Raw genomic sequence first — 57,671 nt, 5'->3', positions numbered from 1 at the left:
GCGTGCGGTTTACCGACAGCCGCTATTACAGTCTCGACCTGAACATCGCGAAGCCGGTCGGCGATGCACCGGTTGAAAGCGCATCGCGCAGCCCGCGCGTGAATGCCGCGTTCTCGTATCAGCTCAACTGATCGGTCACCAAACAGCCTGCGTCTCGCGGGCCGTTTGGATTAGAACCCCCTCTATCAAACGCAGCGTGCGGTTTCACGTATTCTGGCAAAGCTCGCAACATGCCACCGCCCCATGCAGACGGTCGTGCGGGCACATCGAACACGACATGAAACAAGGAGGAAGACGATGATTCAACTGACCCGCCCGTTGCGCGCGCTGGCCGTCGCAAGCGCCCTGCTCGCTTGCGCCGCCCCAACCTTCGCCCAGGCCGACAGCCCCGTCGGCATGTGGCAGACGATCGACGACAACACGCATCAGCCGAAGGCGCTCGTACAGATCGCCGACGACGGCGAAGGCTCGCTGTCGGGCAAAGTCGTCAAGGGCCTCGGCGCCAATGACACGCCCGATCGCCGCTGCACCGCATGCACGGACGAGCGCAAAGATCAGCTCATCAAGGGCATGACGATCATCAAGGCGATGAAGAAGGACGGCGATCACTGGGACGGCGGCAACATTCTCGACCCGGAGAACGGCAAGGTCTACAAGTGCAAGATGTCGCTCGAAGACGGCGGCCAGAAGCTCGTCGTGCGCGGCTATATCGGCGTATCGCTGCTCGGCCGGTCGCAGACCTGGGTTCGCGCACAATGACGCAACGCGCGTCGACACGCTCGACGCGATAAAAAAATCGGCCTGCGACGACGTCGTCAGGCCGATTTTGTTTTGACGCCGACGTGCATGAAACCGATCGACATCACGCTGCGCGCTTCAGCGCATCCGCCGTGTAGCTGCGCGGTGCGCGATAGACCGGCGCCACGGCACTGCGCACAGCTGCCGCCTTCGATTGCGTGTGCTTGCGCATCCGCGTGGCCAGCTGGTCGCACAGATTCGCGCCTGCGTCGCCATACAACGCGTGCATCACCTGCCGCAGCGTGCCGGTCTCGTGCCAGACCTTGAAACGGCGGTGGCAGGTTTGGTACGAAGGGTAACGACGCGGCATCGCGGACCAGGTCGCGCCGCTATAAATGACCCACAGCACGCCGTTCAGGACGGCGCGTGTGTTGGCCAATGGTCGGCCGCGCAACTCGGTGCGCGGCTGCATTTCGGGAAAAAACGGCGCGACGCAGCGCCACTCATGGTCGGTCAGATCGCGGTACGGTGTCATGGATATCTCCAGCCTTGGGAACCATGACACAACGATATCGGCTGACCTCGACCGTGAACATAAGACAAGTCCGAAAATACCCGGAGATTGCGGGAATTTGACCGGAATTGACCTTTGAAGCCCGCCGCTCGTCGGCAACCGCGATCAGGTCAGCGAAGTATCGACGATACGACGCGGCGTTTCGAGGTATTCCTTCGACTGCATCTCGACGATCCGCGACACCGTGCGCGTGAACTCGTTCGCCATCGGCCCTTCGACGTACAACTGCTCCGCCGGCACCGCCGCGGACATCAGCAGCTTGACCTTGTGGTCGTACAGCACGTCGATGAGCCAGGTGAAGCGTCGCGCCTCGGACGCCATCCGCGGCGACATCTGCGGCACTTCCGACAGCACGATCGCATGGAAGCGGCTGGCAAGCTCGAGATAGTCGTTCTGTGAACGCGGGCCGCCGCACAGCGTCGCGAAGTCGAACCAGACGACCCCGTCGGCCTTGCGCAGCGCCTTCAACTCGCGCTTCTCGATATGCAGGAGCGGGCTTTCGTCCGGCACCGCGGCGAGCTTCGCGAACGCATGACGCAATTCGCGATCGGCGTCCGCGCCGAGCGGCGTGTGGTACATCTGCACCTGCGCCAGCGTGCGCTGACGATAGTCGACGCCCGCGTCGACGTTCAGCACGTCGAGCTTTTGCTTGATCAGCGCGATCGCCGGCAGCATGCGGTCGCGATGCAGGCCATCGGGATACAGATCGTCGGGATCGTAGTTGGACGTCATCACGAACTGCACGCCGTTGTTGAAGAGGCGATCGAGCAGCCGGTACAGGATCATCGCGTCCGCGATGTCCGACACGTGGAATTCGTCGAAACAGATCAGCCGGTAGCGCTTCGCGATGCGCCGCGCGAGCTCGTCGAGCGGATCGGCCTGCCCTTTCAGCTCCTCGAGTTCGCGGTGGACTTCACGCATGAATTCGTGGAAATGCAGGCGCGTCTTGCGCTGCACGGGCACCACCGCATAGAAGCTGTCCATCAGGAAGCTCTTGCCGCGGCCGACGCCGCCCCACATGTAGACGCCGCGCGGGAGGTCCGGATGATTGATGAGCTTCTTGAACGCGTTCGAGCGACGCGCCTTGTACTCGACCCACTCGTCGAAACAGCGCTGCAGGCGATCGACGGCCGCGCGCTGGGCGGGATCGGACTGATAGCCGCGCGTGGTCAGTTCGCGCGTGTAGTATTCGGTGACGTTCATCGGGCAAACCGGAAAGAACGAAGGCGAGCGGGAAACCCCGCCCGCCTTCGTCATGAGACGGCTGCACCGGCCAATGGCCGGCCGGCGCTATACCGCGCTCAGCTGTTCAGCGAGCGCTTGTCGACGGCGAGCGCCGCTTCGCGCATCACTTCCGACATCGACGGGTGCGGATGGCAGATGCGGGCGATGTCTTCCGACGCCGCCTTGAACTCCATCGCCACCACGGCTTCCGCGATCAGGTCCGACGCGTTCGCGGCGATCACGTGCACGCCGAGCAGTTCGTCGGTCTTCGCGTCCGCGATCATCTTCACGAAACCGTCCGGCGCGTTCATGCCGAGCGCGCGGCCGTTGATCGAGAACGGGAACTTGCCCGACTTGATCTCGCGGCCTTCGGCCTTCAGCTGCTGTTCCGTCTTGCCGACCCATGCGATTTCCGGGTACGTGTAGATCACCCACGGAATGCAGTTGTAGTCGATGTGCGGCTTCTGGCCGTCGATCACTTCCGCGACCAGCACGCCTTCGTCTTCCGCCTTGTGCGCGAGCATCGGGCCGCGCACCACGTCGCCGATCGCGTAGACGTTCGGCACCGCGGTACGGCAGTGGTCGTCCACGTCGATGAAGCCACGCTCGTTCGCCTTCAGGCCGATTGCCTCGAGGCCGAGGTTGTCGGTGTTCGGCACGCGGCCGACCGACACGATCAGGCGGTCGGCGTCGAGCGTCTGCGCGTTGCCGTCCTTGTCCGTGTAAGCGATCGACACGCCGTCGGCGGTCGTCTTCACTTCGCCGATCTTCACGCCGAGATGGATGTCGAGGCCCTGCTTCTTGAACAGCTTGGCCGCTTCCTTCGCGAGCGCTTCGTCGGCTGCACCGAGGAATGCCGGCAGCGCTTCGAGCACCGTCACTTCGGCACCCAGGCGACGCCACACCGAGCCGAGCTCGAGGCCGATCACGCCTGCGCCGATCACGGCGAGCTTCTTCGGCACCGAGTCGAACGTCAGCGCACCTTCGTTGTCCGACACGATCTTGTTGTCGACCGGGATACCCGGCAGGTGACGCGCCTTCGAGCCCGTCGCGATGATCACGTTCTTCGCGGTGACGACTTCGGTTTCACCCTCGCCGCTCACTTCGATCTGCACGCCGGCATCGGTCTTGCCGGTGAACTTGCCATGGCCCTTCAGCCAGGTGATCTTGTTCTTCTTGAACAGGAACTCGATCCCGCTCGTCATTTTCTCGACGATCGCATCCTTGCGGCCGAGCATCTTCGCGACGTCGATCTTCACGCCGTCGACCGTGATGCCGTGGTCGGCCAGGTGATGCGACGTGTTCTCGAATTCTTCCGACGAGGCGAGCAGCGCCTTCGACGGGATGCAGCCGACGTTCAGGCAGGTACCGCCGAGCTTCAGCGCGCCGGCCGGGTTCTTCCACTTCTCGATACAGGCAACGGTCTTGCCGAGCTGCGCGGCGCGAATCGCGGCGATGTAGCCGCCGGGGCCGGCGCCGATCACGACGACGTCAAATTCCTTGGACATGACAATCCTTTCTACTTGTACGCCCGCACGCTCGCGCAAGTGCGCGAGCGTGCGGGGCGGGTCAATGCAGTGAGACTCGGCTTACAGGTCGAGCAGCAGGCGTGCCGGATCTTCCAGCGCATCCTTCATCGCGACGAGCGACAGGACTGCTTCGCGGCCGTCGATGATGCGGTGGTCGTACGACAGTGCCAGGTAGTTGATCGGACGGATCACGATCTGGCCGTTTTCGACAACCGGGCGTTCCTTCGTCGCGTGCACGCCGAGGATGGCCGATTGCGGCGGGTTGATGATCGGGGTCGACAGCATCGACCCGAACACGCCGCCGTTCGAGATCGAGAACGTACCGCCCGTCATTTCCTCGATCGACAGCTTGCCGTCCTTCGCCTTCTGGCCGAATTCGGCGATCTTCTTCTCGATCTCGGCGAGGCTCAGCTGATCGGCGTTGCGCAGGATCGGCACGACCAGGCCGCGCGGCGAACCGACCGCGATACCGATGTCGAAGTAGCCGTGGTAGACGATGTCGTTACCGTCGATCGACGCGTTCACCAGCGGGAACTTCTTCAGCGCGTGCACGGCCGCCTTCACGAAGAACGACATGAAGCCGAGCTTCACGCCATGTTCCTTCTCGAACTTGTCCTTGTACTTGTTGCGCAGTTCCATGACCGGAGCCATGTTCACTTCGTTGAACGTCGTCAGGATCGCGTTGGTCTGCTGCGACTCGAGCAGACGCTCGGCGATACGCGCACGCAGGCGCGACATCGGCACGCGCTGTTCCGGACGATCGTTCAGCCACGTCGCTGCCGATGCCGGCACCTTCACTTCCGGCAGCGCCGGCTTCGCAGCAGCGGCCTTCGCCGGTGCGGCGGCCGGAGCAGCTTTCGGTGCGCTGCCTGCGGCCAGCGCGTCGCCCTTCGTGACACGGCCGTCACGGCCCGAACCTGCGACGTCGCCTGCCGACAGGCCCTTCTCGGCCAGCAGCTTCGCTGCGGCCGGCGATGCGGCGGCCGAGCTCGACGCGGTCGCGACGGCCGGCTGTGCTGCCGGTGCGGCTGCAGCAGGGGCTGCCGCCGGCTTCACTTCGGCGGCGCCTGCCGCTGCTTCGGCAGCACCTGCCTTCGCTTCGGTGTCGATCGTCGCGATGATCTGGTCGGCGACCACGGTGTCACCGTCGTTCTGCAGCACTTGCGCGAGCACGCCCGCGGCCGGTGCCGGCACTTCGAGCACGACCTTGTCGGTCTCGAGTTCGATCAGGATTTCGTCCTGCGCGACTGCTTCGCCCGGCTTCTTCTTCCACTGCAGCATGGTGGCTTCCGAAACCGACTCCGAAAGCTGGGGGACTTTGACTTCTACGATAGCCATGTGATTTTCCTGGATGCTTAATCTGGGGTATGACGAGGTTCGTGCGATTCCTTCGGCCGGTGCGGCGCGCGACGCGCCCGGCAGGCCAAAAGAGACGGGAAAGCGCAGTGCGCCTTCCCGTTTCGCTTGACGTCGGTTATTTCGCGATCGATGCGCTCTTCAGGCGGCCGAATGCACCTTCGATGAGGGCCTTCTGCTGCTCGTAGTGCTTCGCGTAGTAGCCAACCGCCGGCGAGGCCGAAGCCGGACGGCCGCTGTATGCCAGCTTCTGCCCTTCCTTCATGCCTTCCTTCAGGTGGTGCTCGACGTAGAACCAGGGACCCTGGTTCTGCGGCTCGTCCTGCACCCAGACCACTTCAGTCGCGTTCTCGTACTTCTTCATTTCGGCTTCGAACTGCTTGTGCGCGAACGGATACAGCTGCTCGATACGGATGATCGCGACGTCGTTCGCCTTCGCTTCGCGGCGATGCGCGACGAGGTCGTAGTACACGCGGCCCGAGCAAGCCAGCACGCGCTTGACCTTCTTCGCGTCGATGCCGCCGTCGGTTTCGCCCAGCACCGGCTGGAACGAACCCTTCGCGAGTTCCGACAGGTCCGACACCGCTTCCTTGTGGCGCAGCAGCGACTTCGGCGTGGCGACGATCAGCGGCTTGCGGAACAGGCGGATCATCTGGCGACGCAGCAGGTGGAAAATCTGCGCCGGCGTCGTCGGCTGGACGACCTGCATGTTGTGATCGGCACACAGTTGCAGGAAACGCTCGATACGCGTCGACGAGTGTTCCGGACCCTGGCCTTCGTAGCCGTGCGGCAGCAGCATCGTGAGACCCGACACGCGGCCCCACTTCACTTCGCCCGACGAGATGAACTGGTCGATCACGACCTGCGCGCCGTTGACGAAGTCGCCGAACTGCGCTTCCCACAGCACGAGCGTGTTCGGCTCGGCGGTCGAGTAACCGTATTCGAAGCCCAGCACAGCTTCTTCGGACAGCACCGAGTCGATCACCGTGAACTTCGCCTGACCGTCGGCGATGTTCTGCAGCGGCACGTACGTGCCGTCGTTCCAGCGCTCGCGGTTCTGGTCGTGCAGCACCGCGTGACGGTGCGTGAACGTGCCGCGGCCCGAGTCCTGGCCCGTCAGGCGCACCGAGTAGCCCGATGCGACGAGCGACGCGAACGCGAGGTGTTCGCCCATGCCCCAGTCGAGCGGCTGGTCGCCGCGCGCCATGTTGCGGCGGTCGTTGATCACGCGCTCGACGAGCGGGTGAACCTTGAAGTTTTCCGGGACCGTCGTGATGCGTTCGCCCAGGCGCTTCAGTTCGGCGAGCGGCACGGCCGTATCGGCTGCGTCCGTCCACTTGCGGTTCAGGAACGGAACCCAGTCGACCGCGTACTTGCTCTTGTAGTTCGACAGGACCGGATCGACGGTGTGGTGGCCGTCGTCCATCGCCTTGCGGTACGCCTTCACGTAGTTGTCGGCGTCTTCCGCGGTGATCACGCCCTGCTGCACGAGCTTCTCGGCATACAGCGCACGGGTGCCCGGGTGCTGCGCGATCTTCTTGTACATCAGCGGCTGCGTGACCGCCGGCGTGTCCTGCTCGTTGTGACCCAGCTTGCGGAAGCAGACGATGTCGATCACGACATCCTTGTGGAACTGCATCCGGTAGTCGATCGCGATCTGGATCGCGAGCACGACGGCTTCCGGATCGTCACCGTTCACGTGCAGCACCGGCGCTTCGATCATCTTGACCACGTCGGTACAGTACAGCGTCGAGCGCGCATCGCGCGGGTCCGACGTCGTGAAGCCGATCTGGTTGTTGATGACGATGTGCAGCGTGCCGTGCGTGCCGTAACCGCGCGTCTGCGCGAGGTTCAGCGTTTCCATCACGACGCCCTGGCCGGCGAAGGCCGCGTCGCCGTGGATCTGCACCGGCAGCACTTGCAGGCCGTCTTCGTCGCCGCGACGGTCCATCCGCGCCTTCGCGGAACCTTCGACCACCGGGTTCACGATTTCGAGGTGCGACGGGTTGAACGCGAGCGACAGGTGGACCGGACCGCCTTCGGTCGACACGTCCGACGAGAAGCCCTTGTGGTACTTCACGTCACCGGCCGGCAGGTCGTCGACGTGCTTGCCTTCGAATTCGGCGAACAGGTCGGCCGGCATCTTGCCCAGCGTGTTGACCAGCACGTTCAGACGGCCGCGGTGGGCCATGCCGATGATGATTTCCTGCACGCCGCGCTTGCCCGCGTGCTGGACGACTTCGTCCATCGCCGCGATGAAGCTTTCGCCGCCTTCGAGCGAGAAGCGCTTCTGGCCGACGTACTTGGTGTGCAGATAGCGCTCGAGGCCTTCCGCTGCCGTCAGGCGATTCAGGATGTGCTTCTTCTTGTCGATCGAGAAGGACGGCGTCGCGCGGGTCGATTCCAGGCGCTCCTGCCACCAGCGCTTCTGCTCCGGATCGCTGATGTACATGTATTCGGCGCCGATCGTGCCGCAATACGTGTCACGCAGGCCCTTGACGATGTCGCGCAGCGAAGCCTGGTCGAAGCCGAAATACAGGTTGCTTGCGCTGTACGTCTGGTCGAGGTCGCCTTCGGAGAAGTCGTAGAACGCGGGTTCGAGTTCGGGAATGGCGGGACGTTCGCGACGCTTCAGCGGATCCAGATTGGCCCATTGCGAGCCGAGGAAGCGATATGCGCTGATGAGGGACTGGACGTGGACCTGCTTGCGCGCGGTCGCCAGATTGCTGGTGCTTTCGCGCGGGATGAAGGCATTGGCCTTCGCGCGCTCGGCGAACGATTCGACGATCGGAAAATGAGCGACGTCATTGGCATTCGAGCCGTCGGTTGCAGGCACGTTCTGCAGCGCGTCGAAATACTCTCGCCAGTTCTCCGGCACCGATGCCGGATTGTTGAGGTATGCATCGTACAGTTCTTCAACGTACGAAGCATTGCCGCCGAACAGATAGGAGTTCAGCTGAAACTGCTTCATTACATCTGACATTTTACGCTCACCTTTCTTCGAGCTTCTCGAGAAATAGCGGGTTACTCAACCTTCCGCGACACGGCCTGACCGTTTAGCGGATTGCGAATCAAGTCTTGCTTGGAAGGACCTAAAACTTGCGTGCGCGCAGCATATCACAGAACCGTTACCGAAGTTCACGACGAAATGTGCCCGAAAGCACCGCGTGACGGGGTTTTGCCGGATTGCCACGACCCGCGGGAACAGTGTTTTGCAGCCCGCCCGATTGCGCATCGCGCAGATGCAAAAAAGGCCGCCCGAAGGCAGCCTTTTTCATCATGCAAGGGAACGATCGAACTTAGTCGACCGCGCCTTCGCGGCTCGCGCGGCGACGCTCGTGCTCCTTCAGGAAGCGCTTGCGCAGGCGGATCGACTGCGGCGTCACTTCCACGAGTTCGTCGTCGTCGATGAATTCGACCGCGTATTCGAGCGACATCTGGACCGGCGGCACGAGGCGCACGGCTTCGTCGGTGCCCGACGCGCGCACGTTGGTCAGTTGCTTGCCCTTGATCGGGTTCACGACGAGGTCGTTGTCGCGGCTGTGGATGCCGATGATCATGCCCTCATACAGCGCATCGCCCGGCTTCACGAACATGCGGCCGCGATCCTGCAGCTTCCACAGTGCGTAGGCGACCGCGGCGCCGTCATCCTGCGAGATCAGCACGCCGTTGCGGCGCTCGAAGACCGAGCCGTCCTTGACCGGTGCGTACGAGTCGAAGATGTGGCTCATCAGGCCCGTGCCGCGCGTGAGCGTCAGGAATTCGCTCTGGAAGCCGATCAGGCCACGTGCCGAGATCTTGTATTCCAGGCGCGTGCGGCCGCGGCCGTCCGATGCCATGTCGAGCATTTCGCCCTTGCGGCGACCGAGCTCTTCCATCACGCCGCCCTGGTGCTCGTCTTCGACGTCGACCGTCAGCAGCTCGTACGGCTCGTGGCGCACACCGTCGATTTCCTGCATCACGACGCGCGGACGCGACACGGCCAGCTCATACCCTTCACGGCGCATGTTCTCGACGAGAATCGTCAGGTGCAGTTCGCCGCGGCCCGACACTTCGAACACCGTTTCGTCGCCCGTGTCCTTCACGCGCAGCGCGACGTTGTGGTTCAGTTCCTTCATCAGGCGGTCGCGGATCTGGCGGCTCGTCACGAACTTGCCTTCGCGGCCTGCCAGCGGCGACGAGTTGACGAGGAAGTTCATCGTCAGCGTCGGTTCGTCGACCGTGATCATCGGCAGCGCTTCCGGCGTGTCGACCGCGCAGATCGTCGCGCCGATGCCGACGTCTTCAATACCGTTGATCAGCACGATGTCGCCGGCTTCAGCCGACTCGACCTGCACGCGCTCGAGGCCCTTGAACGACAGCACCTGGTTGATCTTGCGGTTCAGCACGTCGCCTTCCGGACCGAAGCGCATCACGACCGGCTGGCCCGGCTTGATGCGGCCGCGCGTGATGCGGCCGACGCCGATCCGGCCGACGTACGTCGAGTAGTCGAGCGACGTGATCTGGAGCTGCAGCGGCGCTTCCGGATCGGCCGGGCGAACCGGCACGTGCGCGAGGATCGCCTCGAACAGCGGGCGCATGTCGCCTTCGCGGGTCGCCGGATCGAGCGACGCATAGCCGTTCAGGCCCGATGCGTAGACGATCGGGAAGTCGAGCTGCTCTTCGGTCGCGCCGAGCTTGTCGAACAGGTCGAAGGTCTGGTTGATGACCCAGTCGATCCGCGCGCCCGGACGGTCGATCTTGTTGACGACCACGATCGGCTTCAGGCCGAGCGCCAGCGCCTTCTTCGTGACGAAGCGCGTTTGCGGCATCGGGCCCTCGACCGCGTCGACGAGCAGCAGCACCGAGTCGACCATCGACAGCACACGCTCCACCTCGCCACCGAAGTCCGCGTGCCCCGGCGTGTCGACGATGTTGATGTGCGTGCCTTCGTATTCGACCGCGCAGTTCTTCGCGAGAATCGTGATCCCGCGCTCTTTTTCGATGTCGTTCGAGTCCATCACTCGCTCGGCAATCTGCTGGTTCTCGCGGAAGGTGCCGGACTGGCGGAGCAGTTGGTCGACGAGCGTGGTCTTGCCGTGGTCGACGTGAGCGATGATGGCGATATTGCGAAGGGCGCGGGTCATAGAAACCTGGAAATCGTTGAACGCGCAAACGCGCACGCTCGTCAGTCACCGGGACACGTGCGCGCGCGTTGCAGCTTGGAAAGCCTCAAATTATAGCACGTGAGAATGTCGAGAGCCGGACCGTGTGTTGCAACGCGAAAGATGATGCGCCCCGCCCTCGCCTCGCAGAGGGCGATTTCGCCTGCCGACACACCGCCCACGAACGAAGACCCTGACGTCCGCAAGGGAATTTCGGGCCGCGCAGCGCCCGCCCGCCCGTTCGATTAATATTTGCCGCGGCAAGCAAATAGCGCCTATACTGCTGCCTAGTCAACTATTGCAGCTTCAGGGTTTTATGTCGGATTCTCCTTCCCAACCGCCCGTTTCACCGCTGTCCTCGTATCAGATGAACGACAGCGTCGGTTATCTGATGTCGCGTGTGAAGTCGGTGATGACCAACCTCGTCACGCAGCGCACGCAGGAAGAGCTCGGCATTACGGGCACGCAGGCGAGCATGCTGTTCATGATCGCCGTCGGAAAGTGCTCGACGGCCGCCGAACTCGCTCGGGAATACGGGATCGACGCGAGCGCGGTCACGCGCCTGCTCGATCGCGTCGAGAAACGCGGCCTGCTGTCCCGCGTGCGCAGCATCGAGGATCGGCGGGTCGTACGCCTCGAGCTGACCGATGAAGGCCGCGCGCTTGCCGAGCGTTTGCCGCCGGTGTTCCGCAGCGTGCTCGACGAGCTGCTGGACGGATTTACGCCGGAAGAAGTCGGGTTCCTGAAGAGCATGCTGCGCCGCATTCTCAGCAACTACTGCGAAACCGCGGGCGGCAGCATCACGTAATAGTTGCCATAACAATTACTTTTGACAGATCAATGTAAGGAAATCCTTGCAGTGTCCATCATTCATTCCGAGTCAGGGAACAGCGCGATGAAATCCTCCCCGTTGTCCGTGCGCGCCGGGTCGTGCCGCGCCGCCGTCGCCGCCGCGGTTGCCGCGCTGGCGCTGGCGGGCTGCGCAAACTACATCGGCATCAAGAGCGACAAGCAGATCGCACCCGCATCGCAATTCGAAACCGCCCAGAGCCTGCCGGCCCAGGGCGGCCAGTGGCCGGCGCTCGACTGGGCCAACCAGTTCGGCGATCCGCAGTTGCCGAAGCTGATCGACGAGGCGCTCCAGGGCAACCCGTCGATCGCGCAGGCACAGGCGCGCATCGCGAAGGCGTCGTCGTACATCGAGTCGTCGCGCTCGAACCTGATGCCGAAAGCCGAAGCCAGCTACTCGTGGACACGCGAGCTGTATTCGTCGAACGCGCTGTTCCCGCCCCCGTACGGCGGCCAGTGGTACAGCGAGAACAACGCGCTCGCGAGCGCGTCGTGGGATCTCGACCTGTGGGGCAAGAACCGCGAGCGCCTGCACACCGCCGTGTCGCAGGAAAAGGCCGCCGAGGCCGACATGCAACAGGCGCGCATCACGCTCGCGTCGTCGGTGGCCCGCACCTACAACTCGCTCGCCCAGCTGTATGCGCTGCGCGACATCGCGCAGCGCGAGATCGCCAACCGCCAGACGGTCGGCAGGATCACCGACGGCCGCGTGTCGGCCGGTCTCGACACCAACGTGGAACGCCAGACTGCGCGCGGCAACATCGCGACGACCCAGGCATCGCTGTCCGACCTCGACGGCCAGATCACGACCGTGCGCTACCAGCTCGCCGCACTGCTCGGCAAGGGGCCGGATCGCGGGCTGCAGATCGCCGCGCCGGTGATGAACCCGACCGGCGAAGTCGCACTGCCCGGCAACCTGCCGGCCGACCTCGTGTCGCGCCGTCCCGACATCGTCGCCGCGCGCTGGCAGGTCGAGGCCGCGATGCACGACGTGAAGGAAGCAAAGGCCGAATTCTTCCCCGACGTGAACCTCGCGGCCGGCTTCGGCTTCGATGCGTTCGGCTGGGGCAAATTCCTGAATTTCGCGAGCCGCCAGGCGCAGTTCGGGCCGGCCATCCACCTGCCGATCTTCGATGCCGGTGCGTTGCGCGCGCAGCTCAAGGGCCGCTACGCGGACTTCGACCTGTCGGTCGCGAACTACAACCAGACGCTGATCAGCGCGCTGAACGACGTCGCGACGCAGGTCGCGTCGATCCGTGCGGTCGATCGCCAGATGGATGACGCGCAGCGTGCGCTCGATGCGTCGACGCGGGCGTACGACCTCGCCGTGATCCGCTACAAGGCGGGCCTGTCGCCGCAGCTCCAGGTGCTGACCGCGGACACCAACCGCCTCGCATCGGAACAGACGGTGACCAACCTGAAGATGCGCCGGCGCGACATGCAGCTCGCGTTGATCAAGGCGCTCGGCGGCGGGTTCGACGCGACCGGCACGCGGCTCGCCGCGCCCGACGCCGACAAGCAGACAAGACAGGCCGCCAACTGATCCGGCGCCACCACTACGCAGACACTCGAAATAACGGACGGAGAAAATCGCCATGAGCGACCCTCAACAAAACGCCGCCAGCGCACAGCCGCAGAACAACGGGAAGCGCAAACGGATGATGACGCTGCTGATCGCGGTCATCGTGATCGCGGCCATCGCGTACGGTCTGTACTACTTCCTCGTCGCGCGCTTCCATGAAGAGACGGACGACGCATACGTGAACGGCAACGTCGTGCAGATCACGCCGCAGGTCACGGGTACCGTGATCGCCGTGAAGGCCGACGATACGCAGACGGTCAAGGCCGGCGATCCGCTGGTCGTGCTCGACCCGGCCGACTCGCAGGTCGCGCTGCAGCAGGCCGAGGCCAACCTAGCGCAGACGGTGCGCCAGGTGCGCGGCCTGTTCGTCAACGACGACCAGTACCGCGCGCAAGTCGCGCTGCGCCAGTCCGACCTGTCGAAGGCGCAGGACGACCTGCGCCGCCGGATGGCCGTCGCACAGACGGGCGCCGTGTCGCAGGAAGAAATCTCCCATGCACGCGACGCGGTGCGCGCCGCGCAGGCGTCGGTCGACGCCGCGCAACAGCAGCTCGCATCGAACCGCGCACTGACCGCGAACACGACGATCGCGTCGCACCCGAACGTGATGGCCGCGGCAGCGAAGGTTCGCGACGCGTACCTCGCGAACGCGCGCAACGTGTTGCCCGCACCGGTCACCGGCTATGTCGCGAAGCGCTCGGTTCAGGTCGGCCAGCGCGTGTCGCCGGGCAACCCGCTGATGTCGGTCGTGCCGCTGAACGCGGTGTGGGTCGACGCGAACTTCAAGGAAGTCCAGCTCAAGCACATGCGCATCGGCCAGCCGGTCGAATTGACCGCCGACATCTACGGCTCGTCGGCCGTCTACCACGGCAAGGTCGTCGGCTTCTCGGCCGGCACGGGTTCGGCGTTCTCGCTGCTGCCGGCGCAGAACGCGACGGGCAACTGGATCAAGGTCGTGCAGCGCCTGCCGGTGCGTATCGAGATCGATCCGAAGGAACTCGAGAAGCATCCGCTGCGCATCGGCCTGTCGATGCAGGTCGACGTCGACATCAAGGACGAGCACGGCGACCAGCTCGCCAACGCGCAGAACACGGTCTACGAAACGAACGTGTTCGCGAAGTACGGCGACGAAGCCGACGCCGAGATCGCGCGCATCATCGCCGAGAACGCCGGCGGCAACGCGCCCGCACCGGCCGCGGCGAAGTCGAACGCCGCCGCCAAGATGATGTGACGGTTCCGACTCCGGAAAACTATCGACATGGCACAGGCTCCTGTCTCCCACCCGCCGCTGCAGGGCGGGCAACTCGTGCTCGGGACGATCGCGGTATCGCTCGCGGTGTTCATGAACGTGCTCGACACGTCCATCGCGAACGTCGCGATCCCGACCATCTCGGGCGACCTCGGCGTGTCGTCCGACCAGGGTACGTGGGTCATCACGTCGTTCGCCGTCGCGAACGCGATCTCCGTGCCGCTGACGGGCTGGCTGACCGACCGCTTCGGTCAGGTCCGCCTGTTCCTCGCGTCGATCATCCTGTTCGTCATCTCGTCGTGGATGTGCGGGCTGTCGCCGAACCTGCCGTTCCTGCTCGGCTCGCGCGTGCTGCAGGGCGCGGTCGCGGGCCCGATGATTCCGCTGTCGCAAGCGCTCCTGCTGTCGAGCTATCCGCGCGCGAAGGCACCGATGGCGCTCGCACTATGGGCGATGACGACGCTGATCGCGCCCGTCGCGGGCCCGATTCTCGGCGGCTGGATCTCGGACAACTATTCGTGGCCGTGGATCTTCTACGTCAACATCCCGGTCGGCATCGCCGCCGCCGCCGCGACGTGGGCGATCTATCGCAATCGGGAGTCGGCCGTGCGCCGCGCGCCGATCGACGGCGTGGGCCTCGCGCTGCTGGTCATCTGGGTCGGCTCGCTGCAGATCATGCTCGACAAGGGCAAGGATCTCGACTGGTTCGCGTCGACGACCATCATCGTGCTCGCGCTGACCGCTGTCATTGCGTTCGCGTTCTTCGTGATCTGGGAGCTGACCGCCGAGCACCCGGTCGTCGACCTGTCGCTGTTCCGCATGCGGAACTTCACCGGCGGCACAGTCGCACTGTCGATCGGGTACGGCCTGTACTTCGGCAATCTCGTGCTGTTGCCGCTGTGGCTGCAGACGCAAATCGGCTACACCGCGACCGACGCCGGCCTCGTGATGGCGCCGGTCGGGTTGTTCGCGATCCTGTTGTCGCCACTCACCGGGAAGTATCTGCCGCGTACCGATCCGCGCTTCATCTCGACGGCGTCGTTCCTGACGTTTGCGCTGTGCTTCTGGATGCGTTCGCGATACACGACGGGCGTCGACGAATGGTCGCTGACGCTGCCGACGCTCGTGCAGGGTATCGCGATGGCGGGCTTCTTCATCCCGCTCGTGTCGATCACGCTGTCCGGCCTGCCCGGCAACCGCATTCCCGCGGCGTCCGGCCTGTCGAACTTCGTGCGGATCATGTGCGGCGGCATCGGCACATCGATCTTCCAGACCGCGTGGGACCACCGCAACAACTTCCATCACGCGCAACTGGTCGAGCAGGCGAACCCGTACAACCCGACGTTCAACCAGGCCGTCACACAGATGCGCAGCCTCGGGCTGACGCAGGACCAGGCGCACGGCCTCATCAACAACATGGCCACGCAGCAGGCTGCGCAACTCGGCGTGAACGACCTGTTCTACATCTCGGCGGCGATCTTCGTGCTGCTGATCGGACTGATCTGGATCACGAAGCCGGAGCGCGCGGGCGGCGGCGATGCGGGTGCGGCGGCGTCGGCTGCACACTGAGCACCGCGCTCGAACCAGCGCGCCCAACAAAAAACCCGGTCGATTTCGACCGGGTTTTTTTCGTTCCGACGACGGCGCTTGCGCGCCGCGCATCATGCAGCCGTCACGACGAGGCGTTCGGGCGCGAGCACGCCGTTGGCCTTGCGCGCCACGCCGAGCAGTCGCTGCGCGTCGTACACGCGCACACGCTCGCCCTCGGCCGCATCGATCGAATCGAGCGCCGACAGCGGCAAGCGCTGGCCGTGCAGGAATCGCTTCGCACTCGTTTCGTCGAGGCGCACCAGCGGAAACGTCGACAGCAACGCGTCGACCGGCTGCAGCCACGCGTCGCGCGCGCCTTCGGCGGCATCGGACAGCGCGTCGAGCGTCACCGCGTGTTCGAGCGTCAGCGCGCCGACACCCGTGCGACGCAGCATCGTCAGATGCGCACCGCAGCCGAGCGCTTCGCCGATGTCTTCGGCCAGCGTGCGCACATACGTGCCCTTGCTGCAGGTCACGCGGAACGTCACGTCCGGCAATTCACAGGCCAGCAGATCGAGCGCGTGGATCGTCACGTTGCGGCCTTCCCGCTCGACGGTCTGGCCCGCACGCGCGTATTCGTACAGCGGCTTGCCATCGCGCTTGAGCGCCGAATACATCGGCGGCACCTGCACGATCTCGCCGGTAAAGCGCGCGAGCGCCGCTTCGACCGCCGCACGGTCGCATTCGACGGCGCGCGTGTCGAGCACGTCGCCTTCCGCGTCGCCGGTGGTCGTGCGCACGCCAAGACGCATCGTCGCTTCGTAGGTCTTGTCCGCTTCCAGCAAGTCCTGCGAGAACTTCGTCGCTTCGCCGAAGCACAGCGGCAACAGGCCCGAGGCCAGCGGATCGAGCGTGCCGGTATGGCCGGCTTTCTTCGCGAGAAGCAGGCGCTTCGCGCGAATCAGGGCGTCGTTGCTCGACAGGCCGACCGGCTTGTCGAGCAGAAGGACGCCGTCCAGCGCGCGCCGCGGCACGCGTGGACGCTGGGGAGCTGCAGTCGTCATGGGGCGTGCGCGCTCAATCGTCCTTCGCGGGCGCGTCGGCTTCGTCGTCGTCCTTCGCGCGCGTCGAGTTGGCTTCCTTGATCAGGCGCGACATTTCCACCGCCTTCTCGATCGTCTGGTCGTAATGGAAGTGCAGCGTCGGCACCGTATGAATGTGCAGGCGCTTGAACAGCAGGTTGTGCAGGTGGCCCGACGCGTGGTTCAGCGCTTCCTGCGTCTTGTCCGGATCGCCGGTCAGCGCCGTGAAATAGACCTTCGCGTGCGCGTAGTCCGGCGTGAGCTCGACGCTCTGGATGGTCACGATACCGATGCGCGGGTCTTTGACCTCGCGCATGATGAGTTCGGACAGATCGCGCTGAATCTGGTCGGCGATCTGAACGTTGCGATTGGGGGAAGTACGTTTCCTGGACATGATCGATCCGTGATCCGTTTATCAGGATAAAGCGACGCGCCGTTGGCACGCCACCATGAAAATGGGCGGGACAGGCCCAAGCCTGCCCCGCCCCATGAGCCGATACGCGACGATTACAGCGTCCGTGCGACTTCGGTCACTTCGAAGACTTCGAACTGGTCGCCTTCGATGATGTCGTTGAAGTTCTTCACCGACATACCGCACTCGAAGCCTTGCTTGACTTCCTTCACGTCGTCCTTGAAGCGCTTCAGCGATTCGAGTTCGCCCGTGAAGATCACGACGTTGTTGCGCAGCACGCGAACCGACGACGAGCGCTTGACGATACCGTCGGTGACCATACAGCCGGCAACCGTACCGACCTTCGGCACCTTGAACACCTGGCGCACCTCGACCATGCCGGTCACGACTTCGCGCTTCTCCGGCGCCAGCATGCCCGACATCGCGGCCTTCACCTCATCCACTGCGTCGTAGATGATGTTGTAGTAGCGGATGTCGATACCGTTCGCTTCGGCCAGCTTGCGCGCCTGTGCATCCGCACGCGTGTTGAAGCCGATGATGACCGCCTTCGATGCCGTTGCCAGGTTGACGTCGTTCTCGCTGATGCCGCCCACCGCGCTGTGCACGATCTGCACGCGCACTTCGTCGGTCGACAGCTTGAGCAGCGACTGCACGAGCGCTTCCTGCGAGCCCTGCACGTCTGCCTTGATGATGAGCGGCAGGTTCTGCACTTCGCCTTCGCCCATCTGCTCGAGCATGCTTTCCAGCTTCGCGGCCTGCTGCTTCGCCAGCTTGACGTCGCGGAACTTGCCCTGACGGAACAGCGCGATTTCGCGCGCCTTGCGCTCGTCCGGCAGCACGATCACTTCCTCGCCTGCACCCGGCACTTCCGACAGACCCTGGATTTCGACCGGGATCGACGGGCCGGCTTCCTTCGTCGGCTTGCCGTTCTCGTCGAGCATCGCACGCACGCGGCCGTAAGCCGTGCCTGCGAGCACGATGTCGCCGCGATTCAGCGTACCCGACTGCACCAGGATCGTCGCGACCGGGCCCTTGCCCTTGTCCAGCTTCGCTTCGATCACGATGCCCTTCGCCGGCGCCTCGACCGGTGCCTTCAGTTCCAGCACTTCCGCCTGCAGCAGCACGTTCTCGAGCAGGTCGTCGATACCGGCGCCCGTCTTGGCCGACACCGGCACGAACGGCGAATCGCCACCGTATTCTTCCGGCACGACGCCTTCCGCGACCAGTTCCTGCTTGACGCGGTCCGGGTTCGCTTCCGGCTTGTCGATCTTGTTGATCGCCACGACGATCGGCACGCCACCCGCCTTCGCGTGCGCGATGGCTTCCTTCGTCTGCGGCATCACGCCGTCGTCGGCAGCCACCACCAGCACCACGATGTCGGTCGCCTTCGCGCCGCGTGCACGCATTGCCGTGAACGCTTCGTGACCCGGCGTATCGAGGAACGTGATGACGCCGCGCGGCGTTTCGACGTGGTATGCGCCGATGTGCTGCGTAATGCCGCCCGCTTCGCCCGCTGCAACCTTCGCGCGGCGGATGTGGTCGAGCAGCGAGGTCTTGCCGTGGTCGACGTGACCCATCACGGTGACGACCGGCGGGCGCGGCAGCTGTTCCGCATCGGTACCGGTCTCGCCTTCGACCAGCAGTGCTTCCGGATCGTCCAGCTTCGCGGCAACCGCGCGGTGGCCCAGTTCCTCGACGACGATCATCGCCGTTTCCTGGTCCAGCACCTGGTTGATCGTGACCATCTGGCCCATCTTCATCATCACCTTGATGACTTCGGAGGCCTTGATCGACATCTTGTGCGCGAGATCGGCAACCGAGATGGTTTCCGGCACGTGCACTTCACGCACGATCGGCTCGGTCGGTGCCTGGAACGTCGATGCGCTGTCCTGGTGACGGCCGCGACCCTTCGGGCCGCCGCGCCAGCCGCGGTCGACGCCGCCGCTCGAATCGCCGCGCGTCTTGATGCCGCGGCGCTTCGCTGCGTCGTCCTGCCAGCCGCCCTTGCCGCCGCCCGGCTTCTTGTTGCGGTCGCCCGCGCCTGCCGGTGCCGTCGTGGCCGCCGGCGCTGCACCGGCCGGCTTCTTCACGGCCGGACGTGCCTGCGCGCCTGCGCCCGCCGGCTTTGCCGGCTTGTGCAGCGTGCCCTTCGCTTCGGCCGGCTTCGGCGGTTCCACCGGCTTCGGCGGCTCGACTGCCTTGACCACGGCCTTGCGCGGCGTGTTCATCATTTCGCGGATCGCGCGTGCTTCGGCTTCTGCCGCCGCGCGACGCTTGCTGATCTCTTCCTGCTCGGCGCGCGCCTTGTCCGCAGCCTCGCGGGCAGCATCCTCGGCCTTCTTCGCCGCTTCGCGCTGGGCCGCACGTTCGGCGGCCGCGCGTGCTTCATCCTGCGCGGACTGCGCACCGGCTGCTTCCTGCTGAGCCTCGGCGGCCTGCTGGGCAGCCGCCTGCTGTGCCGCTGCGGCTTCGGCCGCGGCACGCTTCGCCGCCGCTTCTTCCTCGGCACGGCGGCGCTCGGCTTCGGCCGCTTCCTCACGGGCACGGCGCTCGGCTTCCTCGCGCTCGAGGCGCTCCTGGCGCTCGCGCAGTTCCTGCGCCTGCTTCTCGAGCAGCTCGGCCTCGCGGCGCGCTTCTTCCTCGCGACGCTTCAGTTCCGCATCGTCGTCCGCTTCGGCGACCTGCGCCTGACCCTGTTCCGCACCCTCGGCCACGTCGTCGCGCTTGACGAACGTACGCTTCTTGCGGACCTCGACCTGAATGGTGCGAGCCTTGCCCGTCGCGTCAGATTGCTTGATCTCCGACGTATGCTTGCGGGTCAGCGTGATCTTGCGCTTGTCGCCGTCGGTTGCGCCGTGTGACTTGCGCAAATGATCGAGCAGACGCGCCTTGTCCGCTTCGGACAGCGCATCGTCTTCACTCGCTTTCTGGACGCCCGCTGCCTGCAGCTGTTCGAGCAGCACACCAGCAGGCATTTTCAGTTCCGCGGCAAATTGGGCTACGTTGTTACTCGCCATTCATTCCTCTTAGTGCAAGGACCGATTCCTTGCGGTTAGCATCGGGTCAGGCCATACGGCCGCCATCAAATCAGTGCGCCATGGTCATTTCTCACTGGAACCAGTGTTCACGTGCTTTCATGATCAACGCCTTAGCGGCATCCTCTTCCATCCCGGTCATATCGACCAGTTCATCCACGGCCAGCTCGGCGACATCGTCGCGCGTCTGCATGCCGTGTTCGGCCAGCTTCGCGAGCAACTCCGGCGTGATGCCGTCGAGGCCCTTCAAATCCAGCGCTGCATTTTCAACCTTTTCTTCGTTCGCGATCGCCATCGTCAACAGTGCGTCGCGTGCGCGGTTGCGCAGTTCGTGCACGGTGTCCTCGTCGAACGCCTCGATTTCGAGCATTTCGTTGAGCGGCACGTACGCGATCTCTTCGAGGCTCGTGAAGCCTTCGTCGATCAGGATGTCGGCAACTTCTTCGTCGACGTCGAGACGCGCCATGAACAGCGAACGCAGTCGGTCGCGCTCTTCACCCTGCTTCAGGGCGGATTCGTCCGGCGTCATGATGTTGATCTGCCAGCCGGTCAGTTCGCTGGCAAGGCGAACGTTCTGACCGCTGCGGCCGATCGCGACAGCCAGCTCGTTTTCGTCGACGACGACGTCCATCGAGTGCTTTTCTTCATCGACGACGATCGACTGGACGGCTGCCGGCGCGAGCGCGCCGATCACGAACTGGGCGGGATCCTCGGACCATAGCACGATGTCGATGTTTTCGCCACCGAGCTCGTTGCGCACGGCCTGCACGCGGGAACCGCGGATGCCGACGCAGGTGCCGATCGGATCGATCCGCTTGTCGTAGGCGATCACGCCGATCTTCGCGCGCACGCCCGGATCGCGAGCGGCTGCCTTGATCTCGAGCAGGCCCTGCTCGATTTCCGGCACTTCCATCTCGAACAGCTTCATCAGGAACTCGGGCGCCGTGCGCGAGAGTTCGATCTGCGGGCCGCGCGCGGTGCGGTCGACCTTCGCGATGTAGGCACGCACGCGGTCGCCCACGCGCAGGTTTTCCTTCGGGATCAGCTGGTCGCGGCGCAGCAGCGCTTCGACACGGCCCGATTCGACGATGAAGTTGCCCTTGTCGAGGCGCTTCACCGTGCCGGTCATGATCTTTTCGCCGCGCTCGAGGTAGTCGTTCAGAATCTGCTCGCGTTCGGCATCGCGCACCTTCTGCAGGATCACCTGCTTCGCGGCCTGCGCGCCGATACGGCCGAACTCGATCGACGGCACCGGCTCCTCGATGAATTCGCCGACTTCGACGTCGGGCTTCTGCTCACGTGCTTCGAATAGCAGGATCTCGCGATCCGGCTCCTGCAAGCCTGCCTCGTCGGGCACGACGAGCCAGCGACGGAAGGTTTCGTGCTCGCCGCTTTCGCGATCGATATGGACGCGGATTTCGGCGCCTTCGTCGAACAGCTTCTTGGAAGCGGAAGCGAGCGCGGCCTCGAGGGCGCCCAGCACCACATCCTTGTCGACGTTTTTCTCGCGCGCCAGCGCATCCACCAGCATCAACACTTCGCGACTCATTATTTGCGGCTCCTAAAGTCAACTTGCGGAATCAGGCGGGCTTTGTCGATATCGGCCAGCGTGAAATCCAGCATGGCTGCCTCGCCCTTCTTCCTCTCAAATTCCAAACCGATCGTTTCGCCATTCGGCGCGTGCAGAATGCCCCGGTACGTCTTGCGCCCGTCCAGCGGCTTTTTCAAGGTCACGGAAACTTCGCTGCCGGCGAAGCGCTCGAAGTCGGCCAGCTTCTTCAACGGGCGGTCGAGCCCCGGGGACGAGACTTCGAGCCGTTCGTAATCGATGTTTTCGACCGTCAAGACGTGCTGGAGCTGACGCGTGACCTTTTCGCAATCTTCGAGCGAGATGCCGGCAGGCTGATCGATGTAGATGCAAAGCATGCCGCGCCCGGTGCGCTCGAGATCCACCAGCTCGTAGCCGAGCCCGGTGACCGTGGTTTCTATCAGTTCCGTCAGTTGCACAGTGTCCTCTCAGGTGTTCGCGCCCGCCGCTCGCGATTCACCCGCGGGCGCGCGCCTTAGCCGGCGCAGGAAGCGCTACCCGAGATGCCTAACCGTTTCAGCAAAAAAAAATGGGCGGAACGCCCATCTTCTTACTGGTGGTCGCACCTGAGCCGCACATTGAATCCGTACGCCCAGCGACTCCGCGATTATAGCGATTTTTGGCGCAAACGCCAAGCCAGCCGGTAAAAGCAGCGTCCAGCCCGCCTTTACCGACCAAAAATGCGAAACCGGACTGTCCGACCAGGCGGCATAATCCGGCAGCGCGATATATACAGTCAAAAGCAAACCACGCGGGGCGAGGTGCCGACCCAATCGGACTCATGCCGATATCGCCGGCACACCGGCGGCTTCATGCCGCCGGACGCCACAAACGCTCAGCGGCCCCGCGAGCGATTGCGCTGCGGACGCTGACCGCCGCGCGCACCGCCACCGCCGTTGCCGGCGCCTTCGGCGCGATTGCCGTTGGGATTGCGGTTGCCGCCCTTGCCGCCGCCGCGCTTGCCGCCAGCGCCTTCACGCTTGGGGCCCGCGCCATACGACGCACGATTGCCGTCGACATCGCGACCGCCACCCGAGCGGTTGCCATAACCCGACGGCGAAACCGGCAAGCTGCCGTAACCGCTCAGGCCGGGCAGGCCCGGGGCGCCGCGCCGGCCGCCACCGCGACGCGGCTGGTCGAGCTGACCATGCGTCGTCAGCACCGGCTCGCGGCCGATGAAGCCCATCGACGTCTGCATCGGATCCGGCTGGCGGCGCTCGGCCTGCCCGCCACCACCGCGCTTGCCCTTTTCCTCGGACGGCGCCTTCAGGCCGACGGTCGCCATCAGCTTGCGCACCTGCGCCTCGTCGAGCTCTTCCCAGCGACCGCGCTTCAGGCCGCGCGGCAGCGGGATCGGACCGTGGCGTGTACGGATCAGGCGGCTCACCATCAGGCCGGCCGCCTCGAACATCCGGCGCACTTCGCGGTTGCGGCCTTCGGCCAGCGCAACGTGATACCAGTGGTTCGTGCCTTCGCCGCCGCCGTCGCGGATGCGCAGGAAGTTCGCCGGGCCGTCATCGAGCTCGACGCCATGCAGCAGTTTCTGCCGCATCCCTTCGGACAGTTCGCCGACGACGCGCACCGCGTACTCGCGTTCGACGCTGTAGCGCGGATGCATGAAGCGGTTCGCGAGATCGCCCGACGTCGTCAGCATCAGCAGGCCTTCGGTGTTGAAGTCGAGACGGCCCACCGCGAGCCATTTCGCCGTCTTCATCGGCGGCAGGCGGTCGAACACCGACGGACGACCTTCCGGGTCCGCGTGGCTGACGATCTCGCCCGTCGGCTTGTGGTACAGCAGCACGCGCGGCGGCTTGTTCGGCAGCTTGCGCTTGACCGGCTTGCCGTTGATGCGAACCTGATCGGTCGGCATGATGCGCTGGCCGATATGCGCGGGCTCACCGTTCACCGACACGCGGCCGGCGACGATCAGCTCTTCCATTTCGCGGCGCGAACCCATGCCGGCTTCCGCGAGCACCTTGTGGAGCTTCGGCGCGTCGTCGTCCGGCGACAGCACGCGCTTGTTCGCCGGCTGGCTGCGGCCGCGACGCAGCATCGGCGCACGTACGCCGCTGCCGCCCGCCGAATTGTCCGCGTCGAATGCCGGCGACGTCACATAGGCGAACAGATCGTCCTGCGACGCTGCATCGCCTTCGGCCTTCGCCGCGCCGCCCTCGGCCTTCGCCGAACCGCCGCGTCGCCCCTGGCCGCCTTGCCCGCCCTGGGCACCCTTGGCTGCGCCTTCGCGCTTGCCGGCCGGCTTGCGGCCACCCTTGGCCGCACCTTCCTTGCGCGGCGCGCGTGCGGGCTGCGCTTCCGCCGCGTCGGCCGGCTGCGCTTCCGCGCCCTCGCCGCCCTGCGACTCGCCATCGCCCTTCGACTTGGCTGCCGCGCGGCGACGCGCGATCAGGCTGCGCGGGCCGCGCCGCAGGCCGCGGCGGGGACGCTCGTCACCACCCGCGGCCGGAGCGTCCTGCTCCGGCGCATCGTCGGCACGCGCGGCCTGCACGGCAGGCGCGGACGATTCAATATCGTGGATATCAGTCAAAACAACCTCAAAATGTCAGGTCTCGCGCCCGACTCGGGCGCGGCAAGAAGTCGGCCGCGATCAGGCGCGGCGCTGTTCGGGTTCTGCTTCGTCGTCCGGCAGCGCGTCGGCGCCGATGGGCGCGCTGGCACTGCGTACGGCATCGGCGAGGCTGTCGGACGTATCGTCCAGCAACTCGCCGTCCGCGGGACGGGAGCGTGAGGCGTCGGCCTGGCCAGCCTCGCCCGGCATGTCGCCGGCCGCTTCCGCTCCGTCTCCGGCAACCGCGTCGGCAGCCGGCTTGCGATCTTCCTCGTTCCACACCGCGTGCAGCGGCTCGGGCTGCTCGCCGGCCGGCGCTGCTTCGGCGCCGCCCTGTTCGCTCTGAACGCGATCCGCTTCCAGCGTATCGCGGTTCGGCATTTCCTGCGTCGGCGCGCCTTCCGTTGCGGCGTCGCCCGGCAATTCGTCCGGCCGAACGTGCGACTCGTCCGCCGCCGCCTCGCCGGCTTCCGGCACCGCGTCCGCCGCCGGCGCATCGCCGTCGAAGTCCATCGCCTGCTGCGCGAGCAGCGCGGCTTCGATGTTCGCCGCCGGCTCCTCGAGCGCCGGCAGGTCGTCGAGCGCCTTCAGGCCGAGATCGTCGAGGAACTGCTTGGTCGTCGCGTACAGCGCCGGGCGGCCCGGCACGTCGCGATGCCCGATCACCTCAATCCAGCCGCGATCCTCGAGCTGCTTGACCACCTGCGTATTGACCGTGACGCCGCGAATCTCTTCGATGTCGCCACGCGTGACGGGTTGCCGATACGCAATGATCGCGAGCGTCTCGAGCACCGCACGCGAATATTTCGGCGGCTTCTCGGGATGCAGTCGGTCCAGGTAATGGCGCATCGCCGGCTTGCTCTGGAAGCGCCATCCGGTTGCCAGCGCCACCAGTTCGACACCGCGGCCGGACCAATCCTGTTTCAGATCTTCGAGCAACGTGCGGACCGTGTCAGCCGACACGCCGTCGGCAAAGAGCTTGCGCAAATCGCCGAGCTTCAGCGGTTCCTGCGCGCAGATCAAAGCAGTCTCGAGGACGATCTTCGCCTCTTGGGTATTCATGCAGCTAGGCCAGACCCTGTGGTCAAACGAACCGGATCAACAAACAGACGAAAGGAACGGAAGACGCGCTCGCCCGATTCTGATCGGTCATATTGATGGGAGCACGAACCGGGGGCGGCGAACCAACTTCAAGCCAGGCCCAAACCGGACGGAACAGCACGGTTCAACGACGGAACCGCGTGACTGAGCGCCATCTTACGCAAAATTGCCCGGTGCGTAAAGATGAGCCGAAAGGCCCGCCGCCCGCACGCCGCACCCGCTCCGCCCCCGCTTCAACGCAGGCCTGCGCCGCGCACGAGGAACGCCCGCAAGCGCTCGACGCCTGCCTCGAGCCGCACCGGATCGCACGCGTAGCACCAGCGCACGAACCCTTCCCCCTCCGGGCCGAACGCGCGGCCGGGCGCCAGCCCGAGCCCCGCCTCGCGCACCAGCGACTTGCAGAACGCAAGACTGTCGTCCGCGCCCGGCAACCGCAGGAACAGGTACATCGCACCCGGCGGAGGCGGCACGTCGACGCCCGGCAACGTGCGCAGCGCGGCGACCAGGTGGTCACGCGCACCGCGCAGCGCCGCGACGAACGACTGCACGAACGGCTCGCCGTCACGCAGCGCGACTTCTCCCGCGGCCTGGATGAAACCCGGCGCGCACGATGTGTTGTACTCGACCAGCTTCGACAGATCGCCCATCACCGACGCCGGCGCGACCAGCCATCCGAGCCGCCAGCCCGTCATCGCCCAGGCCTTCGAGAACGAATTCACGACGATTACCCGCTCGTCGCGCGATGCGATGTCCAGGAACGACGGCGCGCCGTCCGTGCCGAACACGAGCCGCTCGTATACCTCGTCGGCGACCACCCAGATGCCGTGGCGCCGGCAATGCGCGAGCACGACCTGCTGGTCGTCGCGGGACATCACCCAGCCGGTCGGATTGTTCGGCGAGTTGACGAACAGCATCCGCGTGCCGGGCGTCAGCGCCGCGATCAGCCGGTCGACGTCGAGCCGCCAGCCCGCATCGCCATGGCGGAGCGACACACACTCGACCTGTGCACCGAGGATCTTCGGGATCTCGACGAGGTTCGGCCAGAGCGGCGTGACGGCGACGACGCGGTCGCCCGGGCCGACCAGCAATTGCGCGGCCAGCATCAGCGCGCTCACGCCCGAACTCGTCACGGCGATCGTATCGGCCGCCGTCGCACCGTGACGCGCACCGACATAGGTCGCAATCGCGTTGCGCAGCGGCACGGTGCCGAGGTTGTGCGTGTAGAAGGTCGCACCGTCGCGCAGTGCCGCGGCAGCCGCGTCGCGAATGAATTCGGGCGTCACGCGATCGGATTCGCCGAACCAGAACGGCAGCACGTCGGGTACGCCGAAGCCGGCGTTCGCCACTTCCCGGATCAGCGACGGACGCAGCGCCTGAACTGCGCTGCGCGCCGCCGGCTCGCCCGTCGCCGGGCCGACATCTGCGGAATGCGTCATCGAGAACCGCCACCGAGGAACACGATCCGCGTAGTGTACCGGCGTGCGCGCCCGATCCGCACCCTTTCAGTCGAGATCCTCCGCCCGCGCCGGCATCTGGCGCACGAGTTCCCAGATCGCCTGCGCGGCCGGCGACAGCGAGCGGTCGCGGCGGCGCACCAGCTCGACGGTGCGCTCGGTACGCGGCGTCAGCGGCCGCGCGACCAGTGTCGATCCGGCCGGCAGCGGCAGCGACAGCCACGGCTGCACGCTCACCCCGACGCCGGCCTCAACGAGCCCGAACACCGTCGCCGAATGCCCGAGCTCCTGCATGACCGTCGCATTGACCCGATGGGCGGCCAGCGCGGCGTCGATCAGCGGCCGGCTTCCGGACGCATGGTCGAGCAGCACGAGACGCTCGCCGTCGAGCGCCGTCCACGGCACCTCGGCCCGCGCCGCGAGCGGATGATCGGCGCGCGCGACCAGGCAGAACGAGTCGGTCATCAACGGTTCGCATACGAGATCGGCAACGGCGAGCGGCCCGATGACGACGCCGAAATCGACTTCGCTCGACTTCACCTTGCGCAGGACGTCGCTCTGCACGTCGTCACGCAGGCCGAGCGTGACGAACGGGAACTGGCGTTCGCACGACGCGACGACGCGCGGCATCAGCCGGCACGCAATCGTCGGGCTCGCAGCGACGATCACGCGCCCCCGCCGCTGCTCGCCGATCTCGCGAATCTCGCGCAGCGTGTCGTCGAGATCGGCGATCAGGCGGGACACGCTCGCGATCAGGTTCGTCCCGACGTCGGTCAACTGCACGTCGCGCGTCGTCCGGTCGATCAGCTTCAGTCCGAGCTCGGTCTCGAGTTCGCGCACGCAACGGCTGACCGCGGACTGCGTGAGCCCGATCTCGTCGCCCGCGCGACTGAAGCTCCGGAGCCGCGCAACCTCGATGAATACGCGAAGCTGGCGCAGCGTAACGTTCATCCCCTCTCCTCATCAATCGTCGATACCGATGCGCGATTTTAATGCGCGCCATCGTCTTCGATGTGCGAATCCGGCACCGGCAGCACATGTTTCGCTGCGGTGCAATATCGACGCAAACGCACGTAGCACGGGCGACTTGCACAAGATTGGTGATTGTCCTGATTTGCTGGCGGGTTATTTTGGCGTCTTATACGCCCCTAGCTGACTTAGCCGTCAGCCCGCTGCCAAGCGGCTCTCGCGGGAATCGCCTCAGACATGGCACACATCGTGCTTTATCTGACGTACAGGGCGCAGGTCGAGTCGGACAGAGGGCAGAAACGCCGCTGCCGGCCAACCGGAAGCCCCCACCCGGCACTCGACGCTCGAGTGCTTGAAGAGTGCGCGGCGCAGGGCAGCGCACCGGAGTTAGCTTCGCTGAGGTGAGGACATGATGCTGTTCGACGATTTGAGAGATAACGAGTGGGCGCTGGTCGAAGGTCTGTTTTGCTCGGAACCCGCACGCAGTGAACGGCGCGGCCGTCCCCGCGTGGAGGCCCGTTCGGTGGTAAACGCCGTGCTGTGGGTACTGTCGACGGGTGAAGGCTGGTCGAAGCTGCCGGGCCGCTATCCGTCGCCGCCGACCTGCCGCCGTCGCTTCGACGAATGGCAGGCAGACGGCACGCTCGCCGAAATCGTCAAGCGACTCGGCACGAGCGGCCGCCAGATCTCGCTGCGCGGGCGCATTGGGGCGAGCGCGACGAAGCCGCCAGCACCGCCGAGCCGCGACCGGCTGCGCGGCGCCTTCTGGACCAACCCGGAATCCTGGCGCGCCCCCGTGAAGATGGCGTAACGCATGCTCGATCGGGCGGCTTCGGCCGCCCGGTTTCTTTCAGTGCCACGCGCTTTTGCGCGGCGCTCGCGTCGTCGTCGATTGCGCCTGTCGTGCGGCGATACATCTATTTACGATTATTTACAGCAAGCCTGCACTCCCACGCTTACCTTAGCGAAATATCAACAGGCCGCGCCGGTGGCTTGAAGGGAGCCCCGCCATGAAACCAATGTCACTGCTCGTCGCATGCGGCATTGTCATTTCGCTGGCGCTGACCGCCCCCGCTCGCGCGGACGATCGCGCGAAGCCGCCTCACCACCAGCAGGATCATCGGAACACCCTTCGCCAGCAACCGCCCGCCGCACCGCCCAATCGGCAGACCGTGCCGCGCGGCGATTTGCGCGGCGACATCGCCAGCAACGCGCGCGCGCGCACTGGCTCGCAGCCGGCCGACCTGCCGCGTCATCCGTAGTCCGCAGGATTTCGTCAAAGAAAATTACCGGATTCGGGAACTGCCCGACATGCGACGAGTCACATTCGTTGCCATGAGCACAGCGTGGCAACAGCAAAAGTATCCGGTACGCCCGTATCCTCGCGATACGGGCTTTTTTTTGCGTCGCCGGTGGCCAGCGCGCGAGAACGGGAGTGCGCCGCTACAGGCGGCTTTCGAGAATCGCCACGGCGCTCGCTTCGCTCAATGCGTAGTCGTCCATACGGCGATCGGTCCAGGAAAGCAGTTTCTCGTCACGCTCGAGGCGCGCGCATTCGGCACGACCGTTGTCGGTCAGCACCGCGATGTCGACCGGCGCATGGAAACCCGGTGCGGGAGCAACGGTCTTCTGCCTGACCGTGTCCATCAGCCCCAGCGACCGGAGATACTCGAACACGCCCGGGCGGCGCGCCCACGGTACCTGGCGGTACTGCACTCGTCTCAATGCGTCGAGCACCGCTTCGTTGGAATACGTGGTCATCTCGATTCTTTCTTAAAGTGCAGCGACAATGCGAAGCGGCGCGCCGGGCGGGAGCTCCGCCCGCCGATACCGCCACCGATTCTGGGGCCGACGTTCGGCGTCGCGTCAGGGCCGGATCGTCAACCGTCCATAAAAAGACACCATACCCCAATCAAATTGATTCTGTTCGATTCATTTGTACTTCTCTTCATCGGTTTCATGCTCTGCCGCAAGCGGCGGCGACTCATCGCGATCGCGAGCGTCGCGCTGCTCTGGCTGCTCGCGACAGGCTGGCTCGCCGCGCCGCTCATCGCGTGGACCGAGGCGGGCGTGACGCCGGTCGAGCGCGCCGACATGCATGGCCGGACCACGCTGATCATCATCGGCGCCGGCACGCGGCGCAGCGACACCGGCCTGCGACCGCCTCCCGACGGGGAAGCACGCATCCGCGCGACCGCGGCGCTCTACCGCACGTGCCGGCAGCAGGCGACCGGCTGCACCGTGGTGATGTCGGGCGGCGACCCGCAACGTCACGGCGAAACCGAGGCGGCCGTCTACGGGCGCCTGCTGGTCGCGGCGGGTGTCGCTTCCAGCGACCTCGTCCTCGAGCCGAACAGCCGTACCACCTACGAAAATGCGAAATTCACTGCATCTATACTACGCTCACAACATGACGACACGCGCATTCTCGTCACGTCGTCCTATCAGATGCGCCGCGCATTGCTCGATTTCCGCCGCTTCGGCATCGATCCGCAACCCGTTTATGCGAACCGCCGGCGCGCGCAAACGGGCTGGCTGCCCCGCTGGCACAACCTGGAAGACGCGAATCAGGCATTGCACGAACTGATCGGCATCGCACAGTTCCACGTCTACCGATGGCTCGGCTGGTTTTGATGGCGACGCTTGCACCGGCGGCGAACGCGACGGTGCCGCCCCGGAATGGCATGCGCATGACGGAATGCACGAAGTGTTGCGCGACTTCAACGGGGCCTTGCGCTGTGCCTCGATCCGGTGCACATTGATCCGTCACTTTTGTTACACTCGACACGCACTCGATTGCAGTCGCCAGACAAAACGGCAACATTCGGGTTCATCACCACTTAGCGGAGGTAAAGCAATGAAGAAGACGTCCCTGGCTATTCTGGTCGCGATGTCGGCGCTGACTGGCGCAGCGTATGCGCAAGAGAGCACGCAAATCCAGACCATCACCGACCCGGCGAAGATCGCCGAGATCGAGCAGCGCGCACAGGCACTGCAACAGCAGCAAGCAGCCGAGGCTGCACAGCCGGCGGCGCAGGAAGAGCACCACGGCAAGAAGGCTGCTCACCACAAGGCAGCGAAGAAGGCTGGCAAGAAGGCCGCCAAGGCCGCTCCGGCAGACGCTGCCAGCCAGTAAGTTCGGCGGCACCGCACAAGCGAAAAGCCGAATCCGGGCAACCGGGTTCGGCTTTTTTGGTTGCGGCGCCTGCGCGCTGTGCTAAAGTCGCGCACCGAAATTTTCCACCCGTGCGCACCCCGGTGCGGAGGACAGCATGAGCAACATTCAACTCGACATCGAGTGGACCGAAGCAGCCACTCGCAAGATCAAGCAACTGATGCCGCGCGGCTCGGACGACGCCTTTCTCGCGCTGCCGCCGATCGAGTGCCTGCCGATGGAGGGCGACGTGCTTTTCCTCGGCCCGCAAGGCAAGCAGCAACCGTTCATCGTCGCCGAACGCCAGTATCACCACGACGGCGATGCCGACTGGACGATCATCCTGATCCTTGACGTACCCAGCGCGTCGCACTGACGCGTCGCGGCGGCCGGCAACGCGTCCGGCCGCACCGCCCTGCTCGCACGCGCTGCGACTGCACGCGAACCCCGGGCCGATCGAGCCGGTCCGCGTCCGTTTCGCGATTGAGCGGCGTGTGAGCGGAACGCTCACACACCGCCAACGCGACCTCGCCCTACCGGCGCTCGCCGGATGCGAACCGCGCCGCCCCCACTCCAATTGATTGCGAATCACCGAATCCCGCACAGGCCGGATCGGCGCCCTCGCATTGCGGCCCCACCAAAAAAAATTGCCCGCGCTTCATACGAAGCGCGGGCGAAACCGTCGCCCTACGAGGATAGGCGACGGGGCCATCGAGACCCGCGCGCGGCGCGGATCATCATCGGTTGTGCCCGCGCTCGCAGCGCCGGCATCTGGGGACGTCGAAACCGTTGGTCGGGCGTTCGCGACGCCTGCCCGGTCTCTGGCAGCACCCTCCCTGTCCTAACGATTCGAACTAATAAAGCAGTTTGCGTGCCAGGTGCATTTTCGAAAGCACATCATTGATCCATAAGGATATTTTTCGGGACCATGACGATGTAACACCCGTTCCGCCGCCGTAACGCGCGGATGTTACGTAACGTCACAAGGCGGAGCAGCCGAACGTCCCGCACACGCCGACGTCACGGCGCGCGACCATAAAAAAGCCCGCCGGGCGGCGGGCTTGTTCGACGAGCGGGATCGTCGCGATCAGCGCAGCTGATTCACGAGCAGCCCCATGATCTGCCGGGCCGGCGACGACGAATCGATCGCACCCGAATCGTCGACGACTGCCACACGCGTCTGGTCGGCCGTCAGCGCCTTCACGTTGACGCGATACTGCTTCGCCTGCTTTTCCTTCTTGCCGTGGAACAGTTGGCTCCAGAAGCCCTGCTCGGCCGCGCTCAGATCCTTCGGATCGACATAACGCACGAAATACAGACCCTTCGTGCGATCGCGATCGTCGACCGTGAAGTTCGCGCGATCGAGTGCGAGGCCGACGTGCAGCCACGACCGGTCGTACGGCTCGCCGAGCGTGACTTCGGACGGCACCGCACTCGTGTCGACGTCGTTCGCTTGCGACGACGTACGCGCGACGTTCTGCGCAGCGATCGCCGCGGCAGCCGCCTTCGATGCGTCGGTATCGGCCTTCTTGTCCTTCGGCACCGTGTTGTCGTTGATGTTCGCGACCGGCGGCTCGCCGTTCTTCGCACGCTGCTCGTTCTGCGCGAGCACCGCCATCAGCCGCTTCAGGTATTCCGTCTCGAGCGCCGGATCGTTCGGCTTCGCTTCCCACTTGCTCGAATCGTTGTTCGCGCCGGTGATCGCCTCGCGCATGCCCTTCTGGCTGACGAACACATAGGTGCCGCCGTTCGGCGCCGAATCGAGGCGCGTGCGGTACTTGTTGCGCTCGGCCGTCACGTACGAATTGCCCATCGCTTTCGAGATCACACTGCGGATCAGGCCGTCGTTGATCTGCGGATGGGTCTCGTTCCAGTCGGTTTCCATCACGCCCTTGTCGCGCTGGTCGACGACGAGCAGGAAGCCCTGCTCCTGCCAGAAGCGGCGCACTTGCGGCCAGATGTCGGCGGGCTTCTTGCCGTCGATCACGAGCCAGCTCTCGGTGCCGTCGCGCTGGATATGCATGCCGGCCACGGCGGGCGCGACGGTATCCGTCGCGGGCGCCGTGTGCTGGACCTGCTGAAGCGCGGACAGGGAAGTCGCGCCGCCCTGCGGCGGCAGCGAACGCTGATCGGCCGTCTCGTCGAGCATGTTGGGCGGCACTGCGAGCGACGCTTCCTTCGATTTCGAATCGCTCTTGTAGTCCACTTTCGTGGGCGACGACGTACCGCAACCGGCGACGAGCGCGCCAGTGGCGAGCACTGCAGCGAACCGCATGGTAAGACGAAGATCAGTCATGTTCGGGGAATCCTCTTCCGCTAAATCACGGCGCTTTCCGTGGATCAACCTTGCATTTTACCGGGGCCGCGCCGGGATGTGCAAAAAAGCGACGGGCAAGAAAAAACCCGCGTCAGCCTGAACTGACGCGGGTTCTTATCTGGTCGGGGCGAGAGGATTTGAACCTCCGACCACCTGCACCCCATGCAGGTACGCTACCAGGCTGCGCTACGCCCCGAAAGAAAAAAATTATAACAGAGAGTTGGCCGGTTTAGAACGGGTCGCATGCATTTTGTGCATGTTCCTGCCAAAATTTTTTGTGGCGCACGTGGCGTGACGGATTCGACACGAACGGCGACGCACATGACGCCCCGCCGGTCCGTCGTCCGTCCACGCGATCCGCCTGACGCTCACGCGCTGCGCGCGACACAGATCACCGTGAGCCCCGCCAACCGGTTGAACCGGAACATCGGCAACTCGGCGCGGCAGATCAGCTTGAGCAAACCATTGACTACCGGATTGTGTCGACGCAGTTGCGACGCGGGTTCGCGTGGCTGGCGACGCGCTCGCTCGCTCAGTCGCAATGCCGCCGCGAGCGGAAACGTGAAGCCGAAGTAGTAAGCGCCGCGCTCGACCTCGAGCCCCGCACGGCGCACGACGTCTTCGAGGCCGTCGAGCGTATACCTGCGCTTGTGTTCGAGAAAGTCGTCGTGCGCGCTCCAGAGGAACTGAAACGCGGGAACGGTGATCAGGAAGCGGCTGCCCTTCGGCACGCCGGCCACATATTGTGCAAGCAGCCCGACATCGTCGTCGACGTGCTCGAGCACGTCCATCAGCAACACGAGATCGGCATCGAGCCGATTGACGGCGCGGCGAAAATGGACGGGCTTGCCTGCCGCCTCGCCGTCGGTATCGTCGGCGTAGCTCGTGTCGACACACCACGCTTCCGTCGCCTGCGTGCGCTCGAGCAAATGTTTCGAAAAGAAACCCGAGCCCGCGCCGACATCGAGTATCCGGTTCGCATCCGCCGCGCCCAGGAACCGGCGAATCGCGCTCGCCTTCGACGCGTAGTACCAGTGATCGCCGACGTCCGCTCCCAATACGTCGAGTTCCTTCAGATCCATGACGCCTCCCCCGTGTCGGCCACCATGCTTCGATCATCAAGCTACTGACGCCGATCTTACCGCGCCGCAGCCGTCGCACGCATCGCAAGTTGCGCGAATTGCACCGCGCCCGCATCGCCTCCTAGTCGAAAAGGACGATGGCCGTTTCGCCGCGGATCGCTACCGTGCGCTTACCCGGCGCGAGATCGACGCGCCCGGCGCATCGTCCGACTGCAGGCCGATCGAGATCGCAGATCTGCGCGTTGCCGCGCGGCGCGCCGGGCCGGCAGCGACTTCGATCGCAACGGCGGTCGCAACTTCCCGTGACAGTCTCCGACAAAGGTCAGTGAATGCATCAGAAAAACGAAATTTCCCGACGACACTTTCTCCGGCTGGGCGCCGGCACGTTCGGCATCGCGCTGGGAAGCGCGTCGTTTCTGTCCGCGTGCGGCGGCGATTCGATCGCGATCGCCCCCGTCACGACGCCCAGGCTCGCCTCGGTAGCGAATTTTCGCGATACCGCAGGACCGGACGGAACGGGCTATGCCACCCCGAGCGGCGCAGCGATGAAAAAAGGCGTGATCTACCGGTCGTCCGCGCTCACGTTGTCCGCGGCCGACGTCGCAACGGTCGATACGCTCGGCATCACGCAAGTGTGCGACCTGCGCACGACCTCCGAGATCCAAGCGCAGCCGGATGTACCGTTGGCGGGCGCCATTTGGCAGAACCTCAACGTGCTCGGCGCCGCCAATCTCGGCCCGCTGCCGACCAGCGGCGCGACGGCCACGGCCTTCATGATGAGCATGTATCGGGCGTTCGTGACGTCGGAAACCGCACGCACGAGCTACCACGCGTTGTTTGCCGGCTTCGCCTCGTCCGGCGGCAATCTGGTCCTCCACTGCACGGCCGGCAAGGATCGCACCGGCTGGGCGACGGCCATCCTGCACACGATCCTCGGTGTCCGCCCGCAGACGATTCTCGCCGACTATCTGCTGACCAACGTCTACAGCGCGTCGGAAATCGCCGCCTATGTCGCGCAGGCGCAAAAGCGCGGCGGGCAGGATGCGGCCGACATGATGGCCGCGCTGCAAAGCGCGCAAGCCGCCTATCTGCAGGCGGCGTTCGATCAGGTCGTCGCGTCGTATGGCTCGATGACGTCATACATCGAGAACGGCCTGCAGCTCGACGCGTCGACGCAGAATGCGATCCGGCAGCGCATGCTGGTCTGACCGACCATGCAGGCGGCGCTGGCGACAGCGCGGCTGTCATCGCGCTGCCGCCGCGCCCGGACCGGACACGGCCTTCATCCGGCACGAAACCCGGCGTCAACCCACGCCGCCGGGTTTGCCGATCCGGCGCAATGCGCGCCGCCCCTCGACCGCAAAACCAAACGACCGTTTGATATTGCCGCCCCGACGCCGCGAATCCTTTGCCCCGTCGTGCGCCGACCGGTGTTGCCCGCACGCCCGCTGTTTGGTAACGCCGCTCTAGCGCGCTATGCCACACTGCACGGCATCGACGACTGCGCCGCGCATCGATCGCGCGCCCTCGCCGGTCACGACAAGACATGGAGACAGACGATGCGGAATTCGGTCCGGCGCGGCCATCGCACGCCCTTGGCAAGTTTCGACTGGATGGCCGGCCTGCGACGCGCGGTCGCCCCGGTTTCACACGGCACCGCTCGCGCATTCGGCTGCGGTGCGCTTGCGCTCGCGCTGCTCTGCACCGGCTGCGCGGAACCGGCCGCGCAGCGCGACGGCAACGCGTCGGTCGCATCGACGAAGATCGAGCGCGCCAAAGCCGAACGCCTCGCTCACGAACAGCAGATCGCCCGCACGGTGCCGTCGCTCGCGTCGATCAACCTCACGCAGCCGCGCCCGTTCACGCTGCGCGACTCGGGCCAGAACGGCGCGATGACGTTCCTGCGCGACGTCGATTTCCGCATCGTCAACAACCTCGGCTTCTTCATCCATCAACTGTCCGCGACGCTCGTGCCGACGCAGGCCGGCGCCCCCATCGTGTTCGACGACCCGACGAGCTTCGAGATCGACGTACACGAAGGCGCGGTCACGCTCGACAACGCAAAGCTGACCGCGCTCTTCGACACTTACATCTTCGGTTACCGCAACGCGCCGCTGCGCAAGCTTGCCGTATCGGCCGGCGACGGCGTGATCCATCTTCAAGGCGAGATGCAGCGCGACGGCTGGGTGCCGTTCTCGCTGACCGGCACGCTCGCGATCCGCGACGGCAGCCAGCTCGTATTCCACCCGACCGGCGTGCGCGTGTCGGGCATCAACGCGCAGCCGGTCATGCGCGCGGCCAACGTGAAGATGGCCGATCTGCTGAAGGTGGAAACACCGATCGCGCGGCTCGCCGGCGACGACCTCGTGATGTCGGTCGACAAGCTGATGCCGCCGCCACGGCTGAAGATCCGGATCACCGCGCTGCGCGTTACACCGGCCGGCCTCGACCTGACGCTCGACGACGGCTCGCACGCCGGCTTCGCGCTCCCCGCGAACGCGCCGCAACAGGCGATGTACATCCGCGGCGGCGACGTGAAATTCATGCGCTCGATGCCGATGAACGCCGACATCCTGATCGGCCCGGTCGATCCGACGAAGCGCGACCAGCACTTCGTGTTCGACCTGTACCACTATCGCGACCAGGTTTCGGCCGGCTATTTCAATTTCGACGAAAGCGGCGCGATGGCGATCCGGATGCCGTCGTACGCGGGCCCCGCGAGCGGCGCCGCGCTCGGCAATGCAGCCGCTCGCCTGAACGACAGCTTCCTCGCCGCGCAGCAGAACGCGTTGCGCGACTCGCGCCAGCACTGGGAAGCGTTTGCACTCGCGGCCAGCGCACCGCAACCCGGCATGCAGAAAGTCGCGATGCGGCGCTCGTCGACCGCTCCGTTCAACGAACGGCACGTGTCGAACCGCAACCCGACGATCCACCTGCACAACGTCGACTTCAACCTGTCCGGCGACATCGGCTTCCATGTCGAGGATCTCGACGTGCAGCTGATCGCGAAACGCCCGGGCGAACCGGTCGATCTCGACGATCCGAACCAGTACGACATCCGCATTCTCGGCGGAACGGTCGTCGAATCGTGGAAGGCGATGTCGGCGCTCTTCAACAACTACCTGCTCGACTACTCGCCGCGCTCGCTGAACGACCTGCAGTTGAGCGCAGATGGCCAGGACCTGCGCGTCCAGGGCGGCATCAAGCTCTGGAATCACGTGCCCGGCGTGTGGCTGCCGACCGACATGAAGGGCACGCTGTCAGTGCTCGACGGCCGGCACCTCGCGTTCAAGCCGGCGCAGGTATCGGTGCTCGGCATCCCGCAGGCGAAGCTGCTGCGCTCGCTCGGCATCGAGCTCGCGTCGCTGACGCCGCTGCAGCGCCGCGGCGCGGAGCTGCGCGGCGACACGCTCGTGCTCGACCAGTACACCGTGTTTCCGCCGCCGGTGCTGAACGGCAAACTCGGCCAGGCGACGGTCGAACGCGACGGGCTGCGCCTCACGTTCCGGCGTGCCGCCGACGCGCCCGCGACGAAGCGGCCGCAGATCGACGCGCCGAGCTACATGTGGATGGAAGGCGGCGACATGAAGATGTTCAACGTGCTCGAACTGAACGTGCGCGCGCTGATCCGGAACTCGGCCGAGGCCGGCCCGATGCGTTTCGACCTGTACGGCTACCGCAGCCAGGTCGCGCAGGGCTCGGTGCGGATGCTGCCGGACGGCACGCTGGTCGTCGACATGGGCAAGCCGAACCCGCTCGCATCGCGCTGACCCGCCGAGCACGAGCCCGCGTGCATGAAAAAACCCGGCGGCGCATCGCCGACCGGGTTTCCTGTTGATTCGAGCGTTGCGCTCAGTCGTGTTTGAGTCCGTCGATCACATCGAGGAGCGCCTGCCGCAACGCGATCACGTCGACCGTTGCACCCGGCTTGCCCGATACTCGCACGTCGCCGGCCGGCACATCGGGCTCGGCCGGCGCCGCGGCAGCGCGCTCGCCGCCCGGCGAATCGAGCCGGTTGCGCGCCCCGTTGATCGTGAATCCCTGTTCGTACAGCAACTCGCGAATCCGCCGGATCAGCAGCACTTCGTGGTGCTGATAGTATCGGCGATTGCCACGCCGCTTCACCGGCCGCAACTGCGTGAATTCCTGTTCCCAATAACGCAGCACGTGCGGCTTGACCCCGCACAGTTCGCTGACTTCACCGATCGTGAAATAGCGCTTCGCGGGAATCGGAGGCAAGACGACTTTCTCAACCGTAGTGGTCATCGTCGGTTAACCGTCGGTAAAGAATGCGCGGCGGCCGCGCGGAGACTTCGGCGCGCGGGCGTTACTCCGCGCCGTTTTCGACCAGCGCCTTCAGCTTCTGGCTCGCGTGGAAGGTTACCACCCGGCGGGCCGCGATCGGAATCGCCTCGCCCGTCTTCGGGTTGCGGCCCGGACGCTGCGGCTTGTCGCGCAGCTGGAAGTTGCCGAACCCCGACAGCTTGACGCTTTCGCCGTTTTCGAGCGCGTCGCGGATCACTTCGAAAAACGCCTCGACCATGTCCTTCGCTTCACGCTTGTTCAGCCCGACGCTGTCGAACAGCAGCTCCGCCAGCTCCGCTTTCGTCAGCGTCGGCGTCTCGGTGGACGCCGGCGCCGAAGCGTCGCGGTTCATGGCGCTGCGTTGCGCCGTCAGGAGGGCTTCGAATTCACTCGAGGTCATGTCGTTCATATCTGCCATACAGCGCGTTAAACCAAAACTCACGATGGGGAAGCGCCACCCGCGAACGGGCGGCTCCTCTCCTTAGCCGCGCAGGCGGGCACCCGCACGAGCCATCCGCTCGACCAGCGTCTGGATCGCCTGATCGACGACCTCGTCCTGTAGCGTGCCAGCCGCATCCTGCAGCGTCACGCGGAAGGCAAGGCTCTTCTCGTGCGCGGCAAGACCACCGGAAGTATTTGATTTTGCACGAAATTCGTCGAAGAGTACAACCTTCTGAACGAATCGGCAGGCGTCTTCGGCCAGCGCCTTCTTCATTTCATCGAAAAGTGCCTGAACCTCGACCGCCTGATCGACGACAACGGCGATATCGCGCCGTACCGGCGGGAATTTCGACACGTCGGTCGGCGCCGGCAGTGCACGCGCGATCAGCGCATCCGCGTCGATTTCGAACATCACCGGCGCGTGCGGCAGCTCGTACTTCTGCATCAGGCGCGGATGCAGCTCGCCGATCCAGCCGACCGCGCGGCCATCCACTTCGATGCGTGCGCTGCGGCCCGGATGGAGGGCCGGATGCTCGGCCTTCACGAAGCGCGCGGCGGCCGGCGCGAGCAGTGCCTCGAGGTCACCCTTCACGTCGAAGAAATCGACCGCGCGGGTCGCGACGCCCCACTGCTCGTCGACTGCCGGGCCGTACGCGAGCGCGCCGACACGCTTCGGTTGCGTGTAGCCTTCGACGGTCAACTCGCCGGCCTTCACCGACGAATCCGCGAGGAACACGCGCCCCGTCTCGAACACGCGCACGCGATCCGCGCGACGGTTCAGGTTGTGGCGCAGCACGGAGATCAGGCTGCCGAACAGCGTCGTGCGCATCACCGACAGCTGGCTCGCGATCGGGTTCAGCAGGCGGATCGGATTGTCGTTGCCGGCGAAGTCGTGCTCCCACTCCGCATCGACGAAGCTGAAGTTGACCGTTTCCGCATAGTCGCGCGCCGCGAGCGCATGACGGATGTCGTGGATCGAGCGCCGCGTCTCGTTGGTCGCGCGCATCTCGCTCGTCGCGACCGGCGGACGCGCGGGAATCTTCTCGAAGCCGTAAATGCGCGCCACTTCCTCGATCAGATCTTCCTCGATCTCGATGTCGAAGCGGTGCGACGGCGGCGTGACCAGGAACGCGTCGTCGTCACGCTCGAACGGCAGGCGCAGGCGCGTGAAGATGTTCGCGATCTCGTCGGCGTCGATCTTCACGCCGATGATGCGGTTCGCGCGCGATACGCGCATCTTCACCGGCGCACGCTGCGGCAGGTTCACTGCCTGGTCGTCGACCGGGCCGGCCTTGCCGCCGCAGATCTCGAGAATCAGCTGCGTGATGCGCTCGACGTGTTCGACGGTCGTCGCGTAGTCGACGCCGCGCTCGAACCGATGGGCCGCATCGGTCGAGAAGTTGTACTTGCGCGCGCGGCCACGGATGCTGTCCGGCCACCAGAACGCGGCTTCCAGGTAGATGTTGGTCGTATCGAGCGTGACGGCCGTGCTGTCTCCGCCCATGATGCCCGCGAGGCTTTCGACCTGACGGTCGTCCGCAATCACGCCGACCGTTTCGTCGAGCTCGACCGTGTTGCCGTTCAGCAGCTTCAGCGACTCGCCGCGCTTGCCCCAGCGCACTTCGATGCCGCCGTGGATCTTGTCCAGATCGAACACGTGCGACGGACGGCCGAGCTCGAACATCACGTAGTTCGAGATGTCGACGAGCGCCGACACGCTGCGCTGGCCCGAACGCTCGAGGCGCTCGACCATCCATTGCGGCGTCTTCGCATGCGCGTTCACGCCGCGGATCACGCGACCCGAGAAGCGGCCGCACAGATCGGGCGCAGCGATGCGCACGGGCAGCGTTTCGTCGAGCTCGACGCGCACCGGACGGATATCGACCGGCGTCAGCGGCGCGCCGGTGATCGCGGCCGTCTCGCGCGCGATGCCGAACACCGACAGGCAATCGGCCTTGTTCGGCGTCAGCTTGATTTCGAAGATCGTGTCGTCGAGATTGAGCGTATCGCGGATGTCCTGGCCGACCGGCGTGTCTTCCGGCAGGATCAGCAGGCCGCTGTGGTCCTCGGACAGCTTCAGCTCGCGCGCCGAGCACAGCATCCCCTGGCTCTCCACGCCGCGCAGCTTCGACAGCTTGATCGCGAACGGCTTGCCGCCCTCTTCTGCCGGCGGCAGTTCCGCGCCGACCAGCGCGACCGGCACCTTGATGCCGGGCGCCACGTTCGGTGCGCCGCACACGATATTCAGCGTCGCGCCGGTGCCGGCGTCGACCTGGCAGACATTGAGCTTGTCCGCATCCGGATGCTTGACGACTTCGAGCACGCGGCCGACGATGATCTTCGATGTCGGCGGCGCAGCCTTGCTCAGCGATTCGACTTCGAGCCCCGCCATCGTCAGCGCGTGCGACAGTTCGTCGGTCGTCAGCTGCGGGTCGACAAAGGTTCTCAACCAGGATTCAGGGAATTGCATGGATGTCTACGTTCGAAACAGGTTAGATCGGCGCCCGGCCCCCGTCGGAAATGTCCGGCGGGGCATGCGCGGGCACATGTCGGCGCGGCGCGTGCGTTATGCGAACTGGCGCAGGAAACGCAGGTCGTTCTCGAAGAACAGCCGGAGATCCTGCACGCCGTAGCGCAGCATCGTCAGGCGCTCGAGGCCGCTGCCGAACGCAAAGCCGATGTAGCGCTCGGGATCGAGGCCCATGTTGCGGATCACGGTCGGATGCACCTGCCCCGAGCCCGAGATCTCGAGCCATTTGCCGGCGTTCTTGCCGTGCTCGAACATCATGTCGATCTCGGCCGACGGTTCCGTAAACGGGAAATACGACGGGCGGAAGCGCACGAGGATGTCGTCGCGCTCGAAGAATTTCTTCAGGAAGTCGGTATAGACGCCCTTGAGGTCGGCGAAGCTGATGTTCTCGTCGATCCACAGCCCCTCGACCTGATTGAACATCGGCGAGTGGGTCGCATCGCTGTCGACGCGATACGTGCGGCCCGGCGCGATCACCTTGATCGGCGGGCGGTTCATGCGCGCGTAACGCACCTGCATCGGGCTCGTGTGCGTGCGCAGCAGCAGCTGGCGGCCGTCGGCATCCTTGCCTTCGACGTAGAAGGTGTCCTGCATCGAACGCGCCGGATGGTTCTCCGGGCTGTTCAGCGACGTGAAGTTGTACCAGTCGGTCTCGATCTCGGGACCGTCGGCCACGTCGAAGCCGATCGAGCGGAAAATCTGTTCGACGCGCTCCCACGTGCGCATCACGGGGTGCAGGCTGCCTGCGCCGGCGCCGCGGCCCGGCAGCGTCACGTCGATCGCCTCGGCGGCGAGGCGCTGGTTCAACAGCGCGTCGGCGAGCGCCTGGCGGCGTGCGGTCAGCGCGGCTTCAACCTGCTGCTTCGCGACGTTGATGCGTGCGCCTTCGGTCTTGCGTGCTTCGGGATCGAGCTTGCCGAGGCCCTTGAGCAACTCGGTCAGCGCACCCGACTTGCCGAGAAAGCGGGCTTTCTCGTTTTCGAGCGTGGTGATGTCGGCAGCCTGTTCGAAGGACTGCTGCGCGTCGGCGACAATCTGGTCCAGATCCATAGATCCCATCATTTCCAACGTCATTCGGTCTTGGCGAGCGAAACTGCTCCACCAAACAAAAAAGGGGCTCGGAAGAGCCCCGTTTTCGCTGCAGCGGCCGAGACTACCGGAACGTCGCTGCAACTAACCACGCAGTGCTAATTTCGCAATTAGGCTGCAACGGCGGCTTTCACCTGCTTGACGATCGCAGCAAAAGCAGCCTTGTCGAACACCGCCATGTCGGCCAGAACCTTACGGTCGAGTTCGATCGACGCCTTCTTCAGGCCGTTGATGAACACGCTGTAGGTCATGTCGTGCTGGCGAACTGCCGCGTTGATACGCGTGATCCACAGTGCGCGGAACACACGCTTCTTGTTGCGGCGATCGCGGTACGCGTACTGACCAGCGCGCATCACCGCCTGCTTGGCGATGCGGTAGACGTTATTGCGACGGCCGCGATAACCCTTGGCCAGGTTGATGATCTTCTTGTGGCGGGCCCGTGCGGTTACCCCACGTTTGACTCGAGGCATGTTTCTCTCCTTGGAGTATCAGTTGAGGGGTTACGCGAACGGCAGCATTGCGCGGACGGAGTTCAGATCGGAATCATGAACTGCCGTTGCGCCGCGCAGGTGACGCTTGTTCTTCGTGGTTTTCTTGGTCAGGATGTGACGCTTGAAGGCTTGACCGCGCTTGACGGTACCGCCCGGACGCACCACGAAGCGCTTTGCAGCACTCTTCTTGGTCTTCATCTTAGGCATGACGAACAACTCCAGTTTATTTGATGGCGATGGGTGTGCGGTTGGCTTGCGCCCTTGACCCGCCCTTCGAAACCCAGTCCACTTGTGTACGGCGAACCGCTTGCGCAGCCGCCGTCATTGTTGGTGCGCCGCCCTGACCGGGCCACGCACCGAACCACTTTCGAACCTGCGCGCGTGGCGCGCGGGCCCGTTACTTCTTTTTCTTCGGCGAGAGCACCATGATCATCTGGCGCCCTTCCATCTTCGGCATCTGCTCGACCTGGCCGACTTCCTCGAGATCCGTGCGCAGACGCTCAAGCATCCGCATGCCGATCTCCTGGTGAGCCATTTCGCGGCCGCGGAAACGCAACGTGATCTTCGTCTTGTCGCCCTCTTCGAGGAAGCGCACGAGATTGCGAAGCTTGACGTTGTAGTCACCGTCATCGGTACCCGGGCGGAATTTGACTTCCTTTACCTGGATGACCTTTTGCTTCAGCTTCGCTTCGTGCTGCTTCTTCGATTCCTGGTACTTGAACTTGCCGTAATCCATCAGACGGCAAACCGGCGGAACCGCTTGCGGCGCGATTTCCACCAGGTCAACATCCAGTTCTTCCGATTTACGGAAAGCATCAGCGAGTTTTACGATACCGAGCGGTTCGTTCTCGATCCCGACCAGACGCACTTCCGGCGCAGTGATTTCACCGTTGATGCGGTGCGACGACTTATCAGTAGCGATGTTACGTTTCCTCTAAAAATTAAAAAAACGAGCCGCGCTGCCAGGGCGGTTACTTAAACGAGCGCAGGTCTTCCTGCAGACGCTCAACGAAGGCTTCGATCGGCATAACGCCAAGATCGACGCCGCCACGGGCACGCACGGCTACCGTTTGCGCATCACGCTCCTTATCGCCCACGACGAGGAGATAAGGCACCTTTTCCAGCGTGTGCTCGCGTATTTTATAGCTAATCTTCTCGTTGCGCAAATCGGCCGCCACTCTAACCCCTTGTTTTTGCAACGATTGGGCCAGGGACTGCGCATATTCGGCCTGACTTTCGGCGATATTGAGCACAATTGCCTGGAACGGCGCGAGCCAGACGGGCATTGCACCAGCATGGTGCTCGATCAAAATGCCGAGGAAACGCTCCATCGAACCGACGATCGCGCGGTGCAACATCACCGGCCGGCGGCGGCTGTTGTCTTCCGCGACGTACTCGGCGCCGAGGCGCTCCGGCAGGACCATGTCGAGCTGCAGCGTGCCGCACTGCCACGAACGGCCGAGTGCATCCTTGATGTGGTACTCGATCTTCGGGCCGTAGAACGCGCCTTCACCCGGCAACTCTTCCCACGTGAGGCCGCAGGCCGTCAGCGCGTCGCGCAGGCCCTGCTCCGCGCGATCCCACGTCTCGTCCGTGCCCGCACGCTGCTCGGGACGCAGCGACAGCTTGATGTCGATGTGATCGAAACCGAAGTCCTTGTACACGCTCATGGCCAGCGTGTTGAACGCGATCGATTCCGAGATGAACTGGTCTTCCGTACAGAAGATGTGCGCATCGTCCTGCACGAAGCCGCGCACGCGCATCAGGCCATGCAGCGCGCCCGACGCCTCGTTGCGATGGCACGAACCGAATTCCGCGTAGCGCAGCGGCAGGTCGCGGTACGAGCGCAGGCCGTGCTTGAACACCTGGACGTGCCCCGGACAGTTCATCGGCTTGATCGCGTAGTCGCGCTTCTCCGACTCCGTCGTGAACATGTTCTCGCGGTAGTTCTGCCAGTGACCCGACGCTTCCCACAGCGAGCGGTCCATGATCATCGGCGTCTTGATCTCGAGGTAGCCGGCTTCGTTCACGCGGCGGCGCATGTACTGCTCGACCTGCTGCCACAGCGCCCAGCCCTTCGGATGCCAGAACACCATGCCCGGCGACTCTTCCTGCATGTGGAACAGGTCGAGCTGCTTGCCGAGCTTGCGGTGGTCGCGCTTTTCCGCTTCCTCGAGCATGTGCAGGTATTGATCCTGGTCTTCCTTCTTCGTCCAGGCCGTCCCGTAGATGCGCTGCAGCTGCTCGTTCTTCGAGTCGCCGCGCCAGTACGCGCCCGCGACCTTCATCAGCTTGAAGACCTTCAGCTTGCCGGTCGACGGCACGTGCGGGCCGCGGCAGAGGTCGGTGAAGCCGCCGTGCGAGTACAGCTTGATTTCGTCACTTTGCGGAATCGATTCGATGATCTCGGCCTTGTACTTCTCGCCGAGGCTGCGGAAATAGCCGGCCGCCTCGTCGCGCGATACGACGCGGCGCGTCACTGGCTCGTCCTTCTTCGCGAGTTCCTGCATGCGCTTTTCGATCTTTTCCAGATCTTCAGGCGTAAACGGGCGGTTGTACGAGAAGTCGTAATAGAAGCCGTTGTCGATCACCGGACCGATCGTCACCTGCGCATCCGGATACAGATCCTTCACCGCATAGGCGAGCAAGTGCGCGGTCGAGTGACGAATGATGTCGAGACCGTCGGCATCCTTGTCCGTGACGATCGCGAGCGATGCGTCGCGATCGATGACCGTGGACGTATCGACCAGCTCGCCATCGAGCTTGCCACCAAGCGCAGCCTTCGCAAGGCCGGGACCGATCGAGGCCGCAACCTCGGCAACTGTCACCGGATGCTCGTATTGTCGAACTGAGCCGTCAGGCAAGCGTATCGAAACCATAGCAATCTCCGTGATGCCGACAGTGGGCGGCAAACCAAGCACGCGATATCAAAGTCACGCGCGAAAATTTCGCGACAAAAAAAATGCGGCCCCGCTTTCGAGGGGCCGCATTCGATACTTCACTCAAACTGAAAGGGCGAAAACGTTCCTCGACTAGCGTCGCTCCGAAAAGGTTTCGGTCAACGTTCGCGGTGTCATAACCGTATTCGCCTTGTTCGCGTTGAGTTATTTACTGCATCGAACACCCGAAAAACCGGGCATTCTCAATTCGTTGGTAGGCTCGATTGGACTCGAACCAACGACCCCCACCATGTCAAGGTGGTGCTCTAACCAGCTGAGCTACGAGCCTAGAGAAGCTAACATTATATGGAGCCAACGCAGACTTGGCAAGCGTTTTTATGCGGCCGCAGCAAAATGATCGGGCTCCAACCCCATTACAGGGACATCAAGCCTTGCGCCCCGCCCGCACGACGCCCGGCACTTCGCCGAGCAGCGTGCACGCCCGCTGCACCTGCGCGGAATTCGACACCTCGACCGTGAACTGCATGAATGCCGCGTTGCGGCGGCTCTGCGTCTTCACGCCCACCACGTTCATCTTCTCGCGCGCGAACACTTCAGAGATATCGCGCAGCAGGCCTTGCCTGTCGCTCGCCTCGATCATCAGGTCGACCGGATAGACGGACACGCCACGGCCGCCCAGCACGTCGGCCGACCAGGTCGTCTGCAGTACGCGCTCCGGCGCCCGCTCGGCCATCCGCCGGAACGTCGGGCAGTCGCTGCGGTGGATCGACATCCCCTTGCCGCGCGTCACGAAACCACTGATCGGGTCGGGCGGCGCCGGACGGCAGCAGCGCGCAAGCTGCGTCAGCAACGCATCGACACCGACCACCAGCACGCCGGTCGACGCGCCGTGCGCGACGCTCGCCCCGCTGCTGCGCTTCTCGAAATCGGCGGGCGCCTCGGGCGCATGGTCGGGCGGCGGCGCATCGGACAGCGCGTGCTCGACGTTGCGCAGGCTGAATTCCTCCTTGCCGACGACCGAGAACAACTCATCGGGCGACTTGAAGCCGAGCTTCGCGGCCAAATTGTCGAGGTTGACCGACGTCTTGCCCTCGCGCTGCAGCGTCTTTTCGACGAGCGCGCGACCATGCGCGATGTTCTCTTCCTGCTCGATCGAGTTGAACCACGCGCGCACCTTCTGGCGCGCGCGCGGGCTCTTCAGGTAGCCGAGCTGCAGGTTCAGCCAGTCGCGCGACGGCCCGCCCTCCTTCACCGCGACGATCTCGACCGTCTGGCCGTTGGCGAGCGACGTGTTCAGCGGCACCATCACGCCGTCGACGCGCGCGCCGCGGCAGCGATGGCCAAGCTCGCTGTGCAGGTGATACGCGAAATCGACCGGCGTCGCGCCCTGCGGCAGCGCGATCACGCGCGCCTGCGGCGTCAGCACGTAGATATGGTCGTCGTCGAGCGATGTCTCGCGCAGTTGCGCCCACGCCTTGTCGCCCGAGACTTCGGTGCCGTCCTCGACGTCGTCCTTCCATGCGAGCAGCTGGCGCAGCCACGCGATCTTCTCGTCGTACTTGTCGCTCGCCGAGAACTGGCCGCCATAGCCGCGCGCGCCCGCTTCCTTGTAGCGCCAGTGCGCGGCGACGCCGTACTCCGCGAAGCGGTGCATTTCCTGCGTGCGGATCTGTACTTCGAACGCGCGACCGTCGTCGCCGATCACGACCGTATGCAGCGACTTGTAGCCGTTCGGCTTGGGACGCGAGATGTAATCGTCGAATTCCTTCGGCACCGGCTGCCACAGGTGATGCACGATGCCGAGCACCGCGTAGCAATCCTTGATGTCCGGCACGATCACGCGGAATGCGCGCACGTCGTACAGCTCGGAGAAGTCGAGCTCCTTGCCGCGCATCTTGCGCCAGATGCTGTAGATGTGCTTCGGCCGACCGCTCACGTCGGCCGGGATGTGCGCTTCCGCCAGTTCGTGCTGCAGCCGCTCGATCGCCTGCGCGACGTACGCCTCGCGTTCGATGCGCTTTTCGTCGAGCAGCTTGGCGATGCGCTTGTAGGTGACCGGATCCTCGAAGCGGAACGCGAGGTCCTCGAGCTCCCACTTCAGTTGCCAGATACCGAGACGGTTCGCGAGCGGCGCATAGATCTCGAGCGTCTCGCGCGCGACGTCGGGGGGCGGGTCGATCTTCGCCGCCGCGTAGTAGCGCAGCGACTGCAGCCGCGACGCCAGCCGGATCAGCACCACGCGGATGTCCTGCGCGAACGCGAGCAGCATCTTGCGCAGCGCCTCGATCTGCGTGCGCCGCTCTTCCGCGGCGTCGCGCCCGGCGTCGGGCATCGCGTTCTGCGCGGCGCGCAGGCTCACGGTGCCGAGCCGCAGCAGCTTGCGCACGTCGGATACGAGCCGCGCAACCTCTTCGCCGAAGCGTTCGGTCAACTCCCGCTCCGGGTCGTTCAGGTGCGGCGTCAGCACGAACAGCGCAGCCGCCTGCATCGCGTGCGGGTCGACGTTCAGCGTGCGCATGATCGACGCCGTGCCCGCCGAATGATCGGCGAGCAACTCGCCCGTCGACAGGCGCGCGTCGCCGGCCCGCTCGCGCACGAACGCGAGCACGTCGTCGAACGACGGCGCCGCGACGGAAGAAGCGGAAACGGACTCGGTCATTGCACGGCCTGGCGTATTGCGGTCATCGTGATGCTTCGCTCAGCTCCGCTGCGCGGCGACGACGACGATCTCGACGAGCAGCGCCGGATCCGCGAGCTTCGCCTCGACGGTCGCGCGCGGCGGCGTATTGCCGGGCGCGACCCACGCGTCCCACTCCGCATTCATGCCTTCGAAGTTCGCGAGATCCGAAATGTAGATCTGCACCGACAGCAGATGCGCCTTGTCGCTGTTCGCTTCGGCGAGCAGGCGGTCGATGTGGCCGAGCACTTCGCGCGTCTGGCCCTTGATGTCCTGGGTGGTGTCTTCGGCAATCTGGCCGGCCAGATACACGGTACCGTTGTGGATCGCGGTTTCGGAGAGACGGGCCCCGACGTGGTGACGAATGACTGCCATGGAATGTTCCGGTCGTGTGAGTAGGTGAAGTATCGGCGACGACACGGCCCGCGTGCCGCCGAACCGCATATTATGACGCGTTTATGCGCCGCCTTCGACGAAAAACCGGCGGGCGAGCGCAATCTGGTCGGCACTGATGAACGCCGGCGCATGGCCCGCGTCCTGGATCTCGGCTTGCGTCACGTGCCGGCCGCGCCGCACCATCTCGGCCGCCGTGTCGCGCGACAGCAGGTCGGAACGCTCGCCGCGCACGACCAGCAGCGACGCATCGGTGGTCTCGATCGCGCGCCACAGCGCCGCCTCGCCGAGCGCGGCCAGTTCGGGCGTCGTCGCCTTGAACGGCTCCGCGATGCGCGGATCGTAGCGCATCGTCCAGCCGCCGTCGGGCAACTCGCGCAGCAACGGCCCGTTGATCTCGCGCCACTCGTCGCCGCTCAATGCGCCGAACGGCAGCGACAGCGACGTCAGATAGTCGATGCCCTCCTGCTCCGTCGCGAAGCGCGGCTGCACGCCGAGGTATTCGCCGATGCGCGTCAGCGAATCGGGTTCGATGCGCGGGCCGACGTCGTTGACGATCATCCGGCGCAACGGCGAACCGGGCAGCCCCGCGAGCGCCATGCCGATCAGCCCGCCCATCGACGTGCCGAACCAGTCGACCGACTCGACGTCGAGCCGCGCGATCAGCGTCACCATGTCGGCCACGTATTGCGGAATCGCATAAAGCCGCGGATCGGCGAGCCAGTCGGAGCGCCCGCGCCCGACGACGTCGGGGCAGACGACGCGATACGTATCGGACAGCGCGGCGGCGAGCCGGTCGAAGTCGCGCCCCGAACGGGTCAGGCCGTGCACGCAGAGCAGCACGCGCGGATTGGCGGGGTCGCCCCATTCGGTATAGGCGACGTGGTGAAGGCCTGCGGCGCTCGCACACTGCACCCGTCGCTGACGGGGAACCGGAGGATTCGCTGAGGTTGTTGGCATCGTTGGCATCCTGTCGAACGTGGACGGTGCGGCGGGCAATGCTTGCACCACCCGATGCAAACGATTGTAAACCGCTTCTTAACGGCGGGTCGTCACGCGCCTGCGGTCATCCGGCGCATCGTTCGCACCGGCTCACGCGCCGCGGCGCCACGAGGCGCGCAACTGCTCGCGCAGGAAGTCGATGAACGCCCGCACGCGCAACGGCACGTGACGCCCGCCGGGATAGACCGCATGAAGCGGCGCCGCGGGTGCGGCGAATGCCGGCAGCACGCGGACGAGCCGGCCCGCGTCGAGGTCGGCACCGACATCCCAGATCGACTTCAGCGCGATGCCCGCGCCCTCCAGCGCCAACGTACGAGCCGCACCGCCGTCGTTCGTCAGCAGCGCGGCCGTCACTTCGACCGCAACCGCGCCCTGTACACCGTCGAACCGCCACTCCGCACGCGGCTGGTCGCCCATCACGATGCATCGGTGCATGCGAAGCTCGGCGGGATGGGCCGGCAGCCCGTGCACGGCGAGATAGCTCGACGACGCGCACAGCACGCGATGATTCGGCGCCAGCTCGCGCGCGATCATCGTCGAATCGGCGAGACTGCCGATCCGCACGGCAACGTCGATGTCCTGCGCGAGCAGATCCACGATCGCGTCGGTCAGCGTCAGGTGCACGGTCAACTCCGGATGTTGCCGTTGAAACGCGGCGACGAGCGGCGCGATCCGCAGCCGGCCGAGTTCGCCGGGCGCCGTCAGGCGCAGCACGCCGCTGACCGTGCCGCGACGATCGCTCATCAGCGTTTCGGCGCGATCGACCTCGGCCAGGATGCGCAGCACCTGCGCATGGAACTGCGCACCGTCGTCGGTCAGCGTCTGCTGTCGCGTCGTCCGGTGCAGCAGACGCACGCCGAGCTGCGACTCGAGATGCGCGAGCCGCTTGCTGACGACGGACAGCGACAAGTCCAGCTCGCGCGCCGCCGCGGACAGGCTACCGGCCGACACGATTCTCGCGAAGGTATCGAGCGCCGGGAGATCGTCGATCAGCATCGCGGCACCCGCTTCGCCTCGCCCTTTCTTTTTTTCGAATAATCCATTCGCTTTTAGACCGTATTTGTGTTCAGAACGGAAACCTACCATACCTGTTCCGCGTCGTCCCGCGACGCCATTCACAGGACATCCGAAACCATGTCGATCCTTCCTTCGAACGTGCGCCCGATCACCCGCGTCATCGCCGCGGCGGCCTGCGTCGCCGCGCTGTCGCCTGTCGCGGCCCGCGCCGCCGACCTTCTCGACCCACACGGCCTGACCGTCGCGACCGACGTGCCGGTTACGCAGGCGCGCGCGCAGATCCTCGCCGCGCGTCGCTACGGCACGTTCTGGAATACCGGTGATGCGACCCTCGCCCGCGCTGCACTCGCGGCCGATTTCGTCGACCGGACGTTGCCGGCCGGCCGTGAACAAGGCGTAGCGGGGCCACTCGCGGCGTCCAGGACGATGCGCACGGCCATCCCGGACCTGCATTGCGACATCGAACAGATGATCGTGGCGGGCGACCGTGTCGTCGTGCACCTGCACTTTCGCGGCCATTTCACCGGCACGTTCAACGGAACGACCGGAAGCGGACAGGCGATCGACTTCATCGCGACCGACATCTACCGCATCGTCCAAGGTCGGATAGCGGAAAACTGGCACATCGAGGACAACCTGACGCTGATGCGTCAGCTCGGGCTCGTCGGCTGACGGAGGGGACGATGACTGACAGCGACTACGATTCTTCGGCGATGCGTCCGGCGCGCCGCAAGTTTCTTGCACAAGCAGGCGCCGGGGCGGCCGCCGGCATCGCGATGGCCGCGGGCGCCTCCCGGTCGGCAACTGCCGCGCCGATATCGGATGCTGCCGGGACGAACGCCAGCGGGTTCTGGCCGGACAACACGCGGCTCGTCATCTCGATCTCGATGCAGTTCGAGGCCGGCGGACAACCGTCCAAGGGCGCGGACAGCCCGTTCCCGTCCGTCGAGTTTCCACCGTCGGTCCCGGTCGACCTCGCGTCGGCCACGTGGTTCGCATATGGCTACCGTGAAGGGATCCCGCGTCTTCTCGACCTGTGGGACCGGCATGGCGTGAAGGTCACGTCGCACATGATCGGGGAAGCCGTGCGCCGGCATCCCGAACTGGCACGCGAGATCGTGTCGCGCGGCCACGAAGCGGCCGCGCACGGCCCGACCTGGCGGTCGCAATTCGCGATGAGCCGCGACGACGAGCGCCGCTTCCTCACCGAAGCCCGCGACATGGTCGAAGCGGCGACGGGACGGCGCCCGATCGGCTACAACTGCAACTGGCTGCGGCGCGGACCGCACACGCTGCCGCTGCTGCAGGAACTCGGCTACGTGTATCACATCGACGACGTCAGCCGCGACGAGCCCTTCATCGAAACCGTCGACGGCCGCGATTTCGCGGTCGTTCCATACACGTTGCGCAACAACGACATCCTGCTGATCGAAGGCCGCAATTACTCGCCGACGATGTTTCTCGAGCAGATCAAGCTCGATTTCGACCAGTTGTACGCGGAAGCCGGCCAGCGGCGGCGATTGATGTCGATCAGCGCGCACGACCGGATCAGCGGCACGCCGCAGATGGTCCGCGCCTGGGACGCATTCCTGCACTACGCTCGATCGCATCCGGGCGTTGCCTTCATGCGCAAGGACGACATCGCCCGCTTTGCGCTGCGCAGCCCGTCGACGTTGCGCGAAGCCGAAACGATCTAACCGGATTGCGCTCACCTGCTCACCCCCTCACCTCGGAAGGACCACCATGAACGACTCACTCCACGGAAAGAAGGTACTCGTCGTCGGCGGCAGCTCCGGCATCGGTGCCGCCGCCGCGACCGCATTCGCACGACTCGGCGCTGTCGTGACGATCGCATCGCGCGACCCTGCCAGGGTCAATGCAGATGCCGCGCCGGGCGCGCAAGTACGCACCGAAGCGCTCGACATCACGGATACGGCGGCCGTCGATGCGTTCTGCGCGCGTGCCGGCCAGTTCGACCACGTCGTGATTTCGGCCGCGAAGACAGCGACGGGCCCGGTCCGCGCACTGCCGCTTGCCGACGCGCAGGCCGCGATGGACAGCAAGTTCTGGGGCGCATACCGCGTCGCACGCTCGATCGATATCGCACCCGGCGGTTCGCTGACGTTCGTGTCGGGCTACCTAAGCGTGCGACCGAACGCGTCGTCGGTACTGCAGGGGGCCATCAACGCGGCACTCGAGGCGCTCGCCCGCGGCCTTGCGCTCGAGCTGTCGCCCGTGCGGGTGAATACCGTATCACCGGGCCTGATCGCGACGCCGCTGTGGGACAAGCTCGCCCCCGATGCGCGCGACGCGATGTACGCGGGCGCCGCGCAGCGCCTCCCGGCACGCCGCGTGGGCCAGCCGGAGGACGTCGCGAATGCGATCGTGTATCTGGCGGCAACACCTTATGCAACCGGCTCGACGGTGCTGATCGACGGCGGCGGCGCGATCGCGTGATTAGCGTGATTCGGGTGACGTATGCGGTCATGACAAAACGCCCCGCGTTCCACAGGGGAACGCGGGGCGTCGAGCGTCGAGACGAAAGGCCGGCGCTTACGCGACCGCGCTCACGTCGAGCGGCGCGCCCGTCTTTGCCTGGATCTCTTCCGCGCTTACGCCGTCGGCGAGTTCGAGCACCTTCAGGCCGGCCGGCGTCACTTCGATCACGCCGAGATCGGTGATGATCAGGTCGACCACGCCGACACCCGTCAGCGGCAGGTTGCATTCGTCGAGGATCTTGTGCTGGTCGCCCTTCGCGACATGCTCCATCAGCACGACGACGCGCTTCACGCCCGCGACGAGGTCCATCGCGCCGCCCATCCCCTTGATCATCTTGCCCGGGATCATCCAGTTCGCGAGGTCGCCCTTCTTGCTGACCTGCATCGCGCCGAGGATCGCGAGGTTGATGTGGCCGCCGCGAATCATCGCGAACGAATCGGCCGACGAGAAGATCGACGAGCCCGGCAACGTCGTGACGGTCTGCTTGCCGGCGTTGATCAGGTCGGCGTCGACCTCGTCCTCGGTCGGCGACGGGCCGATGCCGAGCAGCCCGTTCTCCGACTGCAGCCACACTTCGACGCCTTCCGGCACGTGGTTCGCGACGAGCGTCGGCAGGCCGATGCCGAGGTTCACATAGAAGCCGTCCTGCAGTTCCTTCGCCGCGCGCGCGGCCATCTGGTCACGATTCCAGGCCATGTCAGTCTCCTTTCGCGCGTACGACGCGTTGTTCGATGCGTTTTTCGGGCGTCGCGTTCAGCACGATGCGCTGCACGAAGATCCCCGGCGTGTGGACATGGTCCGGATCGAGTTCGCCGTTCTCGACGATCTCCTCGACTTCCGCCACGGTGATCTTGCCCGCCATCGCGCACATCGGGTTGAAGTTGCGCGCGGTGCGGCGATAGATCAGGTTGCCGGACTTGTCGGCCTTCCATGCCTTCACCAGCGCGACGTCGGCCGTCAGCGACGGCTCGAGCACGTAGTGGCGATCGCCGAACTGGCGCGTTTCCTTGCCTTCCGCGATCACGGTGCCGTAGCCGGTGTTCGTGAAAAAGGCGGGGATGCCGGCGCCGCCCGCGCGCAGCTTCTCGGCGAGCGTGCCCTGCGGCGTGAATTCGAGCTCGAGTTCGCCGGCCAGGTACTGGCGCTCGAACTCCTTGTTCTCGCCGACGTACGACGAGATCATCTTCCGGATCTGGCGCGTTTCCAGCAACAGGCCGAGACCGAAGCCGTCGACGCCTGCGTTGTTGCTGATGCAGGTGATGCCCTTGACGCCGGAATCGCGCAGCGCCGCGATCAGCGCCTCGGGAATCCCGCACAGGCCGAAGCCGCCCACCGCGAAGGTCTGTCCGTCGCGGACGATCCCTTCCAGCGCGGCGGCCGCGCTTGGATAGACTTTGTTCATCTGTATGTCCCTTCCTCTATGGAAACCAGCAAAACCGGTTCACGCGCCCACTGGGCCGCAAGCCCGCCGCATCATTCTATGCATGCACGGCGATACCTGCGTCGAGGCGCGCTGTTTTTATATCGCGGCACACCGCCGCGAGATGCCTGAAAGGGTACGATGTGACGCCGATACGGCACAATACGCAAAAATACATAAGCATTTGCCTCCGCTTGCCCGCGCCATGCCCGCTCTCGATTACCAGACTGCCTTTCACCTCGCGCCGCTCGGCCTCGTGATGTCGCGCGACCGCGTGATCGAGGACTGCAACGACGCGCTCGCGGCGATCTTCCGCTGCGCACGGGCCGATCTGATCGGCAAGTCGTACGAGGTGCTGTATCCGTCGCCGGACGAATTCCAGCGCATCGGCGAGCGCATCTCGCGCGTGATGATCGCGAACGGCACCTACGCCGATGACAGAATCATGAAACGGGCCGACGGCGAGCTGTTCTGGTGCCACGTGACGGGCCGCGCGCTCGACCGCACCGCGCCGCTCGCGGCGGGCGTCTGGACCTTCGAGGACCTGAGCGCGACGCGCCGGGTCGCCGTCGAGCTGACGCCGCGCGAACGCGAGATCGCCGCGCAGCTCGCGACCGGCAAGACCAGCAAGCAGATCGGGCGCGTGCTCGACATCAGTTCGCGCACGGTCGACATCTATCGGGCGCGGCTGATGCGCAAGTACGGCACGAACAATACGCCGGAGCTGCTGCAGCGCCTGCTCGGCCAGTAAGACGCGCCCCGGAATGGCAATCGGCCGCGTGAAGCGGCCGATTCGGGAGATCATCGGGAAATGGCGACACACCGGGCGCCGGCTTCGGCGCCGCCGCGCTCAGCCGACCTGCGCCGCGAGCGCGCGCTCGATCGTATCGCGCAGCAGTTGCGGCAGCGGCACCGACTTGCCGAGCGCGTAGTCGACCCACACGCAGCGCGCGTTGCCGCGCGCATACACGTGCTGCGGATCGTCCGCGCGCGTCAGCTCGAAACCGGTGTCGAAGCTGCTGCGGCCCGGCTTCGCGGCCGACATCTTCGCGATCACGTCGCCCGGATAGTGCAGTTGCTTCAGGAACTCCATCGACGCCGTGACGATCACGGGCCCCTGCCCCTCGCCGTTGCCGCCCGCGATGCCGAGTTCCTCGAACCACGAGATCCGCGCCTGTTCCATGTAGCGGAAATAGACCGTGTTGTTTACGTGGCCGAACGCATCCATGTCGCCCCAGCGGATCGGCATCGACATTTCAAATACGGGGGAATATTCGCTCATTGCAGTCTTCTTTGTTGCTGAATGTCATCCACTCAGGCGAGGCCGAAGCCATCGTCGGCGGAGATAATCGAGCCATTGATGAACTGCGACTCGTCGGCCGCGAGCAACAACAACAGCCCGTCGAGATCCTGCGGCTTGCCGACGCGCCGGCGCGGCAGCATCGACTGCAGCTTCTGGCCCTGCTCGGTTTCCCACAGGTAATGATTGATTTCGGTATCGATATAGCCCGGACAGATCGCGTTGACGTTGATCCCGTGGCGGCCCCATTCGAGCGCCATCGCGCGCGTCATCTGCACGACCGCCGACTTGCTCATCGCATACAGCCCGATCTGCGGAAACACGCGCAGCCCCGCCACCGACGCGATGTTGATGATCCGGTACGGCGGTTTGCCGTTGCCGTTCGCGCGCATGATCATCCGCTTCGCGACTTCCTGCGCGACGAAAAACGCGCCGCGCGTATTGGTGTCGAACACGAACTCGAAATCGGACGGCGTGACGTCGACGAGCTTCTGCATCGTCGAGACGCCCGAATTGTTCACGAGGATGTCGATCGTGCCGGCTTCCGTCTCCGCGTGCGCGATGGCCGCCTTGATGCTCTGCACGTCGGTGACGTCGAGCGACACCACGTGCGCGGCACCGCCCGCCGCCTCGATCTCCGCGCGCAGTTCCTTCAGGCGCTCGACGCGGCGGCTCGCGAGCACGACCTTCGCGCCGGCCTGCGACAGCACCTGCGCAAAGCGTTGCCCGAGGCCGCTCGATGCGCCCGTGACCAACGCGACCTTGCCTTCCAGATTGATCGATCGACCCATTGCACATCCCCTTTCGATGTCGTTTCGCCGCCGCGGGCGCCCTGTCCCACGCAGCATAACCCTAGCACATAAAATAGAACGATCGTGCTAATGTATTCGCATGCTGTTGCGGCAAGCGTTTCGTTTCGCAGACAATACGCTCCCGAATAAAAGCATTCTAACGGTTAGAGGAACGCCAATGACCCCCGCAAGCCTCATCGAGCAATACGGCCCGCGCGAATCGATGGAATACGACGTCGTGATCGTCGGCGGCGGCCCGGCCGGGCTGTCGGCCGCGATCC

At 65.1% G+C, this 57,671-nt stretch carries 50 protein-coding genes, 2 tRNA genes and 1 pseudogene (1 of these 53 running past the window's edge); 17 read left to right on the top strand and 36 right to left on the bottom strand.

The features are described 5' to 3' along the window. Both DID99_RS25635 and DID99_RS25630 read left to right on the top strand, forming a co-directional pair. A protein-coding gene (locus tag DID99_RS25635; RefSeq protein WP_124667730.1) for a ShlB/FhaC/HecB family hemolysin secretion/activation protein crosses the window boundary here: on the top strand, nt 1–131 show its 3' portion. 1,555 nt of this gene lie to the left of the window's left edge; only the last 131 of its 1,686 coding nucleotides appear in the window; its start codon lies off the left edge, out of view; it ends in the stop codon at nt 129–131. Nucleotides 132–297: 166 nt separating this feature from the next. Continuing rightward, nucleotides 298–759, top strand: a complete 462-nt coding sequence (locus DID99_RS25630; protein WP_124488928.1) for a DUF2147 domain-containing protein — start codon at nt 298–300, stop codon at nt 757–759. Nucleotides 760–862: 103 nt separating this feature from the next. On the opposite strand, the gene DID99_RS25625 is transcribed toward DID99_RS25630, so the two are convergent. The 6 genes from DID99_RS25625 to typA all read right to left on the bottom strand — a co-directional run bounded on the left by DID99_RS25625 (nt 863) and on the right by typA (nt 10,547). Next, nucleotides 863–1,273, bottom strand: a complete 411-nt coding sequence (locus DID99_RS25625; protein WP_124523840.1) for a transposase — start codon at nt 1,271–1,273, stop codon at nt 863–865. 144 nt (nt 1,274–1,417) lie between these two features. Beyond that, on the bottom strand, nt 1,418–2,515 hold the full coding sequence (gene zapE, locus DID99_RS25620) for a cell division protein ZapE (protein ID WP_124488906.1): 1,098 nt from the start codon (nt 2,513–2,515) through the stop codon (nt 1,418–1,420). A 98-nt stretch (nt 2,516–2,613) separates the two neighbouring features. After that, on the bottom strand, nt 2,614–4,044 hold the full coding sequence (lpdA, locus tag DID99_RS25615) for a dihydrolipoyl dehydrogenase (RefSeq protein WP_044846024.1): 1,431 nt from the start codon (nt 4,042–4,044) through the stop codon (nt 2,614–2,616). Nucleotides 4,045–4,125: 81 nt separating this feature from the next. Beyond that, nucleotides 4,126–5,403, bottom strand: a complete 1,278-nt coding sequence (gene odhB, locus DID99_RS25610) for a 2-oxoglutarate dehydrogenase complex dihydrolipoyllysine-residue succinyltransferase (RefSeq protein ID WP_044846025.1) — start codon at nt 5,401–5,403, stop codon at nt 4,126–4,128. Nucleotides 5,404–5,539: 136 nt separating this feature from the next. Beyond that, nucleotides 5,540–8,404 (bottom strand): 2-oxoglutarate dehydrogenase E1 component, encoded by a 2,865-nt coding sequence (locus tag DID99_RS25605; RefSeq protein WP_044846026.1) that lies wholly within the window; start codon nt 8,402–8,404, stop codon nt 5,540–5,542. Between the two features lie 316 nt (nt 8,405–8,720). Continuing rightward, the gene (gene typA / locus DID99_RS25600) at nt 8,721–10,547 is read right to left on the bottom strand and encodes a translational GTPase TypA (RefSeq protein WP_044846027.1); all 1,827 of its coding nucleotides are present in this window, start codon (nt 10,545–10,547) and stop codon (nt 8,721–8,723) included. Between the two features lie 334 nt (nt 10,548–10,881). On the opposite strand from typA, the gene DID99_RS25595 reads away from it, so the two are divergent. The 4 genes from DID99_RS25595 (at nt 10,882) to DID99_RS25580 (ending at nt 15,814) form a co-directional block, all read left to right on the top strand. Next, nucleotides 10,882–11,373 carry a MarR family winged helix-turn-helix transcriptional regulator gene (locus tag DID99_RS25595; RefSeq protein ID WP_014897211.1) on the top strand — a complete coding sequence of 164 codons (492 nt, stop codon included), beginning with the start codon at nt 10,882–10,884 and terminating at the stop codon, nt 11,371–11,373. Between the two features lie 87 nt (nt 11,374–11,460). Further along, nucleotides 11,461–12,957 carry an efflux transporter outer membrane subunit gene (locus DID99_RS25590; RefSeq protein ID WP_124488904.1) on the top strand — a complete coding sequence of 499 codons (1,497 nt, stop codon included), beginning with the start codon at nt 11,461–11,463 and terminating at the stop codon, nt 12,955–12,957. 52 nt (nt 12,958–13,009) lie between these two features. After that, nucleotides 13,010–14,227: an efflux RND transporter periplasmic adaptor subunit gene (locus DID99_RS25585; protein WP_124571739.1), complete on the top strand. Its 1,218-nt coding sequence runs from the start codon at nt 13,010–13,012 to the stop codon at nt 14,225–14,227. Between the two features lie 27 nt (nt 14,228–14,254). Further along, complete coding sequence (locus DID99_RS25580) at nt 14,255–15,814, top strand: DHA2 family efflux MFS transporter permease subunit (RefSeq protein ID WP_044846030.1); 1,560 nt, start codon at nt 14,255–14,257, stop codon at nt 15,812–15,814. A gap of 92 nt (nt 15,815–15,906) precedes the next feature. Here the strand turns inward: DID99_RS25580 and truB are convergent, their stop codons facing one another. The 9 genes from truB to DID99_RS25535 form a co-directional block, all read right to left on the bottom strand. Beyond that, nucleotides 15,907–16,839 carry a tRNA pseudouridine(55) synthase TruB gene (gene truB, locus DID99_RS25575; RefSeq protein WP_124571738.1) on the bottom strand — a complete coding sequence of 311 codons (933 nt, stop codon included), beginning with the start codon at nt 16,837–16,839 and terminating at the stop codon, nt 15,907–15,909. Between the two features lie 13 nt (nt 16,840–16,852). Then, nucleotides 16,853–17,251 (bottom strand): 30S ribosome-binding factor RbfA, encoded by a 399-nt coding sequence (rbfA, locus tag DID99_RS25570; RefSeq protein WP_006495346.1) that lies wholly within the window; start codon nt 17,249–17,251, stop codon nt 16,853–16,855. Between the two features lie 113 nt (nt 17,252–17,364). Beyond that, on the bottom strand, nt 17,365–20,286 hold the full coding sequence (gene infB, locus DID99_RS25565) for a translation initiation factor IF-2 (protein WP_124488901.1): 2,922 nt from the start codon (nt 20,284–20,286) through the stop codon (nt 17,365–17,367). Nucleotides 20,287–20,377: 91 nt separating this feature from the next. Then, nucleotides 20,378–21,853, bottom strand: a complete 1,476-nt coding sequence (gene nusA / locus DID99_RS25560) for a transcription termination factor NusA (RefSeq protein WP_044846033.1) — start codon at nt 21,851–21,853, stop codon at nt 20,378–20,380. Then, a complete protein-coding gene (rimP, locus tag DID99_RS25555; RefSeq protein ID WP_014897219.1) occupies nt 21,853–22,311 on the bottom strand; it encodes a ribosome maturation factor RimP in 459 nt (152 codons plus the stop codon). Before rimP ends, nusA begins: the two co-directional genes overlap by 1 nt. Nucleotides 22,312–22,727: 416 nt before the next feature. Further along, on the bottom strand, nt 22,728–24,437 hold the full coding sequence (rluB, locus tag DID99_RS25550) for a 23S rRNA pseudouridine(2605) synthase RluB (protein ID WP_044846034.1): 1,710 nt from the start codon (nt 24,435–24,437) through the stop codon (nt 22,728–22,730). 60 nt (nt 24,438–24,497) lie between these two features. After that, entirely contained in the window at nt 24,498–25,520 is a 1,023-nt protein-coding gene (scpB, locus tag DID99_RS25545; RefSeq protein ID WP_124488900.1) for an SMC-Scp complex subunit ScpB, read from the bottom strand. A 272-nt stretch (nt 25,521–25,792) separates the two neighbouring features. After that, a complete protein-coding gene (locus DID99_RS25540; RefSeq protein WP_124667729.1) occupies nt 25,793–26,995 on the bottom strand; it encodes a pyridoxal phosphate-dependent aminotransferase in 1,203 nt (400 codons plus the stop codon). 66 nt (nt 26,996–27,061) lie between these two features. Further along, on the bottom strand, nt 27,062–27,964 hold the full coding sequence (locus DID99_RS25535; RefSeq protein WP_124488898.1) for a LysR family transcriptional regulator: 903 nt from the start codon (nt 27,962–27,964) through the stop codon (nt 27,062–27,064). A gap of 430 nt (nt 27,965–28,394) precedes the next feature. Between DID99_RS25535 and DID99_RS25530 the strand changes: the two are divergent. Next, nucleotides 28,395–28,790: pseudogene (locus DID99_RS25530) on the top strand (transposase); the annotation flags it as partial. A gap of 202 nt (nt 28,791–28,992) precedes the next feature. Further along, a complete protein-coding gene (locus DID99_RS25525; protein ID WP_124667728.1) occupies nt 28,993–29,244 on the top strand; it encodes a hypothetical protein in 252 nt (83 codons plus the stop codon). 181 nt (nt 29,245–29,425) lie between these two features. On the opposite strand, the gene DID99_RS25520 is transcribed toward DID99_RS25525, so the two are convergent. Further along, nucleotides 29,426–29,743: a hypothetical protein gene (locus tag DID99_RS25520; RefSeq protein WP_044846039.1), complete on the bottom strand. Its 318-nt coding sequence runs from the start codon at nt 29,741–29,743 to the stop codon at nt 29,426–29,428. Nucleotides 29,744–29,941: 198 nt separating this feature from the next. Here DID99_RS25520 and DID99_RS25515 point away from each other — a divergent pair, with 198 nt between their 5' ends. The 3 genes from DID99_RS25515 (at nt 29,942) to DID99_RS25505 (ending at nt 31,512) form a co-directional block, all read left to right on the top strand. Beyond that, nucleotides 29,942–30,616 carry a YdcF family protein gene (locus DID99_RS25515; RefSeq protein WP_185733817.1) on the top strand — a complete coding sequence of 225 codons (675 nt, stop codon included), beginning with the start codon at nt 29,942–29,944 and terminating at the stop codon, nt 30,614–30,616. 223 nt (nt 30,617–30,839) lie between these two features. Next, the gene (locus DID99_RS25510) at nt 30,840–31,118 is read left to right on the top strand and encodes a hypothetical protein (RefSeq protein WP_059608570.1); all 279 of its coding nucleotides are present in this window, start codon (nt 30,840–30,842) and stop codon (nt 31,116–31,118) included. Between the two features lie 136 nt (nt 31,119–31,254). Further along, a complete protein-coding gene (locus DID99_RS25505) occupies nt 31,255–31,512 on the top strand; it encodes a hypothetical protein (RefSeq protein WP_006486090.1) in 258 nt (85 codons plus the stop codon). Nucleotides 31,513–32,223: 711 nt separating this feature from the next. Here DID99_RS25505 and bamC read toward each other — a convergent pair. From bamC to DID99_RS25490, 3 genes are all read right to left on the bottom strand, one after another. Next, on the bottom strand, nt 32,224–33,432 hold the full coding sequence (bamC, locus tag DID99_RS25500; protein WP_044846042.1) for an outer membrane protein assembly factor BamC: 1,209 nt from the start codon (nt 33,430–33,432) through the stop codon (nt 32,224–32,226). 140 nt (nt 33,433–33,572) lie between these two features. Further along, a tRNA-Pro gene (locus tag DID99_RS25495) sits at nt 33,573–33,649 on the bottom strand. Between the two features lie 172 nt (nt 33,650–33,821). Then, entirely contained in the window at nt 33,822–34,535 is a 714-nt protein-coding gene (locus DID99_RS25490; RefSeq protein ID WP_124488894.1) for a methyltransferase domain-containing protein, read from the bottom strand. 347 nt (nt 34,536–34,882) lie between these two features. On the opposite strand from DID99_RS25490, the gene DID99_RS25485 reads away from it, so the two are divergent. Further along, nucleotides 34,883–35,743, top strand: coding sequence for a tyrosine-protein phosphatase (locus tag DID99_RS25485; protein ID WP_311767499.1), 861 nt, complete (start codon nt 34,883–34,885; stop codon nt 35,741–35,743). Between the two features lie 351 nt (nt 35,744–36,094). Further along, entirely contained in the window at nt 36,095–38,305 is a 2,211-nt protein-coding gene (locus tag DID99_RS25480) for a hypothetical protein (protein WP_124667725.1), read from the top strand. An 82-nt stretch (nt 38,306–38,387) separates the two neighbouring features. On the opposite strand, the gene DID99_RS25475 is transcribed toward DID99_RS25480, so the two are convergent. From DID99_RS25475 to DID99_RS25410, 13 genes are all read right to left on the bottom strand, one after another. After that, nucleotides 38,388–38,801 (bottom strand): MerR family transcriptional regulator, encoded by a 414-nt coding sequence (locus DID99_RS25475; RefSeq protein WP_124488891.1) that lies wholly within the window; start codon nt 38,799–38,801, stop codon nt 38,388–38,390. A 61-nt stretch (nt 38,802–38,862) separates the two neighbouring features. Next, nucleotides 38,863–39,249, bottom strand: a complete 387-nt coding sequence (locus tag DID99_RS25470; RefSeq protein ID WP_006486093.1) for an integration host factor subunit alpha — start codon at nt 39,247–39,249, stop codon at nt 38,863–38,865. Nucleotides 39,250–39,321: 72 nt separating this feature from the next. Beyond that, complete coding sequence (gene pheT, locus DID99_RS25465; protein ID WP_124667724.1) at nt 39,322–41,751, bottom strand: phenylalanine--tRNA ligase subunit beta; 2,430 nt, start codon at nt 41,749–41,751, stop codon at nt 39,322–39,324. A 96-nt stretch (nt 41,752–41,847) separates the two neighbouring features. Continuing rightward, nucleotides 41,848–42,861, bottom strand: coding sequence for a phenylalanine--tRNA ligase subunit alpha (pheS, locus tag DID99_RS25460; protein WP_006753318.1), 1,014 nt, complete (start codon nt 42,859–42,861; stop codon nt 41,848–41,850). 149 nt (nt 42,862–43,010) lie between these two features. Next, nucleotides 43,011–43,370 (bottom strand): 50S ribosomal protein L20, encoded by a 360-nt coding sequence (gene rplT, locus DID99_RS25455; RefSeq protein WP_004192938.1) that lies wholly within the window; start codon nt 43,368–43,370, stop codon nt 43,011–43,013. 30 nt (nt 43,371–43,400) lie between these two features. Then, entirely contained in the window at nt 43,401–43,598 is a 198-nt protein-coding gene (rpmI, locus tag DID99_RS25450) for a 50S ribosomal protein L35 (protein ID WP_004191477.1), read from the bottom strand. Between the two features lie 190 nt (nt 43,599–43,788). Continuing rightward, complete coding sequence (infC, locus tag DID99_RS25445; RefSeq protein ID WP_071734130.1) at nt 43,789–44,313, bottom strand: translation initiation factor IF-3; 525 nt, start codon at nt 44,311–44,313, stop codon at nt 43,789–43,791. 49 nt (nt 44,314–44,362) lie between these two features. Further along, nucleotides 44,363–46,270, bottom strand: coding sequence for a threonine--tRNA ligase (thrS, locus tag DID99_RS25440; protein ID WP_124522527.1), 1,908 nt, complete (start codon nt 46,268–46,270; stop codon nt 44,363–44,365). A gap of 272 nt (nt 46,271–46,542) precedes the next feature. Continuing rightward, nucleotides 46,543–46,619: transfer RNA gene (locus DID99_RS25430), tRNA-Val, on the bottom strand. 96 nt (nt 46,620–46,715) lie between these two features. Continuing rightward, nucleotides 46,716–48,950: a bifunctional (p)ppGpp synthetase/guanosine-3',5'-bis(diphosphate) 3'-pyrophosphohydrolase gene (locus DID99_RS25425; protein ID WP_044846048.1), complete on the bottom strand. Its 2,235-nt coding sequence runs from the start codon at nt 48,948–48,950 to the stop codon at nt 46,716–46,718. A 39-nt stretch (nt 48,951–48,989) separates the two neighbouring features. Next, nucleotides 48,990–49,343, bottom strand: coding sequence for a RidA family protein (locus tag DID99_RS25420; RefSeq protein ID WP_006758848.1), 354 nt, complete (start codon nt 49,341–49,343; stop codon nt 48,990–48,992). Between the two features lie 81 nt (nt 49,344–49,424). Next, nucleotides 49,425–50,321 (bottom strand): alpha/beta fold hydrolase, encoded by an 897-nt coding sequence (locus DID99_RS25415; protein ID WP_124488888.1) that lies wholly within the window; start codon nt 50,319–50,321, stop codon nt 49,425–49,427. 132 nt (nt 50,322–50,453) lie between these two features. Then, complete coding sequence (locus DID99_RS25410; protein ID WP_124667723.1) at nt 50,454–51,359, bottom strand: LysR family transcriptional regulator; 906 nt, start codon at nt 51,357–51,359, stop codon at nt 50,454–50,456. Nucleotides 51,360–51,497: 138 nt separating this feature from the next. Here DID99_RS25410 and DID99_RS25405 point away from each other — a divergent pair, with 138 nt between their 5' ends. Genes DID99_RS25405 through DID99_RS25395 form a run of 3 tightly spaced genes read left to right on the top strand, consistent with a single transcriptional unit; the run spans nt 51,498 to nt 53,837 of the window. Continuing rightward, nucleotides 51,498–52,052 carry an ester cyclase gene (locus tag DID99_RS25405; RefSeq protein ID WP_124667722.1) on the top strand — a complete coding sequence of 185 codons (555 nt, stop codon included), beginning with the start codon at nt 51,498–51,500 and terminating at the stop codon, nt 52,050–52,052. Between the two features lie 11 nt (nt 52,053–52,063). After that, a complete protein-coding gene (locus DID99_RS25400) occupies nt 52,064–53,077 on the top strand; it encodes a polysaccharide deacetylase family protein (RefSeq protein WP_124667721.1) in 1,014 nt (337 codons plus the stop codon). A gap of 46 nt (nt 53,078–53,123) precedes the next feature. Then, on the top strand, nt 53,124–53,837 hold the full coding sequence (locus DID99_RS25395; RefSeq protein ID WP_124571730.1) for an SDR family oxidoreductase: 714 nt from the start codon (nt 53,124–53,126) through the stop codon (nt 53,835–53,837). A 96-nt stretch (nt 53,838–53,933) separates the two neighbouring features. On the opposite strand, the gene DID99_RS25390 is transcribed toward DID99_RS25395, so the two are convergent. After that, complete coding sequence (locus DID99_RS25390) at nt 53,934–54,575, bottom strand: CoA transferase subunit B (RefSeq protein ID WP_124488883.1); 642 nt, start codon at nt 54,573–54,575, stop codon at nt 53,934–53,936. 1 nt (nt 54,576) lies between these two features. After that, the gene (locus tag DID99_RS25385) at nt 54,577–55,281 is read right to left on the bottom strand and encodes a CoA transferase subunit A (protein ID WP_044846055.1); all 705 of its coding nucleotides are present in this window, start codon (nt 55,279–55,281) and stop codon (nt 54,577–54,579) included. Between the two features lie 223 nt (nt 55,282–55,504). Between DID99_RS25385 and DID99_RS25380 the strand changes: the two genes are divergently transcribed. Then, on the top strand, nt 55,505–56,050 hold the full coding sequence (locus DID99_RS25380; RefSeq protein WP_044846056.1) for a LuxR C-terminal-related transcriptional regulator: 546 nt from the start codon (nt 55,505–55,507) through the stop codon (nt 56,048–56,050). A 99-nt stretch (nt 56,051–56,149) separates the two neighbouring features. Here DID99_RS25380 and DID99_RS25375 read toward each other — a convergent pair whose 3' ends face one another. Together DID99_RS25375 and DID99_RS25370 are read right to left on the bottom strand one after the other, a co-directional pair. After that, nucleotides 56,150–56,581, bottom strand: a complete 432-nt coding sequence (locus tag DID99_RS25375) for a thioesterase family protein (protein WP_044846057.1) — start codon at nt 56,579–56,581, stop codon at nt 56,150–56,152. A gap of 32 nt (nt 56,582–56,613) precedes the next feature. Further along, nucleotides 56,614–57,390, bottom strand: a complete 777-nt coding sequence (locus DID99_RS25370; RefSeq protein WP_044846058.1) for an SDR family oxidoreductase — start codon at nt 57,388–57,390, stop codon at nt 56,614–56,616. Nucleotides 57,391–57,671: the final 281 nt, after the last annotated feature.

It is taken from the genome of Burkholderia sp. Bp8986 (assembly GCF_003854225.1).
GTDB lineage: Bacteria > Pseudomonadota > Gammaproteobacteria > Burkholderiales > Burkholderiaceae > Burkholderia.
Note: the sequence above shows the minus strand (reverse complement) of the source record. Positions and strands in the feature narration are given on the sequence as shown.

Excerpts from the sequence above, each read along its gene's own strand:
- DID99_RS25630 (WP_124488928.1), top strand. The coding sequence starts at position 298 with ATGATTCAACTGACCCGCCCGTTGCGCGCGCTGGCCGTCGCAAGCGCC.
- DID99_RS25625 (WP_124523840.1), bottom strand. The coding sequence starts at position 1,273 with ATGACACCGTACCGCGATCTGACCGACCATGAGTGGCGCTGCGTCGCG.
- zapE (WP_124488906.1), bottom strand. The coding sequence starts at position 2,515 with ATGAACGTCACCGAATACTACACGCGCGAACTGACCACGCGCGGCTAT.
- lpdA (WP_044846024.1), bottom strand. The coding sequence starts at position 4,044 with ATGTCCAAGGAATTTGACGTCGTCGTGATCGGCGCCGGCCCCGGCGGC.
- odhB (WP_044846025.1), bottom strand. The coding sequence starts at position 5,403 with ATGGCTATCGTAGAAGTCAAAGTCCCCCAGCTTTCGGAGTCGGTTTCG.
- DID99_RS25605 (WP_044846026.1), bottom strand. The coding sequence starts at position 8,404 with ATGTCAGATGTAATGAAGCAGTTTCAGCTGAACTCCTATCTGTTCGGC.
- typA (WP_044846027.1), bottom strand. The coding sequence starts at position 10,547 with ATGACCCGCGCCCTTCGCAATATCGCCATCATCGCTCACGTCGACCAC.
- DID99_RS25595 (WP_014897211.1), top strand. The coding sequence starts at position 10,882 with ATGTCGGATTCTCCTTCCCAACCGCCCGTTTCACCGCTGTCCTCGTAT.
- DID99_RS25590 (WP_124488904.1), top strand. The coding sequence starts at position 11,461 with ATGAAATCCTCCCCGTTGTCCGTGCGCGCCGGGTCGTGCCGCGCCGCC.
- DID99_RS25585 (WP_124571739.1), top strand. The coding sequence starts at position 13,010 with ATGAGCGACCCTCAACAAAACGCCGCCAGCGCACAGCCGCAGAACAAC.
- DID99_RS25580 (WP_044846030.1), top strand. The coding sequence starts at position 14,255 with ATGGCACAGGCTCCTGTCTCCCACCCGCCGCTGCAGGGCGGGCAACTC.
- truB (WP_124571738.1), bottom strand. The coding sequence starts at position 16,839 with ATGACGACTGCAGCTCCCCAGCGTCCACGCGTGCCGCGGCGCGCGCTG.
- rbfA (WP_006495346.1), bottom strand. The coding sequence starts at position 17,251 with ATGTCCAGGAAACGTACTTCCCCCAATCGCAACGTTCAGATCGCCGAC.
- infB (WP_124488901.1), bottom strand. The coding sequence starts at position 20,286 with ATGGCGAGTAACAACGTAGCCCAATTTGCCGCGGAACTGAAAATGCCT.
- nusA (WP_044846033.1), bottom strand. The coding sequence starts at position 21,853 with ATGAGTCGCGAAGTGTTGATGCTGGTGGATGCGCTGGCGCGCGAGAAA.
- scpB (WP_124488900.1), bottom strand. The coding sequence starts at position 25,520 with ATGAATACCCAAGAGGCGAAGATCGTCCTCGAGACTGCTTTGATCTGC.
- DID99_RS25540 (WP_124667729.1), bottom strand. The coding sequence starts at position 26,995 with ATGACGCATTCCGCAGATGTCGGCCCGGCGACGGGCGAGCCGGCGGCG.
- DID99_RS25535 (WP_124488898.1), bottom strand. The coding sequence starts at position 27,964 with ATGAACGTTACGCTGCGCCAGCTTCGCGTATTCATCGAGGTTGCGCGG.
- DID99_RS25525 (WP_124667728.1), top strand. The coding sequence starts at position 28,993 with ATGAAACCAATGTCACTGCTCGTCGCATGCGGCATTGTCATTTCGCTG.
- DID99_RS25520 (WP_044846039.1), bottom strand. The coding sequence starts at position 29,743 with ATGACCACGTATTCCAACGAAGCGGTGCTCGACGCATTGAGACGAGTG.
- DID99_RS25515 (WP_185733817.1), top strand. The coding sequence starts at position 29,942 with ATGCTCTGCCGCAAGCGGCGGCGACTCATCGCGATCGCGAGCGTCGCG.
- DID99_RS25510 (WP_059608570.1), top strand. The coding sequence starts at position 30,840 with ATGAAGAAGACGTCCCTGGCTATTCTGGTCGCGATGTCGGCGCTGACT.
- DID99_RS25505 (WP_006486090.1), top strand. The coding sequence starts at position 31,255 with ATGAGCAACATTCAACTCGACATCGAGTGGACCGAAGCAGCCACTCGC.
- bamC (WP_044846042.1), bottom strand. The coding sequence starts at position 33,432 with ATGACTGATCTTCGTCTTACCATGCGGTTCGCTGCAGTGCTCGCCACT.
- DID99_RS25490 (WP_124488894.1), bottom strand. The coding sequence starts at position 34,535 with ATGGATCTGAAGGAACTCGACGTATTGGGAGCGGACGTCGGCGATCAC.
- DID99_RS25480 (WP_124667725.1), top strand. The coding sequence starts at position 36,095 with ATGCGGAATTCGGTCCGGCGCGGCCATCGCACGCCCTTGGCAAGTTTC.
- DID99_RS25475 (WP_124488891.1), bottom strand. The coding sequence starts at position 38,801 with ATGACCACTACGGTTGAGAAAGTCGTCTTGCCTCCGATTCCCGCGAAG.
- DID99_RS25470 (WP_006486093.1), bottom strand. The coding sequence starts at position 39,249 with ATGAACGACATGACCTCGAGTGAATTCGAAGCCCTCCTGACGGCGCAA.
- pheT (WP_124667724.1), bottom strand. The coding sequence starts at position 41,751 with ATGCAATTCCCTGAATCCTGGTTGAGAACCTTTGTCGACCCGCAGCTG.
- pheS (WP_006753318.1), bottom strand. The coding sequence starts at position 42,861 with ATGGATCTGGACCAGATTGTCGCCGACGCGCAGCAGTCCTTCGAACAG.
- rplT (WP_004192938.1), bottom strand. The coding sequence starts at position 43,370 with ATGCCTCGAGTCAAACGTGGGGTAACCGCACGGGCCCGCCACAAGAAG.
- rpmI (WP_004191477.1), bottom strand. The coding sequence starts at position 43,598 with ATGCCTAAGATGAAGACCAAGAAGAGTGCTGCAAAGCGCTTCGTGGTG.
- thrS (WP_124522527.1), bottom strand. The coding sequence starts at position 46,270 with ATGGTTTCGATACGCTTGCCTGACGGCTCAGTTCGACAATACGAGCAT.
- DID99_RS25425 (WP_044846048.1), bottom strand. The coding sequence starts at position 48,950 with ATGACCGAGTCCGTTTCCGCTTCTTCCGTCGCGGCGCCGTCGTTCGAC.
- DID99_RS25420 (WP_006758848.1), bottom strand. The coding sequence starts at position 49,343 with ATGGCAGTCATTCGTCACCACGTCGGGGCCCGTCTCTCCGAAACCGCG.
- DID99_RS25415 (WP_124488888.1), bottom strand. The coding sequence starts at position 50,321 with ATGCCAACAACCTCAGCGAATCCTCCGGTTCCCCGTCAGCGACGGGTG.
- DID99_RS25410 (WP_124667723.1), bottom strand. The coding sequence starts at position 51,359 with ATGCTGATCGACGATCTCCCGGCGCTCGATACCTTCGCGAGAATCGTG.
- DID99_RS25405 (WP_124667722.1), top strand. The coding sequence starts at position 51,498 with ATGTCGATCCTTCCTTCGAACGTGCGCCCGATCACCCGCGTCATCGCC.
- DID99_RS25400 (WP_124667721.1), top strand. The coding sequence starts at position 52,064 with ATGACTGACAGCGACTACGATTCTTCGGCGATGCGTCCGGCGCGCCGC.
- DID99_RS25395 (WP_124571730.1), top strand. The coding sequence starts at position 53,124 with ATGAACGACTCACTCCACGGAAAGAAGGTACTCGTCGTCGGCGGCAGC.
- DID99_RS25390 (WP_124488883.1), bottom strand. The coding sequence starts at position 54,575 with ATGGCCTGGAATCGTGACCAGATGGCCGCGCGCGCGGCGAAGGAACTG.
- DID99_RS25385 (WP_044846055.1), bottom strand. The coding sequence starts at position 55,281 with ATGAACAAAGTCTATCCAAGCGCGGCCGCCGCGCTGGAAGGGATCGTC.
- DID99_RS25380 (WP_044846056.1), top strand. The coding sequence starts at position 55,505 with ATGCCCGCTCTCGATTACCAGACTGCCTTTCACCTCGCGCCGCTCGGC.
- DID99_RS25375 (WP_044846057.1), bottom strand. The coding sequence starts at position 56,581 with ATGAGCGAATATTCCCCCGTATTTGAAATGTCGATGCCGATCCGCTGG.
- DID99_RS25370 (WP_044846058.1), bottom strand. The coding sequence starts at position 57,390 with ATGGGTCGATCGATCAATCTGGAAGGCAAGGTCGCGTTGGTCACGGGC.